The sequence below is a fragment of the Arthrobacter sp. 10N418 genome, assembly GCF_056394725.1.
Genome location: NZ_JBFTIK010000019.1, coordinates 1 through 55,227, shown reverse-complemented (window position 1 = coordinate 55,227; position 55,227 = coordinate 1). Strand labels below are relative to the sequence as shown.

The following is a 55,227-nucleotide window of genomic DNA, read 5'->3' as shown; positions in this document are numbered from 1 at the left end:
AAGATCCAGCCACCGATAATCCAGCCGCGGCCGTTCCGGCGACATCGGAACACTTCGGCCACGACGCCACCGCCGCCGATGCCCGGGCCGTCGCCGAGGCCGCCCGTGAGACCGTGTGGGACCGGCCCAGCTTCGCCAAGGGGCTCTATCTTGGCAGCTTCGATCTGACGCTGATCCACCCCTGGCCCGAAGCCCCCGCGGACGACGTCGAACGCGGCGAGGCTTTCCTGGCCCGGCTGACTGAACTCTGCCGCACGATGTCGGGGCGCACGATCGAACGGGACGCCCGGATTCCCGACAAATACCTCCAGGGGCTCGCGGCGCTTGGCACGTTTGGGATGAAGATTCCCCGGGAATATGGCGGCCTGGGCCTCTCGCTGGTGTACTACGGCCGCGCGCTGGCCCTCCTGGGTTCCGTCCATCCAAGCCTCGGCGCCCTCCTGTCCGCGCACCAGTCCATCGGCGTTCCGGAGCCCGTCAAAGTCTTCGGCACGCCGGCCCAGAAGCAGGAGTACTTGCCGCGCTGCGCCGCGGGCGCCATCACCGCGTTCCTCCTCACCGAGCCCGACGTCGGCAGCGACCCCGCCCGGATGGGCAGCACCGCTGTCCCTGCAGACGACGGCGAATCGTACGTCCTGGACGGTGTGAAGCTCTGGACCACGAATGGAGTGATCGCGGAACTCGTCGTCGTCATGGCCCTGGTCCCGGCACACACCGGCGCCGACGGCACGGTCCACAAAGGCGGCATCAGCGCGTTTGTGGTGGAAATGGACTCCCCCGGTATCACGGTGGAGAACCGCAATGCCTTCATGGGGCTCCGCGGCATCGAAAACGGCGTGACCCGCTTTCACCAGGTCAGGGTCCCGGCGGCCAACCGGCTCGGGCGGGAGGGCCAGGGCCTCAAGATTGCCCTCACCACGCTCAACACCGGCCGGCTTTCGATTCCCGCCCTCTGCGTCGCCTCCGGACGGTGGAGCCTGAAGATCGCCCGCGAATGGTCCAACGCCCGAACCCAGTGGGGCCGCCCTATCGGCGAGCACGAGGCCGTTGGCAAGAAAATCGCCTTCATCGCGGCCAGCGCCTTCGCCCTGGACGCCGTATTTGAGTTGTCTGCCGAAATGGCCGACGCCGGGCAGAAAGACGTCCGGATCGAGGCGGCCCTCGCCAAGTTATGGTCCACGGAGATCAGCTGCCGGATTGCCGATGAGCTCGTGCAGATCCGCGGCGGCCGCGGCTTTGAAACGGCAGATTCCCTCGAGGCCCGCGGAGAGCGCGCGGTCCCGGCCGAGCAACAGCTCCGCGATCTGCGGATCAACCGGATCTTTGAGGGGTCCTCGGAAATCATGAAGCTGCTGATCGCCAGGGAGGCCGTGGACGCCCACTTGGCCGTCGCGGGCGATCTTGCCTCGGAGGACGCCAGCCTGTCGGACAAGGCCAAGGCCGCGCTCGGCGCGTCCGGTTTCTACGCGAAGTGGCTGCCTAAGCTTGTGGCTGGGGCCGGCATGGATCCGCGTTCCTACGGTGGCTTCGGCCGGTTGGCCAGGCAGTTGCGGTTCGTCGAACGCTCGTCCCGCCGGCTCGCCCGGCAGACCTTTTACGGCATGGGACGCTGGCAGGCCAAGCTCGAGCACAAGCAGGCGTTCCTGGGCCGGATCGTGGACATCGGCGCCGAGCTGTTCGCCATGGCGGCCTGTTGCTCGCGGGCGGAGATGCTGCTGCGGACCGCGCCTGAACAGGGCGCGTCGGCCTTCGAGCTCGCCGAGGCCTACTGCGAACAGGCCCGCGTCCGCGTGGAGGAATATTTCGACCAGCTCTGGAGGAACACCGACGACGGCGACCACGTCCTCACCCGCAAGGTCCTGGCGGGCGAGTACGAGTGGCTTGAAGCCGGAGTGCTGGACCAGTCGGAAGGTACCGGTCCGTGGATTGCCGACACGAGTCCCCGGGCATCGGTGAAGGAGGACCTGCACCGGAACTACCGCTGACCGGCCGCCCAGGGAGTCCCGCCGCCTACCGGATCGGCTCCCACGCCGACCGATCCGGCGCCGGCACGGCACGGAATGGATAGTAAGCATCCTTGCTAACCGCGTTCAGGCCGTGGTTAGGTGGACGCGAGGCCGGCATGCTGGTCTCCGTCTTGCGGTGCCCGGCTCAGACAATGAGTTCGGGTCATTCAGTGAAAGTGAGCAGTTCCATGAGCAGCACAACAGGCCCCGAAGACCGCACACCCCGACGCGCCCCCGGCGAGGAGGGGACTGCCGCCCAGGAGGCCCGCATCCACGACGCACGCCAGGACGCGGCGCGGGAGCCGGTGCGCGGTCACCGGGCGGACGAAACGCAGGCCATTCCGACCGCGACCACTGAAGTCCCGGCCACCGGGGTTCCGGCGACTGAGGGACCGGCGGCGACCCGGGCCCACGCCCACGTCACCAACGAGGCGCCCGTAACAGCTGTGCGCCACGGCGAGCCGGTCAACGCGCCCGTCCGCGAGAGCGTCGTTGACGAGGTTCCCACCCGCGAATCCGTGGTGGCCCGCGAGAAGGAGCAGTTCGGCGGCATCAAAATCGGTTCCGCCTTCTTCGGCTGGCTCGCAGCCACCGGCACCGCTGTCCTGTTGACCGCGCTGGTCGCGGCCGCCGGCACGGCCGTGGGGCTCGCCACCAACACCGATGTCAACGCGGCGGTGAACCAGGCGTCCAACAACCAGACGGTGGGACTCGTCGGCGTGATCGTGTTGCTCGTCATCTTGTTCGTCGCCTACTACTGCGGCGGCTACGTCGCCGGGCGGATGGCCCGCTTCAACGGCGCCCGCCAGGGCTTCATGGTCTGGATCTGGGCGATCATCGCTGCGATCGTCGTCGCCGTGCTCGGCCTGGTCGCCGGACAGCGCTACAACATCCTCGCGAACCTGAACAGCTTCCCGCGCATCCCGGTCAATGAGGGCCAGCTGAATACCATGAGCATCATCGCAGCCGTCGTGGTGGCTGTCGTCGCCCTGATCGGCGCTGTGCTTGGCGGCCTCGCGGGCATGCACTTCCACCGCAAGGTGGACCGCGCCGGATTCACACCGGTCGAAACCATCGAGGACCGCTAGGCCGGGGAACCCAAGAACGGCTGGCTAGCCCGGCGCGACGGCGTCCAGGTAGTACCAGCGGCGGTCCTGGCGCACGAATCGACTGGTTTCGTGATGGACGCCGCGTTCGCCGTCGTGCCGGAAATGCGCCGCGAACTCCACAATTCCGTCGCCGTCCAGCGGACCGCCCCTGCTCGTCGAGAGGATATCCAGGCGGCGCCACTGCATGGCCGGATCGAACTCCAGCACCGGCGGCCGGGTGTCCGGATGCCACGTCCGAAGCAGGTAGCCGGCGTCCAGCACCACGAAGGCGCTGTACCGGGAGCGCATGAGTTGCTCCGCCGTCGGCGCCTGCGCATCACCGCGGTGGAACCGGCCGCAGCAGTCGGCGTACTGCTCACCCGAGAGGCACGGGCACCGTCCCTCATACGCCGTGCCGGACGGATGGTTTTCCGGCTCAAAACCGGCTGCTGCGGCGTGCGTCACTCTGTGTCCTTCCGGCGGGCCGGACGGCGCCGGCGGGGCTGCTTCCGACTATAGACGGCTGCCTCCGCAGCGCTGACGCGTGCTGCGCGGTAACAGCTTTGACACATCTTCCCCGGGGCCGCCGATGCCTGCGTGTCCGCGCCGAAAAGTCCGTATTGTTAAGAAGGTTCCCGCCGGCCAAGATCATTGCGGCAGGGACCCCGCTGCAGGCTGGCCAGGAGAGGTGAAATGGAAGATCCGACAACCATCGCGCTGAACCTGACCTTTTTCGGGACCCTGGGAGTGGCGCTCGTCATGTTCCTCGGGCTCTTCGTCGTTTTTGTCGCCACCCTCGTGATCGCAGGTGTCGGGCGGCTGGTGGCCGTCACGGCCATGGCCCTCGCCCGGGTCCTCGGCAAGAGTCCCGAGCGCCAGCCGGAAAAGACCCCCAAACCGGCGAAGCCGGCCCGCGCCGGCAAGGCCGCCAGGAACGAACCCGCGCTCGCCCCGGAATGGGCCGCTGCCGTGGCCCGGGCAGACGCACGCGCGGCCGCCAAGGCCAAATCCGAAGCAGCACCGCCCGTCAAGGTCTCCGTCCGGAACCTGCCGAGCCCCAAGGCTCCGGTGCAGGACATCAAAGAGGTGTCACCACTCGTGGAGTCGGCCACGGACCAGAACGGCAAGCCCGGCACCCCCGCCCGCGCCTTCCAGAAACCCCCGATGCCTGCAGCGAAGTCCCTGCTTGACACCGGATCGCTTGTTTCGCTGCCCGGCCGGCTGCCGCTCGTGAAGGACAAACCGCAGGTCCACGAACGCAAAGCCGGCTGAGGCCCTTACTCCGGGAAGGCAAGTCCGCTACGGTGAAACCCATGGAATTCAGATACCTCGGGAACAGCGGCTTTAAGATTTCGGAAATCACGTTCGGCAACTGGCTGACCCACGGTTCGCAAGTGGAAAACGACGTCGCCACCCAGTGTGTCCGGGCAGCACTCGACGCCGGTATCAGCACCTTTGACACGGCGGATGTCTACGCGAACACGGCGGCGGAAACGGTCCTCGGCGAAGCCCTGAAAGGTGAGCGCCGGCAGTCGCTGGAAATTTTCACCAAGGTCTTCGGCCCCACCGGGCCCAAGGGACACAACGATCTCGGGCTGTCGCGCAAACACATCATGGAGTCCATCGACGGCTCCCTGACCCGGCTCCAGACCGACTACGTGGATCTGTACCAGGCCCACCGCTACGACTTCGAGACACCGCTGGAAGAGACCATGCAGGCCTTCGCGGACATCGTCCGGCAGGGCAAGGCGCTCTACATCGGCGTCAGCGAGTGGACCGCCAACCAGATCCGCGAAGGCCATGCCCTCGCCAGGGAACTGGGCTTCCAGCTGATCTCCAACCAGCCGCAGTACTCCATGCTGTGGCGGGTCATTGAGGCCGAGGTGGTTCCGACGTCGGAAGAGCTGGGCCTGTCCCAGATCGTCTGGTCCCCGATGGCACAGGGCGTCCTGAGCGGCAAGTACCACCCGGGTAAGCCGGCCCCGGAGGGCAGCCGCGCGACGGATGCCAAGGGCGGTTCGAAAATGATCGAGCGCTGGATGTCCAGCGAAGTCCTCACCGGGGTCCAGCAGCTCAAGCCGATCGCGGAGGAGGCCGGGCTGACCATGGCCCAGCTGAGCATCGCGTGGGTGCTGCAGAACAAGAACGTGGCCTCGGCCATCATGGGCGCGTCCCGCCCCGAGCAGATCGCCGGCAACGTGGCCGCTGCGGGCGTGAAGCTGGACGAAGTCATCATGGACAAGATCGATGCGGCCATCGGCTCCTTGGCCGAGCGCGACCCGGGGCAGACCAAATCGCCCGCAGCGCGGGAGGCGTAGGGCCCATGGCTGCCGGGCCCGAGCTCGCCGTCACCGGTTCCACCGGGTACCTGGGCGGGCTGGTGGCCGGCCTGCTGGCCAAGGCTGGCAGTCCGCAGCGGCTCCTGGTCCGGGACGCCGGCCGCGCTCCGGAGCTCCCGGGCGCGGTTCCAGTGGTTGTCAGCTACGGCGACCCCATGCTGGCGCGGTCCTCCGTGGACGGGGTGAAGACGCTGTTCATGGTCTCCGCCGCGGAGGCCGAGGACCGCCGGCAGCAGCATTACACTTTCGTTGATGCCGCGGCCGAAGCCGGCGTCCAGCACATTGTGTACACCTCGTTCTTCGGTGCCGCGCCGGACGCGACGTTCACGCTGGCACGCGACCACTTCGCCACGGAGGAACGCATCAAGGCCTCCGGCATGGACTACACCTTCCTGCGGGACAACTTTTATCTGGACTTCCTGCCGCTCCTGGCCGGCGCGGACGGCGTCATCCGCGGGCCGGCAGGGGACGGCGTGATGGCCGCAGTGGCGCGGGCGGACATTGCCCGCTCCGCGGTCGTGGTGCTCCGCGATCCGGCCCTGCATGTCGGGAAGACCTACGACCTGACCGGGCCGGAGGACATTTCGCTGGTCCGGGCCGCGGAGCTCCTGACCGCCGGGACCGGGAGGACCATCAGATTCGAGAACGAGACGCTCCAGGAGGCCTACGCGTCCCGGGCGTCCTATGGCGCACCGTCATGGCAGGTTGACGCGTGGGTAAGCACGTACACGGCAATCGCCGCCGGCGAGTTCTCCGGGCCGACCTCGGCGGTGCACGAGTTGACCGGCCGGGAGCCCGTGGGCCTGGCGGAGTTCCTGGCGGAGGCGCATCGGCTGTAGCGGCGGCAGGCCCGGTATTGACGGTCTGCGGGCTGCGGCGTAGACCTAAACGCAGGGAAACCGGCCAAATCCGGCCTGGTTTGGAGCAGAACGGCAGCGCCATGCCAAAGCAAATGTCCAAACGTACCCCTGGGGTCCTGCGCCGGCAGACGCAGCGGCTCACGGCACACCCCGGCGAGCCGAGCCACGGTCCGCTCACAGCCGAGGAACTCCAGCTCGCCGCGCGGAACCACTCGATGCCGCTGGAAGCCTTGCAGCGTGAGACCACGCCGCCCGGATTGCATTATGTGCTCAACCACTTCGACATCCCGTTCATCGACGCGGACCACTGGCATCTGCGGATCGGCGGCGCCGTCCAGAGGTCCCTGGAGCTGAACCTCCGTGCCCTGCGGCGGGCTCCGGTCATTAGCGTGCCCGTCACCCTGGAATGCGCCGGCAACGGGCGGTCCCTGCTACGTCCCCGGCCGCTGAGCCAGCCGTGGATGCTGGAGGGCATCGGCACGGCGACGTGGACCGGCGTTCCGCTGGCCTATCTGCTGACCCAGGCGGGAGTCGAGGCTGACGCCGTTGAGGTGGTGTTCACGGGCGCCGATGCCGGGATCCAGGGCGAGGTAAGCCAGCAGTTCGCCCGGAGCCTGCCGGTCTCCGAGGCGCTGCGGCCCGACGTCGTGCTGGCCTACCAGATGAACGGTGCCGACCTTCCGCCACAGCATGGCTACCCGCTCCGTCTCGTGGTCCCCGGCTGGTACGGCATGGCCAGCGTGAAGTGGCTGTCCTCGATCAAGGTGGTGACCAGGCCGTTCGACGGCTTCCAGCAGGCGGTCGCGTACCGTTACCAGCAGGACGCGGACGACGCCGGCACGCCGGTCACGTGGATGAAGGTCCGCTCGCTCATGGTCCCGCCGGGTGTCCCGGACTTCTTCACCAGGCGCCGGGTCCTGCCCGCCGGACCGGTAATGCTGACTGGGCGCGCGTGGTCCGGGGAAGGCGCGGTGCAGCGGGTCGAGGTGGGGATCGACGGCAAGTGGGCGCCGGCCCATCTGGAGCAACCGGCCGCTCCCTTCGCCTGGTGTGCCTGGTCGCTGCCGTGGGTGGCCGATCCCGGCGAACACGAGCTGGCGTGCCGTGCCGCGGACGCCAGCGGCGCCGCCCAGCCCCTGGAGCAGGCCTGGAACTACCAGGGCATGGGCAACAATGTGGTGCAGCGGGTGAAAGTCAGCGTCGAATAGGCGCTAGCGGGCCCGCCGCAGGTGCTCCGCGTTCAGTTCGTCGAGTTGGTCGTCCGTGAGGTCATCGAAGCCGCGGGCCTCGCGTTTGTCGCTCCGGGAAAAGCGCATGAACATCAGGATGATCAGGGGCAGGTCGACGATTTCGCAGATGAACCACAGGACGTCTCCCGCCAGTTGCTGGTCGCGCAGGGCATCCGGGAACCAGCCCACGGCCGACTGCCGCGTAGTCACGTGGTCGAGGACCTGGCCGTTGAGGCGCAACAGGATTCCGGGTACCGCGTCGATGAGCAGCTCAATGAAGACGAAGACGAATTCCAGCGTGATGAACGCGCTGGAACGGTGGAAGTCCGCTTCTTCGATGATTGGAAGCGCCATGAGCATGCCGAGCAGGGGTATGCCGATGGTCAGGAGCGCTTCGGCCACTGGGTCCGTGCGCAGCGTGTAGAACGCCGGTGTGAGGAACGTGGAGAAGAGCGCCAGCCCCAGCAGCGGGGCTGCCATGGAGTTGCTCACAAACCGCACCATGCGGTTGGAGAGCACGCCGTCCAGCCGTGCGATGCCCCGTTCCGCGAGCGCCGCGCGGGCAAGGGAAATGGGCTTCCCCAGGCCGATCAGCAGCGGCACCACGAAGAGCATCAGCGTAATCTTCAGGGTGAAGGCCCACCGGAGCTGGGAACTGTAGGCGCCGGGGAATCCGCATGTGAGGACAGCCAGGGATCCGAGGCCAAGGACGTAGAAAGCCACGGTCCTCCACACGGGCCAGCGGTGCTCCTTGGCCGCCGCAGCTTTGAGTCCGAGGCCGTACAGCACGCCCGAGGCAATGATGATGGCTAAGGCGGTCCAGTCAATCTGCCAGGCAGTGATAACGACGTCGAGAGGCGGCACCGGCTCATGATAGCCGCTCTTCCTTGGAGGGCGCCCGGCCGGCGGGTCACTCCGCAGCCCGTTCCCATTCGGCGGCGGGCTCCGGCGACGCCTGCTCGATGACGGCGGCGATGTGCTCGAGGAGGTACTGCTGCCCGGCGACGGTGGGATGGTCGCCGTCGGGGCCGATCAGGTCCCCGACGTCGTTGCTGATCCATCCTTCCGCGATCGGATCGACAAACTCGGCGCCTGTCGCCTGGGCCGCGGACTTCAGTTGCCCACGGATGTCCAGAAGTCCGGGATCAGGGTCGGTCGAATACGACGGCGGGCCAACCACGATGATCTTCGCAGCGGGGGCCAAAGCCTCCGCGCGGGTGATCGCCGCCGACGCCGCGTCGCCGACGGCACTCGCGGCGTAGCCGAGGTCGTTCTCGGAGCCGAAGAAGACCACGACGCCAGTATCTCCGGTGACAAACTGGTCCACCTGGGTGCCGAAGGTGCCGTCAAGATCGCCGGGCCTGAGGTAACCGCTGCCGTTCTCGGCGGCGTTGAGCACCTGGAATCCGGCGAGGACGGGGTCCGTCCGGATCAGGGCAGGCCAGGCGTGCGCGGGTGAAGTGCCGTGCCCGGTGCTCAGCGAATCCCCGACAACCACCACTCGAACTGCCGGGGCTGAAGTGACAACCGGCTGCGCCGTGCTGGCCGCTGCTGCCGCCAGGAGGCAGGTCACGACTCCCGCCGCGGCAAGCCGGCTGTGGCGCTCCCGTGGCGGCGGGCTGATCCGCATGGCTGCCGCCTCCTGCCTAGGGTTCGTAGGCGCCGGGTCCGGCGCCTGCTCCAGCCATTGTCCTCTTTCGAGTGTTACATCGGTATTGCCGGGGACCGGCTGGTTGGCTGTCCCGGACCGCGCCGACCCTGCTGGTGCCTCCTAGTAGTCCACGATCGCGCCGCTGGAGATGTTGATGGTGGCGTCAGTGATGGCGGCCGCCTTGTCCGACACGATGAACGACGCCACGTTCCCGACGTCGGCCAGGGTGGCGGTACGGTTCAGGTGCGCGGCCTTGGCGATCTCCACCACAATCTCCTCCCGTCCCTCGGTCTGCCAGGGAATGGTCTCGACAATGCCGCCGGTCACCATGGTGACCACCCGAATACCGTTCTTCCCCAGCTCAAGCGCCCACTGACGGCGCAGGCCCTCCATCGCGTCCAGTGCGACCTTGAACCCGCCAAGTCCGGGCAGCGTCTGCGGGCCCGAACCGCCGAACATCAGCACGACGCCGGAGCGCTGCTTGATCATGTGCGCGGCCGCCGCACGGGTGGTGAGGAAATGGGTGCGCGTGGCCAGGGCGATGGGGCGGGTGAAGTCATCGACGTCGATTTTCATTAACGGCTCCTGCACGTCGCCAAAGGAGATCACGTTGAAGGAGATATCGATCCGGTTCTTCTTCGCCACCCGGTCCACGAAGGCATCCACCTGTTCTTCGTCCAGGGCATCGACGACGGCGGTCACGGCCTTGCCGCCCGCCTTTTGGATGTCCCGGGCTACTTTCTCCAGCCGGGACTCCGTCCGTCCCGCGAGGTGGACGAGCGCACCTTCGGCCGCGAACGCCCTCGCCACGGCCCCGCCGATCGCGCCGCCCCCGCCGTAGATCAGTGCGGTCTTGCCGGCCAGCAGGCCGTTGTCCGGGATTCCGTTATTCAGCATGTTCGCCTGCCTCCTGCCGAGGAGTCGTGAATTCCCTCAACTATGTTCTTGCGGAGGGCAGGTGGCAAGAGGGCACGAGGCCCTAGGGGCGCGGCGCGGCTCCCGGTCCCGGCTCAGGTGGACCAGCCTGGCCACCCGTGTCTTCGTGGCTGTCGGGGGCGATGGAGGCGGCCGGGCCGCCGATGCCGTAGAAGCCTGCCGGACCGCCAGGCGCGCCCGGTGAGGCTGACGGGAGGTCCCCGGCAGGACCGCCGTCGAGCGGGCCACCGCCGGGCGGCGGGTACGCAGGAGGTGCAGTCGCCGCTTCGGGCGGCGGAGGGTCACCGTAGGCGATCGCCGGCGCGTCGCCCGGGTCGCTCGGCCCCATGTCCAGATGGAACGGCGGGTATTCGTCGCGCATTAGGGACACGTAGGTGATCACCCGGTAGATCCAGCGGTTCAGGCCAAGCAGGAAGTCGAACAGGCCTTGCCAATACCGGCCGGTGAACAGCAGGACGACTCCGGCAATGAATACCAGCAGCCCTATGAGGGAAACGCCCACTCCTTCCTGCACCCAGTTACCGTCGCGCATGGTCCAGGTCCGCGCCGTACCGGTCAGCACGCCGATGATGAGCAGGTGGGGAATGGCCAACAGCCAGGACTTCACGAGCACCAGCCCGTGGGACAGCCTCTCGGGATAGTCGACGTCGAAATCCGCCGGGTAGTCCGTCCGGGCCAGCGTGAAGGGCGGGTAGATGTCCGTGCCGAGCGCGCTGTAGGAGTAGAAAGCCACCCGCCAGTTCCAGCGGATCACCCCGACGTTGAAGTTGAACAGCGAGCGCGGATAGTGTCCCGTGAACAGGATCGCGAACCCGGCCACGATGGTGGTGACGACGAAGGCGAACCACAGGAAGAACAAGATGATGTAGTGCGGAATAGCCAGGAGCCACTTCACCAGCCACAGCCAGCGGGACAGGTTGGGGTCCAGATAGCCGCTGAGCCGGGCCGGGTAGGCTCTGCCGCCGCCCCCCGGAGGCGCCCCCGCCCAGGCAGGATGGTTCCCCGGAGAGTACGGCGTCGCGCCATACGGCGGGGCCGCATAAGGTTGCGGCGGCCCGGGTAGCCCGGGGTAGGCCGGGGCAGCCTGGGCCTGCATGGGATAGGGCTGGCTTCCGTACGGCTGGTTTCCGTAGGGCTGGCCGGGGTGACGGGGCGGGGACGACTGCGGGCCACCGCGGCCGAGTCCCGCGGCCCCGGCCACGATCAGTGGCACGCCGACCGCCAGGAGGACAAGGCCGCCGATCAGCAGCCCGACGAAGATCGGCCAGAGCAGATCGGAGCGGGCGCCGGCCTGCAGATCAACGGCGACGGGAGTGCTGGCATCGGCATTCATGATGATCACGGCCCAGTCTCCGGAGCGCAGGTCCCACTTGAGCTCCTGCTGCCCGGGACCTGTGGCGGACGCTACCCAGAAGCCCTGTTGCTCGGGCCGCGCCGGGGCCTTGGTGCCGGCGATCTCGCCGTACTGCGCCCGGAAGGGATCAAACCTGACGTCGATGATCTCGGTGTGCTTGACGCCTGCCAGGTACGCTGCCGCGTCGTCGCGGGGGGCGATCCCAATGAAGATATTCTTCCCGGGGTCGGCGGCGGACCCGCGGAGCACAACGCTCCCGGGTATGTCCACGGGAGTCCCCTCGGGCATGCCGCGTCCGGTCATGATGTCCAGGCGCGGGGACGTCAGGGCGTAGGAATCCCCCGAGAAACGCTCCAACGGCGAAGTGAAGTACCCGCCGTCGCGCTGCTGGTAGTTGGCCCACCCCGTCGCGCCCGCGCCCGCCAGCAGCCCCAGGCCCACGAGGGCGCCCAGCGTACCCAGCACCAGCATGACAATCCGGCCTGGTTTCATGGCCGCCGTCCTTTCAGATGGTCCATTTCAAGACTCCGGTCCAGCGCGCGTGCGTGGACCTGCCGTTCACCGGCCCACCGATCTCAGCAGGGTTGCGCCCGGCTTCCGGCTTTCACGCGGTGATCACTACTTTGAGCGCTTTCGTTTCCGCGGCCCGGGCGAAGGTGTCGTAGGCCTCCATGAACTCATCGAAGCTGAAGTGGTGGGTGGCGAAGGTGTCAGCCGGAACTTTCTGCTGCGCCACGAGCTTGAGCAGCATGGGGGTGGTGTTGGTGTTGACCAGGCCCATGCTGATGTTGATGTTCTGGATCCAGAGGTTTTCCACATGAAGTTCCACGGACTTGCCGTGTACGCCTACGTTGGCCACGTTGCCTCCGGGCCGGACGATGTGGGTGCACATGTCGAAGGTCGCGGGGATCCCGACGGCTTCGATGGCCACATCCACGCCCTGCCCGTCGGTCAGGGCCAGCACCTGCTCCTTCCAGTCCGCGGCGCTGGACAAGACGACGTCCGTGGCACCGAATTCGCGGGATTTCTCCAGCCGGTTCGCGTCGAGGTCTATGGCGATGATCGTGGCGGCGCCGTAGAGGCCCGCGGTGGCGATCGCGGCCAGGCCGACTGGCCCGGCACCGATGACGGCGACCGTGTCGCCGGGCTTGACCCGGCCGTACTGCACGCCGATCTCAAATCCGGTGGGGAGGATGTCGGAAAGCATCACGGCCTGCTCGTCACTGACGCCGTCCGGCAGCAGGTGGAGGGAGTTTTCGGCGTACGGGACGCGGACGTACTCGGCCTGGGTGCCGTCGATCAGGTGCCCGAAGACCCAGCCAATGCCGGACTTGCCTTCTTCGCCCAGACAGTGGGAGTAGAGGCCGGTCTTGCAGTTGGCGCAGTGCCCGCAGGACTTGATGCAGGAGATGATGACGCGGTCCCCGACTTTGAGGCTGGTCACGGATGAGCCGATCTCCGTGATGGTTCCAACGCCTTCGTGACCCAGGATCCTGCCTTTTGTCACGGCGGGAACGTCGCCTTTGAGGATGTGGAGGTCCGTCCCGCAGATGGTGGTGGTGTCCACTTTGACGATGACGTCGCTGGGAGTCTGGATCTTGGGATCGGGGACGTCCGTCCAGGATTTTTCTCCGGGACCGCCGTAGACGAGGGCTTTCATGCGTGCTCCTTGGTTTTGAGGATGACTAGCGGGTCCACGAGGCGCAGCCGGCACGGGGTCTCTGAGGCATCGATCCCCGAGTACAGCGACGAGAGTTGCGCACGTTCGCGGAGTTCGTTGATGGCGGCGGCTGACACGCGGGCGTGGGCCAAGTCAATGACGATTTCGTGCCCGGGCAACTTGGCGCTTACCCGGCGAGCGACCACGAAAAGGGCCCGGACGTTTGCCGCTGTGACAACGCCCCGGACTTCGACGCGGGTGGATTCGGCGTCGGCGTCGATGCGGATAAGGACTTTGAGTCGGGGGTCCGGAACGTGGTGATGCATTGACCCCTCAGAGCTCCCTGACGGGTGCCGGCAGTGAGTGGATTCCAAGAACTGGGATGAATTTGCTCATACGGCCGTGGTCTCCTGCCTTTTCCTGCGGAAGCTGGAAAGTGCAAAGCGCCATTTCCTTCCCCAATGCTGAGCGAGACCGGTGTTGAGTTCCTTGACGCAGTTCATCTCCCCAAGGCCGTGCGGGAACCCCCAAATACAGCTTGGCGAGTACATGATTCGGGGGTAAGGGGCGAAAGTCCCTGGTAGTGCTGGCGGGCCCGGATTGTTGCTTGGTCATTCCGGCCCTAGCCTGTTTCCTATGCCTACAACAGATGATCTCCCGGCTGCGCCTAACCTCGTGCTGGCCTCCGTTAGGCAGCCCGGTGATGCCGCCCTTTCTGACATCCACCCGGCCGACGGCGCGGTCTCGCGGATCACTCCGGCGGGGGCCGCTTCCGCTGGCGTTCCGGGCGTACCTGTAGCTGACCTTGCGGGACGCTACGTTATTCCCGGGCTGTGGGATGAGCATGTCCACATGACCCAGTGGGCGTTGGCCGCCAACCGGGTTGACCTCTCGCGTGCAGCCTCTGCGCAGGACGCAGCCGACGCCGTCCGCGCCCACCTTGCCGACGCCGGCGTGGGCGGCGCGGCCGGCGGCGGCGGCCGGACACTCGTGGGAGTGGGGTTCCGGGACGCCGTCTGGCCGGACGTGCCCGCCCTGGACATGCTCGACGCCGCGACGCCCGGACTGCCGGCCGCCCTCCTAAGCCACGATCTCCACTGCGTCTGGCTGAACAGCGCGGCGGCGGAACGGTACGGCGTATCCGTGGACCCGAGCGGGCTCCTCCGGGAGGAGCCGGCCTTCAACCTGACCCGCGAGCTCGGCAGGCTGCCCGACGCTATCGTCGATGGCTGGGTGCGGGAGGCCGGCCGCGCGGCCGCAGCGCGCGGCGTCGTGGGAATTGTCGACTTCGAGATGACGTGGAACCGGGACGTCTGGCAGCGCCGGATCGCCGGTGGATTCGATGCCCTCCGGGTGGACGCGGGGGTCTACCCCCAGGATTTGGACCGTGCGGCTGCCGAGGGGATGCGCACAGGGCTGGTGCTCGACGGCGGGGCCGGACTCCTCAGGGTGGGGCCTCTCAAAGTCCTTATCGATGGATCGCTTAACACCCGCACGGCATACTGTGTCGATCCGTATCCGCACGGCGGACGGGGCCTGCTCACCGTGAGCGAGGACGAGCTGCTGGACCTGCTGGTTCGGGCCCGGGAGGCCGGCCTTGTTCCGGCCGTCCACGCGATCGGCGACGGCGCCAACGAGGTGGCGCTGAACGCGTTTGCCGCAGCCGGAATCTCCGGAAGGATCGAGCATGCCCAGTTTGTCCGTCGGCAGGACTTCGCCCGCTTCGGCCAGCTCGGCCTCACAGCGAGCGTCCAGCCGGCGCATGCCCTCGACGACCGCGATGCCGCCGACGCGAACTGGGCCGGGCGCACCGACCGGGCCTTCCCGCTGCGGTCCCTGCTGGCCGCCGGGGCCACCCTGGCGCTGGGCTCCGATGCGCCGGTGGCGCCGCTGGAACCCTGGACCGCAATGTCGGCCGCCACCACGCGGTCGCGGCAGGACGGCCGCGGCCCCTGGCATCCGGAGCAGGCGCTTACCCGGCAGGAGGCCCTGGCGGCTTCGGCCCGGGGGCGCGGCCGGATCCGCGTCGGCGACCCGGCAGATGTCGCGGTGCTCGACGGTGACCCGTTCACGGTCTCAGACGGCGCATTCGCCGCGATGCCGGTGGCGGCCACCCTGGTGGGCGGGAGATTCACGCACGACGGCGTCAGTCGCCTCTGACCCGCGCCTGGACGAGGTTGGCGTACGGCAGCCGGCCGTAGACTTCCACGAACGTGGCGTGATACCCGGCTTCGGTTGCGTTAAGTTGCTCCACGGGCAGCTCCTGCCACGCGATGACCAGCGACCCTGCCGCGGCGAGCTGCCAGACGAGCCGGCCGTCCCAGTGACCCGGCGGTTTGCCTTTGCCGAAATCGACGAACTCCTGGATCTGCCGGCGCAGCCCGCGGTTGCCTTTGCTCCCGGGGCCGGCCTTGCCCACGTAGAGGACGTCGGCGCCGTCGACCCATTCGGCGGCCAGGGCGGTCGCCGCCAGGGAGGGATCCTTCTTCTTGAAGACTCCCGCCGTGCTCTTGGACAGAAACCGCGGTTCGAAGCCCTCGGGACGCAGTACGGCAAAGATTCCGGTGCGTTGCGGGATCCGGTTGGTGTCAAGGTCCGCGAGTGGCCGGAATCCGGTGAACCCGTCCTGCTTCAGTGTCTGTCTGTTGAGCGGCATAGGTTCCTTGGATCGGGGCGTTCCGTCGAAGCCTACGAAACCGCAGGTTCCGCGGCCGCTTTCATGTCGGGGGTCGCAGGGACACTTAAAGTATGGACGGCGGCCGGGGGCCCGGATCGGCTTCGCAGAAGCCGCCGGAACCTGGCTTGGCCAAGGCGTTCGCCGCCGAGATGCTCAAACGCGGCAAGCGCAGGGCCGGGGCCGCGGGAGCGTCCGCGGCGGAAGCGGCGTCGGCGGTCGTGGACACAGAGACCTGCAGGTACCTTCGCGATCTCGCTATGAGATGGCTCGGACATTTGCATGTCCTGAACGACCCGGCGTACATCAGATGGTTACCTGCAGGCGCTTTAAGCGTACGTCCGGCCGTCGGCCGTGACTAGGGGCCGATGGCCTCTGGCCACAAACCGACCTCCAAGAAAGCGACACCTCCGCCAAACGCGTAGAGTGGAACAAGACGCCTGATTCTGGACGCCGTGTGCCGAGGGAGAAATCGTGACGATTGACTGGGACGAAAAAAAGGCCCTGCTGCAGGAACCGAACATCGCCGCTGTGACGCAGCTTTGCGACGAACTCATGGAGAAGAAGCCGGGGTCCGTGGTCCCCTACATCGATCCCGTCCATGACGAGGACGAGTGCCGGATCGTCAGCCTCCATGTCAGCCCGGGCAAGGGCACCGAGTCGGGCTTCGTCTCCCATTTCAATGACGACGAAGCCGCCCGCCGTGCCACGTCCATCTACGAAGCCGCGGAGCTTGATCCCCGTTACGTGATGCCGTGGAATGCCTACCCGTGGGTCCGCGATCCCGAGCTTCCCTCCGCCCTCAACGTCCAGGAGAAGACGGACGGCCTCCGGCCCTTCCGCCAGTTCCTGAAGATCAACAAGCGCGTTTCCGCTGTGATCGCCCACGGCGCGGACGCTAATGCTTTCCTGACGCTCTTCGAGAAGACCTACCACTCCTCGCTGAAGAACCACGGCGTCAAAATCTACAAGGCCACTGCCCTTGGGGGCCGCGCTTTCGCCGTCTCGGCAGCGAAGCAGGACGAACTCCTCGCCAAGAACGTGGACGTCTACAAGGACGCCATGCAGCGGGCGGGCATCCAGCACCTCTGACCCGCGGCCGGTGATAAAACCCTCCTGCGGAACACCCGGCGCCGGCATCTGCCGACGGCGCGAATCTCACCCCTCCAGCAGCCTCCGCCGGTGCTTGAGTTCCTTGACCCAGTTCCTGGTCACCATCGCCGGGAACGGTGAGGCGCCGTCCTCGTTCGTGGCACCGAATGCCGTCCCCGCCTCCAGGTCCGCCAGCAGCGGTCCGGACGCCTTCAGCCCGAGCTCCAGGACCTGGACCGCGGCCCGCTCGGTCAATCCCAGCCCGGCGGCCCACCCCAGGAAATGCCTCCGTGAGATCCCGGTGCGCTTGCCGTCCAGCATGAGGGCGAGCGTTCTGTCCCCGTACACCACTGTGGAGGGGATGTCGTATACCGGGGCGATAGACCACTCCCCCGACGACTGCTGCACCATGGACACATTCTTGGCGTGCAGGTCGCCGTTTCCGCTGAGCCACGCGAACGCCGCCTGGATGGCCAGGTTCCGCAGCGCCGGCAGCCGCGCCGCACAATAGGCCGCCAGCGCCTGGCACACCCGCCCGTAGCCGACGTTGTATTTGTCCGCGGGGTACAGCCCCAGCACTTGGGCCCCGTCCTCGACGGCGAGCCGCCTTACCGCGTTTGGCGCCCCTCCCGCCTCATATTCCGCAAGGGGAATACGATCAAAGCGCTCCACCAGCAGCCCCGGCCGGCCCGCGACGTCGCGAATAAGGTGCACACGGCTCAGGGGAATCCGCAGCCGGGCCGCGTAGCGGAACATTACGAACTCGTTCTCCACCACATGCGGGAACTCGGGCGCGTTGAGCTTGAGGATGTACCGCCGGCCAGCACTCGCCACCGGCATCGAGATCATTCCGGCGGACAGCTTGTCCTGGACGCCCGCGAGCGCTACCGGGTCGATCAACCCCGGGTCCCCCAGCAGCGCGTCGAAGTCCACCGGCGTCTGCGCATCGAGCTCAACGGCGTGCTCGACCGGGTCCAGTTTTTCCCCGTGCCCGACGATCTGCACGTCGCCCACCGGGTTCGCCCCAAAGGCGATGAGCAGCGACAGTTCGTCATCCACGCTTGTCTTGACCGACCGGCGGAGCGCGTTCAGCCGTCGGCCTTCGGGCAACAGACCGGTGAAATACGGCGGGGCGGCGCCTGCGGCGCACAGCACCGGCTCCGCGGACAGCGGCAGGGAGCTCGCGACGGCGGGTCCGCCGGACGCCAGATAGTCCGGCAGGTAGGTGAACCTCGTGCCGCCGCCGTGCCGCTCCAGCCGCGCCGCCAGCACTCCGGCCTTGTAGATGTCCGCGATCCGGTGCCTCATGGCCGGGGTTCCTGGCGGTGTTCGGGTGCGCCGGCGAGTGCCCGGGCGGCCGGGCTCGTCCGGGTCCCCAGCTGGAGTTCGAGCCCGAGCGTCCCCAGGAGCGCAATCAACGAGTCCAGCTGCACGCTGCGCTTGCCCTGCTCAACGAACCGCACAAAGCGTTCAGAGACCCCGGCGAGCTCGGCCACGTCCCGTTGACTCAGCCGAAGCGCCCCGCGGCGCGCGCGCACGCCGGCGGCCAGTTGATCCGCGAAAGACTCCGACATGGGGACCCCTTTAAATAGGAACGATCGTGCCGTTTTGCGCCACTATCCAGTCTAGCCCCGCGGACGGGCGGTGAAAAAGGTAGATTCGGTACGTTCGTGCCGGGCTTGTCATGCGGGCATTAGGGTCCAACGGCCCTCCACATACCGGCGACCCGCAACGAAGCTTGAGGGGCCACCGGATCCGACTTCATCACCCCCTCGCGGGCCGCTGACCAGGCAGGGCGCTGCAGACCGTGCCGAAGGATCCGGGCCAACACAGTGAGCGGGGCCCTGCCAGCGGGGTCCGGGGAAGAGGAAGACCATGTCGGAGAACCGGGGCTCGAAATTGGCGATCATCGGCGCCGGCAGTGTCGGAACCTCCCTCGCCTACGCGGCACTGATCCGCGGATCGGCCGGGCACGTCGCCCTGTTCGACGTCAACGCGATCAAGGCGGAGGCCGAAGTCCTGGATCTCGCCCACGGGACTCAGTTCGCGGCCGCGGCCGCAACTGTCACAGGCGGCGGGGACATCTCTGCGACGGAAGGCGCCGGCGTCGTCGTCATCACGGCCGGGGCAAAACAGGCGCCCGGCCAGGCACGCCTTGATCTTGCCGGCACGAACGTCCGCATCCTCGAAGCGCTCATGCCGCAACTGCTGATGCATGCCCCCCACGCCGTCTATGTGCTGGTCACTAACCCCTGCGATGTCCTGACGGTCGCCGCGCAGAAGATTTCCGGGCTGCCGCCGCAACGCATTTTCTCTTCGGGCACCGTGCTGGACACTTCCCGGCTCCGCTGGCTGCTGGCACGGCGGGCCGGCGTTTCGCTCGCGAGCGTCCACGCCAGCATGGTGGGCGAGCACGGCGACACCGAATTCCCCGTCTGGTCCGGCGCCACCATCGGCCCGGTCCCCATCCGCAGCTGGCAGGCGGAGGGCGAACGGATCTTCACGCCCGGCTACCTGGCCGAGACCGCCAGGGAAGTGACGCAGGCAGCTTACAAGGTGATTGCCGGCAAGGGCGCGACCAACTACGCCATCGGGCTCTCCGGGGCGCGTATCGTGGAGGCCCTGCTGCGAGCGGAAAACGCGGTACTCCCGGTTTCCACCGTGCTGGACGGCCAATACGGAATCTCCGGTGTGGCGCTATCCCTGCCGAGCATCGTGGGAAACGGCGGCGTCAGCAAAGTACTGGACACCCCGATGGACGAAGGCGAGCTGGCCTCCCTGCACCGCTCGGCGGAAACACTGCAGCAGAGCCTGGCAACGCTGGGGATCTGAACAGGCCCCGTCACAGTTGACACTCAAGTGTGACCCGTGCCATGTTTTAAGGCATGAACCTGTCAGACAGCCGGACAGCCGGACAGCCGCTCGTCCGCCTCAGCGCGGCCGAGGCAGTATTCAATGTCCTTCGGTCCGACATCGAATCCGGCAGGCTCGGCGTCGGCGCCAAGCTGAGCTCCGAGGCCACGCTCGCACAGCAGTATGGCGTGAGCCGCTCCGTGGTCCGCGAGGCCTTGCGCTCGTGCACCGCGCTGGGCCTGACCGTCACCAGGACCGGGCGGGGCACGTTCGTCGTCGCCAACCACGTGGCCAAGGACCTGGTCCTTGGCCAGTACTCCGCACGCGACCTCACCGAGGCACGTCCCCACATCGAGGTTCCTGCCGCCGGGCTGGCCGCGGAGCGCCGTTCGCCCGAGGAACTGGAGACCATGCGGGACATCGTCGCCGCGATGACTGCCGAGGACGACCCCGAAGTGTGGGTGGGCCTGGACTCCAGTTTCCATGCATTGATCGCGCGGGCCAGCCGCAACAAAGTGTTTGAAAACGTCGTCGCGGACATCCGCGAGGCCCTGGCCCACCAGTCCGAGACCCTGAACATGGTGGCAGACCGCCAGCACGCCTCGGACGAGGAGCACCGGCGCATCCTGGCCGCCATCGAAGCCGGCGACGCGGCGACGGCGGGCATCGCCATGAGCCAGCACCTCCACGCCGTTGGTGTGGCCCTCGACTCGATTCTTAGCCCTTGACGGCAGGCGCCCTATGCCCCTGTCAGCAGCAGCCAACACCACCGCCAAAGGACGCAATGATTTTTCCTGCCCCCGCGCACATCCCGGCCCCGCTGGCCCCGGATCGGTTCCCGGCCCATGTACCGCTCGCGGTCCAGACCCGCGACGGCCTGGTGGAGAGTGTCCACTACGGCTCGGCAATCGCCACGGCAGCGGAGGGCCGGATCCTCCTGGCCGCCGGCGAGCCCCTCGCCCCGTTCTACCCGCGGTCCGCCCTGAAGCCCCTGCAGGCCGTCGCCATGGTCCGCGCCGGCCTGGACCTTCCGGAGGAGCTCCTCGCCCTCGCGGCCGCCAGCCATTCCGGCGGCGCCGGCCACCGTGAGGGTGCGCGGCGCATCCTGGACCTGCATGGGCTGACCCCGGAGGATCTGGAGAACAGCACCGACCTCCCCTACGGCGCCCGTGAGCGCGAGGAATGGCTTGGCGGCGGCGGGCAGGCCACCCGGCTGGCCCAGAACTGCTCGGGGAAACACGCCGCGATGGCTGCCACCTGCGTCGTCAACGGCTGGCCGGTGCGTGGTTACCTGGATCCGGCGCATCCGCTGCAGCAGCTGGTGGCGCGAACCGTCGTGGAGCTGACGGGCGAGGAACCGGAACGCACCTCCACTGACGGCTGCGGCACCCCACTCTTCGCCCTCACGCTGCGCGGCATGGCCCGTGCGTTCGGCAAGCTGGCTGCAGCATCCGGGACTAGCGCGGAAGCCGCCGTCGCCGGCGCCATGCGCCGGCACCCGCAGATGGTTGCGGGCGAGAACCGGGATGTCACTGAGCTGATGCGCCTCGTCCCGGGATTGTTGGCCAAGGACGGCTTCGAGGGCGTCCAGCTCGTGGGACTCCCCGACGGCCGCGCCGTCGCCGTGAAGATCTCCGACGGCGGGGACCGCGCCCGCATGCCCGTCACCGTGCGGTTGCTGGCCGCGCTCGACGTCGGCACCCCGCCCCTGGCGGGCCTCGCGGCGGCCCCTGTGCTGGGCGGCGGCCGGCCCGTCGGGCTGCTGCGGCCCACCGATTTCCTCGCTGCCGCCGAGACCTCCAACGCCCCCGACGCCCTGTAAGGACAGCCATGACCCCGATCGACGAACACCCAGACTTCCGCACCGAACACGACCTCCTGGGCGACAGGGATGTTCCTGCCGCCGCGTACTGGGGCGTCCACACCCTCCGGGCAGTGGAGAACTTCCCCATCACCGGCCAGCCGCTCTCCACTAACCTGTACCTGGTCCGCGGACTGGCCGCCGTGAAGCTGGCCGCCGCCCGCACCAACCGCGACCTCGGGCTCCTGGACAACGAGCGTGCGCAGGCCATCGAGGATGCGTGTGCGGACGTTCTGAACGGCAAGCTCAGCGATCAGTTCGTGGTGGACGTCATCCAGGGCGGCGCCGGAACGTCGTCGAACATGAACGCGAACGAAGTCATCGCCAACCGTGCGCTGGAGATCCTGGGCCGACCCAAGGGTGATTACGCCAGCCTTCACCCGAATGACCACGTGAACCTCAGCCAGTCCACCAACGATGTCTACCCCACCGCCGTGAAGCTGGGCACCATCTTCGCCGCTCGGGAACTCCTGGCAGCCCTCGCCGAGCTGGAGGAGGCCTTCGCCGCCAAGGCCCTTGAGTTCCGGACCGTGGTGAAAATGGGCCGCACCCAGCTTCAGGACGCCGTCCCCATGACCCTGGGCCAGGAATTCGGTACCTACGCCGTCACCATCGGCGAGGACCGGCTCCGTCTTGCCGAGGCGGACCTGCTCATCCATGAAATCAACCTCGGCGCCACGGCAATCGGCACCGGCCTGAACGCCCCCGCCGGATACGCCGGGGCGGCGTGCCGGCACCTGGCCGAGATCACGGGCCTGCCGCTGGTCACCGCCGCCGACCTCATCGAGGCCACCCAGGACGTGGGCGCCTTCGTGCACCTCTCCGGCGTGCTCAAGCGGGTCGCCGTCAAGCTCTCCAAGATCTGCAACGACCTCCGGCTGCTCTCCTCCGGCCCGCGTGCGGGCTTCGGCGAAATAAACCTCCCCGCGGTGCAGTCGGGTTCCTCCATCATGCCCGGCAAGATCAACCCGGTGATCCCGGAAGTGGTCAGCCAAGTCGCCTACGAGGTCATCGGCAACGATGTCACCATCACCATGGCCGCCGAAGCCGGGCAGCTGCAGCTCAACGCGTTCGAACCCATCATTGTCCACAGCCTCCACAAGAGCATCTCCCACCTGGAAGCTGCCTGCCGCACCCTCACGGCACGCTGCGTCCGGGGCATCACCGCCAACACCGAACGGCTCCGCCTCACCGTGGAGCAGTCAATCGGCCTGGTCACCGCCCTGAATCCCCACCTTGGCTACGCCACCGCAACCGCCATCGCCCAGGAAGCCCTCGCCACCGGCAAGGGCGTCGCCGAACTTGTGCTGGAACACGGACTGCTCAGCGCTGAGCAGCTCGAGGACCTTCTCAGCCCGCAGCGCCTCGCGAACTTGAGCAAGTAAACAAAGGACTCCCATGACACAGCCCCAGCAGGACACTGCCCAAAAGCAGGCACCCGCACAGACACGATCCATCACCGACCACACCATTCCGGCGCATGCGCATGCCTCGGAAGCAACGCTCCACCGGGAGGACCAGGGCTACCACAAGGGCCTCAAGCCACGGCAGGTCCAGATGATCGCCATCGGAGGCGCAATCGGCACCGGGCTCTTCATGGGCGCCGGCGGGCGCCTCGCCACGGCCGGCCCTGCGCTGATCATCAGCTACGCCATCTGCGGCTTCTTCGCCTTCATGATCCTTCGCGCGCTGGGCGAACTGGTGATGCACCGCCCGTCCTCAGGTTCGTTCGTCTCCTACGCCCGCGAATTCTTTGGTGAGAAGGCCGCCTTCGGCACCGGCTGGCTGTACTGGCTGAACTGGGCCATGACGGCGATCGTGGACATCACCGCCGTCGCGCTTTACATGAACTTCTTCAAGAAATACTGGGCCCCCATCGCGGACGTGCCGCAGTGGACGTGGGCGCTGACGGCCCTGATCCTGGTCCTCGGGCTGAACCTGGTCTCCGTCAAGGTCTTCGGTGAACTGGAGTTCTGGTTCGCGCTCATCAAAGTAGCGGCCCTGGTGACCTTCTTGCTGGTCGGCGTTTACTTCGTCATCTTCGGCACCCCCGTGGCTGGCCAGGAAGCGGGCTTCAGCCTGATCGCCGACAACGGCGGCATGTTTCCCAACGGTCTCCTGCCTGCCGTCGTTGTGATGCAGGGCGTGGTCTTCGCCTACGCCTCGATTGAATTGATCGGCACCGCAGCCGGTGAAACCGAAAACCCGGAAAAGATCATGCCCAAAGCCATCAACACGGTGATCGTGCGGATCGCTGTGTTCTACGTCGGCTCCCTGGTCCTGCTCTCCCTGCTCCTGCCGTACACCTCCTACAAGGCCGGCGAGAGCCCGTTCGTCACGTTCTTCGGCTCGATCGGGGTTGACGGGGTGGATGCCATCATGAACCTGGTGGTCCTGACCGCGGCACTGTCCTCGCTCAATGCCGGCCTGTACTCCACCGGCCGCATCATGCGGTCCATGTCCGTCACCGGCTCAGCCCCGAAGTTCGCGGCACGCATGAACAAGGCCGGCGTCCCCTACGGCGGCATCGCGCTCACTGCGGCTGTGGCAGTCCTGGGGGTCGTGCTTAACGCCCTCGTCCCGGCCGAAGCGTTCGAAATCGTGCTAAACGTCGCCTCCCTTGGCATCATCAGCACCTGGGCAATGATCGTAATGTGCCAGATGCAGCTGGCACGGCTGGCCGCCCGAGGCGAACTGCTGCGTCCGGCGTTCCGGATGCCCGGGGCACCCGTCACCGGTTGGATCACGCTCGCGTTCCTGCTGACGGTCGTGGTCCTGATGGCCTTCGACTCCCCTGTCGGCACCTGGACCGTTGCCTCCCTGGTGGTGGTTATCCCGGCGCTGATGTTGGGCTGGCGCCTCTGCCGTGAGCGCGTCCTGGAGCTGGCCGCGGTCCGCGAGGGATACACCGGCCCCTCGCCGCTGGTAGCCAACCGCGCGGTACGGGCCGCCGAAGGTGACGAGGACTAGCTGTATTGACCGGGGAGGGTCCGTCCGTTGCGCTATGGCGGCGCCCCCGCCGTAACGCAACGTCCCCGCGCCCCGACCACCGGGCGGTTCGCATATGCTCAGCACACAAGCTCACACTGGCTCAGCGACGAAGCACCCGGGAGAGACCACATGACCAACTGGCGGATCAGGGATTTCCACTCGGCCGATCTGGACGGCATCCTGCACCTGTGGGAATCGCTCAAGGCGACCAACGTGGAGCCCGTCTACGCACTCTCCGAGGTCCTCGCCTCCTGCGAGAAGGACCACGCCGTCGTCGCTGTGCAGGGGGAACAGGTGGTGGGCGCTGCCGTCGGACGGGCCGCGCACGACCAGGGCTGGATTGTCTTCCTCGCCACCCTCCCCGAGTACCGCGGCCGGGGGATCGGCACCGCACTGCTGGCCGCCGTCGAGAACCGGATGGCCCCGCACGGGCTCAACAAGCTCTCCGCACTCATGCCGGAATCCGAGACCCGCGTGGAGGCCTTCCTCAGCCGCGGGTTCGTGCTCAAGAAGAACCTGCGCTACTTCGAACGTAAAATCCCGGTCCAGCGCCAGGAGCTTGAGCCCCTGAGCCAGCTCGGCGGCCGCATCCTTGCCCGCGACCTCTGGGAAAACGTCGCGGGCATGCGCAACGAGAAGGAGCTCCTCGAACGGCGCCTCGTGCTCCCCCTGGCCGAGGCCGACCTCGCCGACGAGTACGGCGTGGTGCCCCCGCGCGCCGTCGTCCTGTTCGGTCCTCCCGGGACCGGCAAGACGACGTTCGCGAAGGCGATCGCGTCGCGCCTCGAGTGGCCGTTCGTTGAGGTTTTCCCGTCCCGCCTGGCCTCCGACCCGAAAGGCCTGGCGGGGGCGCTCCGCGAGACCTTCCTGGAGATCGCCGAGCTGGAGCACGCCGTTGTGTTCATCGACGAGGTCGAGGAGATCGCCTCCCAACGCTCGGGCGAACCGCCGTCGCCGCTGCAGGGCGTCACCAACGAGCTCCTCAAGATCATCCCCGCCTTCCGCGAACAGCCCGGCCGTCTCCTGGTCTGTGCCACCAACTTCATCCGCGCCCTGGATTCGGCCTTCCTGCGGCACGGACGGTTCGACTACGTCATCCCCATCGGCCTGCCCGACCGCCAGGCGCGCGAGGCCATGTGGCAGCGCTTCATCCCGGCCACCGTGGTGGACGACGTCGACGTCGAGCTCCTGGTGGACCGCACCGAGGGCTTCTCCCCCGCGGACATCGAGTACGCGGCCCGCCGCGCCTCCCAGCGGGCGCTGGAGAAGGCGGTCTACGACGACGGCGGAGCGGCCTCCGGGGGCGATGCCGCGCTCCGCGATGCCGTCCGGAAGGGCCCCGGGACCGATGATTACCTGGATGCCATCCGGGACACCCGGACGACGGTGAGCGAGGAAGTCCATCGGGAGTTCCTCGAGGACATTGACGCACTCGGCCGCGTCTAGCGTTGCCTGGATGCTGACGCGGGGAGGAAACTGTGGTCCTGTTCCTGACGATCGTGAGCGGCGTTGCCTGGACGGCGGTCTACGTCGACGCCATCCGGATCGGGTTCAGGGACAAGAGCTACGCCATTCCTGCCGCCGCGCTCGGCCTGAACTTCGGGTGGGAAACCATCTATGCCGCACGCTCGGTCGCCACCGGAATTACCGCCCAGGGCATCTTCAACATCACATGGGGCCTGAGCGACGTCGTGATTGTGTACACATTCCTGAAGTTCGGCAGATCCGAACTGCCGGCCTGGGTGACGCGGTCACACTTCACCTGCTGGGCGCTCCTGCTGGGAGTCACGTCCTTCGCCGTGCAGCTGCTGTTCGTTGGAGAGTTCGGCTGGGATAACGCGGCCCGCTATTCGGCTTTCCTCCAGAACCTCCTGATGTCCGGGCTGTTCATCGCCATGTTCGCAGCCCGCGGCGGAATGCGTGGGCAGTCCCTCCTGATCGGCCTGGCCAAGTGGATCGGGACCCTGGCTCCCACCATCGTCTTCGGCGTTTACCGGAATTCGCCGCTCATCCTGGGCATCGGGGTCCTTTGCAGCGTCTTCGATCTTTGCTATGTCGGGCTGCTGTGGCGGGCGGGAAGGTCCCGCGCGGCTACGCGAGAGTGACGACGATCTTGCCCTTGGCGCGGCCCTGTTCGAGCGCTGCGAAGGCCTCGGCGATTCTTTCAAACGGGAAGATGCTGTCCACGATCGGCTCCAGCTGCCCGTCCTCCACCAGGCCCCCGAGGATGCGCAAATCATCGCCGCTGGGGTGCATGAACAGGTACCGGTAGCCCGCGCGCGCCTTCCGGGCCCGGCGTCGGAGGTCCAGGCTCATCGCCCAGAAAACCGCTGTGATCCACGGCGGCGAACCCAGATCCTTCTTCGCCGTCAGCGGCTCCGGCACACCAGCGATCGAGACCACCCGACCGCCCGGTTTGAGGATGCGGAAACAAGCCTTGAGCGTGGCGCCCCCAACCAGATCCAGCACGGCGTCATAGTCCTTCAGGACCCGGGTGAAATCTTCCCGGGTGTAGTCGACGACGTGATCCGCCCCCAGCCTGCGCACGAGAGCCTCCCCACGGGGCGAGGCCGTCGTGGCCACCTCCGCCCCCAAATGCCTCGCGAGCTGGATCGCCAGCGTGCCCACGCCGCCGGCGCCGCCGGAAATGAACAACCGCGTGCCCTTGTGGACGCCAAGCTCATCGCGCAGCGACTGCAAGGCTGTCAGCCCGGCCAGCGGCAGCCCTGCTGCTTCGGCGAAGCCCAGCGACGCCGGCATCACTGCCGCCAGTTCCTGCTGCACGCACACGAACTCGGCGAACGCGCCGAGCCTGGCCTTGTCCACCCGGGCATAGACGCGGTCGCCGATGGCGAACCGGCTCGGCCCGGGGCCGACAGCGTCCACCGTGCCGGCGAGTTCACTGCCGGCAACCACGGGCAGGCGGAGCGGGTTGATGGCCCGGAGGCCGCCCTGGCGGATCTTGTAGTCCACCGGGTTCAAGCCTGCAGCTGCCACCCGGATCCGGACCTCGCCCGGCCCGGGCTGCGGCTCGGGCACGTCCCGGAGTTCCACGGCATCCGGGCCGCCGTAGCGGGTCAGCACGAAGGCGCGCACGGTCAGTCGTCCTCGGTCTCCACAGCCGCGACCACCGCGGACCCGCCCTCCTCGGACCCGCCCTCCGGTGAGTCATAGGACAGGTTCTCGTAGTCGGTGTCATCGGCTTCGTCGAGCATGTCGTCCAGTTCATCCAGCAGCCACGGGTTGACGCGGGCGAGGATTTTCCGGGTCTCTTCGACGGGGACGGCCGCGTACAGGACGGGCCGGGCATCGTCGTAGCGCGTGACAGGCGGCTTGTCCGGCCACTTCTCGGCCAGCGCTTTGACTCGTTCGGGCAGGGAATTGTGCGCGTTGTCGGCAATTTTGACCAAGGTGGCGTCATGGTCCCCGGCGATGTACCGGATGCCGGCCTGGTAGTCGTCCGGGTTCTCGTGCAGGCGCTTCGTGACGCGCTCAATGATGTCCGCGGCCCGCTCGGAAACACCCATGTCCAGCAGCGCCTGCCGCGTCATCGGGGTGTCCTCGGCGATGTCGTGCAGGTAGCCGGCGATCCGGATGTCGTCGTCGAAATCCGCCAGGGCATCCCCGACGGCGAGCACGTGCTCGCGGTACGGCCGCTTGAGCTTATCCTTCTGACGGTTGTGGGCCACCTCGGCCAGGACCTTGGCTGTCTCCACGGTGAATCGGGGCTGGGGGCGTGCTGGTTCTGACATGGTTCCAGCCTACGCGCCGGGCGCGCCCAGGCCCGGCCAGACCCAGGGCTCCCGCGGCAGCGAGGCGGGGTCAAAGACGGAGATCGCATCAGCCAGCGGCCCGCCGGGCAGTCCGAGGGACGCCAGCAGCGCATCGCGCACGTGCTCCACTGACACGCCGGCCAGCGCCAGGTCCGCGAGCGTCACGGCGTCGTCGCGCTTCGCCAGCCGGGCACCCCGGGTGTTCACCACGAGCGGTACGTGGGCATATTCCGGCATTGGAATATCCAACAGCGACGCCAGATGGGCCTGCCGGGGCGTGGAGGGTAAGAGGTCGTCGCCACGGACCACCTGGTCCACGCCCTGCGCGGCGTCGTCGACCACCACCGCCAGGTTGTAGGCGGCGACGCCGTCATTGCGGCGGAGCACGAAGTCGTCCACCACTCCGGTGTAGCTTCCGTGCAGCACGTCCTGCACAGTGGCCTCCTGCACGGAGGCGCGAAGCCGGATCGCTGCGGGACGGACGGACCGTTTGGCCTCGCGCTCGGCGGGGGTCAGCGTCCGGCACGTCCCCGGATACGCACCCTGCGGGGCGTGCGGCGCAGACGGCGCCTCCTGGATTTCGCGGCGGGTACAGAAACATTCGTAGGTCATGCCCGCTGCTCTCAGGCCGGCGATCGCCGCCGAATAGAGTGGCTCACGGTCCGTCTGGCGGACGACGCCGCCGTCCCAGTTCACGCCGATCGCCGCGAGATCGCGGAGCTGCTCCGCCTCGGCACCGGCCCGGGCGCGGTCCAGGTCCTCCACGCGCATCAGGAACCGCCGCCCCGTGGATCGGGCAAAGAGCCAGGCCAGGATGGCCGTCCGGAGGTTGCCCACGTGCAGTTCGCCGGAGGGACTGGGGGCGAAGCGGCCTGCTGACGTCATGGGACCAGCCTATGCGGCAGACAACAAGAGCCCCTCAGCTACCGATGACTTCGGAATCCGACGTCGGTGGCTCAGGGGCTCTTATCGTGTTTGCGGAGTGACGATGCGTGAACAAGTGCCAATCAGCGGCGGGTTCCGTGCGGGGAGCCTCATCCAGGGTCCGGGTGGTGTGCCGGGGTGCCTGTAGCCTTCGGGATCCGGCGGTAGCCTTTGCCCCTTTGTTGTCATCATTTGAGCAGAAGTCCTACAGTTGGTGCAACGCACGCCCTTTACGCTGGTCAATCTGACCAATCCCGGGCGTCCTGATAAGCAGGAAGTGGTCATTTTGCAGGAACTCGACGCGACGGACCGGCGGATCCTCGCCGCGCTGGATGAAGACCCCCGGGTGCCGATCATGGTGCTGGCCCAGAAGTTGGGGCTGGCCCGCGGCACCGTGCAGTCGCGCCTGGAGCGGATGTCGGCGTCGGGCGCGCTCCGGCCAAACAGCAGTCGCGTGCTGCCGTCCGCCCTGGGACGGGGGGTGGCCGCGTCGGTGAGCGCCGAGCTGGACCAGAGCCACCTCAATGAGGCCATCGCGGCCTTGCGGAACATCCCGGAAGTGCTCGAGTGCCATGCCCCGGCGGGCGACACGGACCTACTGATCCGCGTGGTTGCCAGGAGCCCGGACGATCTCTACCGCGTCTCAGAGGAAATCAGGCTGTGCCCGGGGATTGTGCGCACGTCCACCAGCATGTTCCTGCGCGAGGTCATCCCTTACCGGACCACCGGACTGCTGGGCGCCTGAACGACGGGCCGGCACCGCCGTGCGCCACACTCAGACGGGCGGGCCGGCGTTCGCCTTCAGATTCTTCATCACCAGCGTCGACGTCAGCCGCTCCACGCCGGGCAGGGACGTCAGTTCGCTGTCGTAGAAGCGCTGGTAGGCCGGGAGGTCCTCGGCGATGACCTTCAGCAGGTAGTCCGGCGAGCCGAAGAGCCGCTGGGCCTCCACGATGTTCGGATTGTCCGCCACTCGGTTTTCGAAGATCTCCATGGTGGAGCGGTCAACCTGCCGCAGAGTCACGAACACGATCGCCTCAAACCCCAACCCGACGGCGGCCGGATCGATGTCGGCCCGGTATCCCCGGATGACCCCGGAGGCTTCCAGATCCCGCAGCCTGCGGTGGCACGGAGCCACCGTCAGCCCGACCTTCGCCGCCAGGGCAGTGGCCGTCATGCGTCCGTCGATTTTGAGGTGGCGCAAAATATTTCTGTCAATGTGGTCTATCACGCAATAATCTTACCGACCTTTGGTGATTCTTCAGTAAATCAGGGAACACCTACCGCGCGGATTTGCATAGAGTTTTCCCTGTACCCGCCTGGAGGTACCGCATGTCAGGAGCCCCCCGTGAACCCCCAGCTTTTTGTCGCCTTCATGGTCGTTGCCGTCGCCCTGGCCTGCACCCCCGGCGTTGACTGGGCGTATTCGATTGCGGCCGGACTGAGGCAGCGCAGCTTCGTCCCCGCCGTCGCCGGACTTTGTGGCGGCTACGTCATCCACACCGCGCTCCTGGTCCTTGGCCTGGCCGCCCTGATTACCGGGGTGCCCGGTGTGCTCGGCTGGCTGACCGCTGCCGGTGCCCTCTACCTGCTCTGGCTCGGCTTCGGAACAGTCCGTTCGTGGCGCGGGGCCAGCTTCGACACCGGCACCGGTGGCATCCCGGCCCCGGCGGCCGCCAGCCAGTTCCGGGCTTTCCTCCAGGGCATGGGGATCAGCGGGATCAACCCGAAGGGCCTGCTCTTCTTCATGGCCCTGGTGCCGCAGTTTGTCAGCCCCGAGGCGGCCCTTCCCGTTCCGGTCCAGTCCGGGCTGCTGGGTCTGACCTTTGTCCTGCTGGTGGCGGTCATCTACAGCTGCGTGGCGCTCCTGGCCCGGAAACTTCTCCATTCCCGGCCCGGGGCCGCCCGCCGGGTCACGCTTGCCAGCGGGATCATCATGCTCGTCCTGGGCACCGTGCTGCTCTCCGAACAGCTCGTTCCTGTCCTGGGCGCAGCCATCACGCACAGCTAGGGCCAAAACCTGCCTGCACCGGCTGCGGGGCCTACTTGCGCTGCATGTACCACTCGGTGAAGGACGAGGCCCGGCCGTCGGCCGTCAATTGGATGATCCACAGGTTGTCATAGCTGCGGCTATTGCCGCGGTAGGTGGTCAGGCCCTGCACGAAGGCACGTCCGCCGTCGACCCCCAGCAGCTTCCATTCGAAGGTCCAGTCATCGGGGTCGTCGCGCCCTGCCAGCCAGTGCTCAACGATTTGTTCGCGCCCGTTCCACGGTTCGGGCTCCTGCGGGCTCGTGGCGTAGACGGCGTCCTCAGTGAACAGTGCCCGGATGTCCTCCGGATCGTTCGACCGCCACGCCGTGATGTAGTGCTGCATCCAGCGGGCTGCTGCATCTCTCATGCCTCGTTTGTACCCCTTGCGCCGGGGGCCCCGCAAGGGTAGTGGATACGTGTATTGGCCCGCTGAGCTGGGACGGGAGTTCATCGACCCAGGCCGTCAGCCGCCGTCGGCGCGGCCGTACTCGCGGTCCCACAATTCGTGCATTTCCGCATCCTTCCGGATGGCCTTCACCGTTTCCAATTCCGCGGGCTTCCGCCGCTGCCATTCCCTCGGGTTCAGGTTTTTGCGGCCCGCGTCCAGCAGGAGCAGTGCACGGTCCGTCAGGGCGTCGTTGCGCAGCGAAAAGTCCGTCTTCCGGCGGCGCAGGACCTCCTGCAGCGCGGCGCGGGCGGTGCCGTAGTCCCCGAGTTTCCGCAGCGAGCGGGCGCGCACCAGCAACAGGGCCGCTGAGAGGTCGTCGGCGTTCAGCAGTCCGTCGGTGTCCGCCACCACCTCCGCGTCCCGTCCCAGCGCGGCCGCCAGGGAGCAGTGCGCCAGGGCCATGGGCAGCGACGGCGGCAAGCCGGTCAACGCTGCCAGCGCGGCCTCCGTCTGGCCGGTCTCCCGCAGCGAGTGGGACAGGGCCAGGAACACGGCCTCCTCGCTGAACAGGACCGGAAGCTCGATCCGTTCGGCCACCTCCACCCGGGTGATCACGCCGGCAAGGTAGTCGGCGGCATAACGGTTGGCATCGTCGTCGTTCCGGAGTGACAGGCCGCGCTGCAGCAGCTCGGAGGCCCGCAGGTGGCCGCCCTGCGAGTACGCCAGGAGCCCGGCCATGAGGGAGCAGAGCCCGGCCCAGCCGGGGTTCGCACGCGCCAGCGTGATCAGCCGGTCCGGGTCGGTGGAACCGAAAACGGCGCCATGCACGGCTTTGGCCGTCTTGCCGGGCATCCTGCCGGCCACTCTTCCGAGCTTGGGTACGCTGCCCTCCGCGGCAAGCGTGCCCCGGCTACGTCCGGCCAGCACTCCGGCAACCAGGCCGCCCACGCCCTCCGCGACTCCGCGCACGGGCGTCCGGACCACCACCTTGCGAAACGGAGTCAGGTCGCGGGTGTCGTGGTACAGGAGTCGGCGCGGGGATGCCGATTCTGGGGGTCCGGCGTTCATTCACCCATGCTAGTAGGCTCTGGGAATGGCTGACCTCAATGACGACTCGTCCTCCTCGAACACCTCAACCCCTTCCGGCGCCGGCCGCCCCGACGCGAAGGCGGCCGAGGTCAGCGACGACTTCATCCACCGGCGCCACGTGCTGGCGTCCGGACTTGAGTACACGACGACGACCGGTCGGCTCGTACTGCGCCGGGAGGAAGTGAAGGACGGGAAGGCGGACGGATTCAAGGCCAAGGCCGAGATCTTCGTGGTCAGCTACGTGGCGGACCCCGCGGCGCCAGCAGACGGCGCCGCCGAGAAGCCGGGCAGGGCCGCGGCGAACCCGCGTCCGGTGGTATTCGCGTTCAACGGCGGCCCGGGCTCCTCCAGCGTGTGGCTGCACATGGGCCTGCTCGGGCCTCGGATGGTGGACAGCGGGGACATCGGCAACTTGACTCCGGCGCCTTACGGCGTCGTCGACAATCCGGAGACCATCCTGGAACACGCGGACCTCGTGATGATCGATCCGGTCAACACCGGCTTCTCCCGCGTCGTGGAGGGCGGGCCCGCGGAGGAGTTCCATGCTTTCGTCGAGGACCGGGACCTGGTGGCCGAGGTCATCCGGCTCTGGACCACCCGCAACAACCGCTGGCTCGCCCCCAAGTACCTCGTGGGCGAGTCCTACGGCACGCTGCGGGCAGTCGCTGTGGCCAAACGGCTGTTCGACGCCTACGGCATGTCGGTCAACGGCCTGGGCCTGATCTCCACCGTGCTGAACCTGTCCACGCTGTACTTCCAGCCCGGCAATGACACCCCGTATGCCCTTCACATCCCCACCTACGCCGCGATTGCGCACTACCACGGACGCCATCCGGGCCGGGCACTCGCCGAGGTCGTCGCGGAAGCGGAGGCGTTCGCGGGGCGGGAACTTGGCTATGCGCTGAGCCAGGGGTCACGGCTCACTGCCGGGGAGCTCGACGGCGTCGTGGCCCGCCTCAGTGCCATCACCACCCTGGACGAGGGGTTCATCCGCCGGACCAACTTGCGCTGGACCTACGGCGAGTTCGCCGCGGAACTGCTGCGCGCGGAGGGCCTGACCGTGGGCAGGATCGACGGCCGGTTCACCCAGCGGCCGGACAACCGGCAGCTCTCCGAGGACTGGGACGACCCCTCGCTCAGGGCGATTAACGGGCCGTACGCCGCCGCGATCAACCACTACGTCCGGGCCGAACTCGGTTACGAGAACGATCTGCCCTACGAAATCCTGACAGGGCGGGTCCAGCCCTGGAGCTACAAGACCTTCGAAGGCGCCCCGGTGGACGTCAGCGCGGACCTGGAACGCCTGCTCGCGTACAACCCGGAGCTGCGCGTCCACGTGGATTACGGCTACCACGACGGGGCCACGCCGCACTTCGCGGCGGAGTACGTCTGGGCGCACATGGACCTGCCCCCGGAGGCGCTGGCACGCTTCACGCATCACTACCACGAGGCCGGCCACATGATGTACCTGAACCCGGAGGCGCGGCGGGCGCAACTGGGCGCACTTGCGGAGTTTGTGAGCGCCTAAGACCGGAGCGCATTCCTAGGCGGCTGCCCCCACCCAGAGGCCGATCACCCAGATGCTCGCAGCGAGGCAAGCCAGCCCGAACTCGACGATCATGCCCAGTCCGGTCGCCTTCAGCGCGGCCCAGCTGGAGGCCGCGGCGGCGCGCAGGACGCGGGTGCGCTGGAACTCGCTGAGCAGAAGCCCGGCGGCAAACCCTGCAAACAGCCCCACCACAGGGACGATGAACATGCCCGCCACCCCCAGGACCAGCCCTGCGACGACGGAGCGGCCGGGGATGCTGTGTTGTTTGAGCTTCCGGCCGGTCAGGACGGCCCCGGCCGTCATCCCGGCAAGGACAAAGAGCATGCCGGTCCCGAACACCACCCAGCCGGTAATCCCGGCGCCGCCCCAGATGGCCCACGCCAGCAGGCTCAGCCCGATCAGGATGCTGCCCGGCAGGACGGGGAGGATGGTTCCCGCCACACCCGTCAGGATCGCCAGGCCGCAGAGCACCGTCACGACTGGATTCATGGCCCCAGTCTAGGGCGATCCCGAAACGGCGGCGGCGGCGTTCCCCCAAGGAAGCGCCGCCGCCGTCGTTCGGACCAGCCGATGAGGAGGCTACCCCGCTTCAACCGCCGCGGCGACGGCTGCGGAGACTGCCGGAGCCACGCGCGGGTCCAGCGGGCTGGGCACGATGTAGTCGGCGGACAGCTCGTCCTCGGCCAGCGCGGCGATGGCGCGGGCGGCTGCCAGCTTCATGGCCGGGGTGATCCGCCGGGCGCCGGCGTCGAGGGCGCCGCGGAAGATGCCGGGGAACGCCAGGACATTGTTGATCTGGTTCGGGAAGTCGCTGCGCCCGGTGGCGACGACGGCCGCGTACTTGCGCGCGACCTCCGGCAGGACTTCCGGGTCCGGGTTGGACAGGGCGAAGACGATGGAGCTGTGGTTCATGAGCTTGAGGTGTTCCTCCTCCAGCTTGGAGGAGGAGACCCCGATGAACACATCTGCCCCCAGCAGGGCCTCGCCCGGGCCGCCACGGACGCCGCGCGGGTTGCTGCGCTGGGCCAGCTGGGCCTTCTTGCTGGCCGGGTCGGCGGCGATGTCCGCGCGGTCGCGGTTGATTACGCCGCGGGAGTCCAGCAGCACGACGTCCCTGATGCCGGCGGTGAGGAGGATTTCCGCGACGGCGATGCCGGCCGCGCCGGCGCCGGAGATCACCACGCGCAGGCTTTCGAGGTCACGCCCGGTCACCTTGGCGGCACCGGTCAGGGCAGCGAGGACCACGACGGCGGTGCCGTGCTGGTCGTCGTGCATGACCGGGCAGTCGAGCGCCTCGATGAGCTTTTCCTCCAGCTCGAAGCAGCGCGGGGCCGAGACGTCCTCCAGGTTGACGGCGCCGAAGCTCGGGCGGAGCCGGACCAGGGTCTCGACGATCTCGTCGACATCTTTGGTGTTGAGCACGAGCGGGATGGAGTCGAGCTCGCCGAACGCCTTAAACAGCGCGGACTTGCCTTCCATCACGGGCAGCGAGGCGCTGGGACCGATGTCGCCGAGGCCCAGGACGGCTGTGCCGTCGCTGACGACGACGACGAGGCGCTGGGCCCAGGTCAGGGTGCGGGCAAGCTCCGGGTTGGCGTGGATCGCGCGGCTGACCTGGGCCACACCCGGAGTGTACGCGATGGAAAGATCGCGCTTGCTGGCGAGCGGGACGGTGCTGGAAACCGAAAGCTTGCCGCCCTGGTGGGAGGCGAAGATTTCCTCGTCGCTGAGCACGGTTACCGGCTCCGCGGGGGAATTGGTGTCGGCGGGAATGATCGTTTCAGTGGACACGTCGTTGTCTCCTGGGGCTCGCCGTGGGCACACGGCTCATGGAAGCTCAAGCACGTCAGATGCTCAAGATGGTCTGGCGGGAACGTCGGTGGCGACCCAAGGGTGGCGGGCCGGCGGTGAAGCTCCCGGAGGTGCTGGCTGCAGGCCGCTCCGGTTCTGCCATGGTAAGCAACGCTGATTGCCGGTTACATTCCGGATGACACAAGCCGGGTGCAGGTAAAACGTTTCATCAGGTATTTAAGTGACACAGGTCACCGAAATTTCACGATGAAGGCTCCCGCCGGTCTAGACCAGTTACGCGGGTTGCCGCGCCCGCTGGAGCAGGGAGCAGGCCTTCTTGAGGTCCTCTTCCGCTTCAAACAGCGATAGCCGGCGGCAGCGGACCGCCTGGACCAGACCGGTAACTGTCAGCAGCAGGACGCGGGAGATGGCGGCGTCGCCGCTCACGCCCGTTACTGCCTTCTCCGCAGCGGAGTCGATCTCGCGCAGCAGCCGCGTCGTGTCCGTGTCCTTGGCGTAAACCGCGCGGTTCAGGCATTGCTCGACGGCGGGCTGCATGAGGCGCATGTGGAAGATCTCCATGACGACGCCGACCAGCGCGTGGGCCGGAACTTTGCCGGCGGCCGGCGAGCTGCCCGCGTGCAGTTCCCCCAACTGCTTGCGGTACAGCGCCAGCACCAGCTGGGTGGCCGAGGGAAAGTAGCGGTACAGCGTCCCCAGCGGGACATCGGCCTTGGCCGCCACCTCGGAGAGCACCACCGAGTCCAGGCCTTTACGGGCGAATCCGGCGGCAACCTCGAGGATCCGTGCGTAACGGAGCCGTTGCCGGGGCAGTGTGGGCGGCGGGGCCATCGGTGGAAGATCTGAGTAAAATTCAGGCATCAGCAGCGTTCCGGGGGTCGTTTTTCTCGGCAGCCGGGAGAGATCCCCCACAGCGCTGCCGCGGCAATTCCCGTCCACTATACGCCACGGGGTTGGGCGCCCGGCCAGTCAAAAGGGGACTCCGAAGCCGTCCGCCCAGGACCGCAGCAGCTCAGTCGACGCCCTTGATTTTGACCACGAAGACGGCGCCAAGGAGTCCGATGGCGGCGGCTGCCACATACAGCGACACGTAGCCTCCCCACAGGGTCACGAACGGGAACGCGATGAGCGGCGCGAGCACTTGGGGCAGGGAATTGGCGACGTTGATGACGCCCAGGTCCTTGCCACGGTTCAGCGCGGTGGGCAACACCTCCGTGATGAGCGCGAAGTCCACCGCGAGGTAGCAGCCGAAGCCGATGCCGAGCACTGAGGCGCCAATCAGGGCACCCGCCCAGGTCGGGGCGAAGGCGAGAATGAGCGAGGCCGCGGCGATGACGGCGGAGGAGAGGATGACCAGGGGTTTCCGCCTGCCCATGCGGTCACTTAGCGGGCCGCCGATCACGCTGGTGATGATCACCATGACCGCGTAGAGGCCCGTAAGGATCAGCACCCCGAACTCGGGCTCGAGCCCCTGGGTCTCATGAATATGGACTGCGTCCTTGAGAAAGAACAGGAGGTACAGGGTCACCATGTGGTTGCCGATGTTCACCAGCAGCCGGGTCAGCCAGGCCCACGCGAAGTCCGGATGGAGCGCCGGGGAAATCCAGAAGCCCTTCACCATGGCGGCCAGGCTGAACGGCGGACGCGCGTCCGGAGGCAGCGGGACGTCGTCGTTCCTGAAGAAATAGAGTACGACTCCGGCGAGCAGCGCCGCGGCGCAGACCAGGTAGCCGGCGGCGAAATTCCCTGTGACGGCGGCGGCGATCACCGCGCCTATCAGGATCCCGGCCGTCTGGCCCATGGCTGCGAGACCCCCCACTGTGCCGCGCTGCCGCACCGGCACCCGGTCCGGTATGGCGGCGGTGATGGCCGCATACGCGCCGTTGCAGCCTGCCTGCACAAGGCACCAGAGCAGCGTCATGACGGCTACATTCGGCGCCCCTGCCAGCGCGATCAGGGCCGCCGCACCAAGGACGGCACCGAAGAGCACCCACGGCACCCTCCGGCCGCGGCGCGATGTGGTCCGGTCACTGAACGCACCGAACACGGGGTTGGCCACCAGCGAGACGGCGGCGCCCGCGCCGGTCACGAGGGCGAAGATGGCCTCCTTGTCCGGTTCGCTGAAGGCGGCCGCCTGCTGGCCGAGGAGGACCTGGATCGGGCCGAAGAACGCCGCATTGATACCGACGTTGACCAGCACCACCCCCGCGGTCCAGACCGGACGGACGCCGCGTTGCGGTTCGGCGAGCGCAGGCGCCTGAGCTTCGGAACCCACGCCCACCCCGACGGCGGCTGGTCCAGTGCGTTCTCCGCCGTGCCTCCCGCTGATGGCAGGGTCCGGCGCTGCGGCGGGCGTATCGGACAGGCTCATGTGGTTCCCCCGGAACGGACGATCAGGCAGATGGATCAGAGTGGGGCCAGACTATCGTGGGATTTCCTCTTCAGTGCCATGGCCCAGTCTCCTGATACGAGACAGGATGCCCCGGGCATTGCACCTGCCGGCCACGCGGAGCGATTCTTTCCGTTATTGTTTCGCCATCTGATGGGCGATGGCCAGCTTTCTCGGGCGCGACTCGTAAGGCCCGGAGAGACGTAAAACGTCAAAGGGGTGAGTGCGCACCTCGCTTAGCGAAACGGCCCAAAGGCCGTTAAGCACCGAAACACCCTCTCCGCCGGCTGTTTCACCCGAGAACGGATAATACGTCAAGCTAGGGCACGCCAGGGCTAAGCGGAAGTGAAGCGTCCGGCCGCAACTGGTTCTCCGAAGAGTAGCCGACCTGGGCCCGCCACCAGGGGGTCTCCACGAAGCCACGTTTGAGGAACAATAGTTCCATCGACGCGCTCCATCCCTGCACGCCATCTAAAGTGGAAAGAGTAGATGTGATGAACTTGTAGAGGTCCGCTGTCGAGGGCGTAATTACTTCACAGAACAGTGAGTTGTCATCGAGGGTGGCTGCCAGATAGCGGACGGCAGGGTATTTGCAAAGCTCTTCGGCTACCGCTTCCAGCCGGGACGGGTCCGCCTTGACGATCAGCAGTGTCTCGGCGCCCATTCCGAGGGCGGGCGCCGGAACCAACGTGAGAATGTCGAGGCAGCGGTTGGCCCGCATTTTTTCAAAGCGCCGCCGCACGCTGCTCTCATTCATACCTAAACCGTCGGCGACAGACTGAAAGGTCAGGCGCCCGTCGTCACGCAGCCCCGCGAGGATTTCCCAATCCGCGGCGTCGAAATGGCCGGGCTCGCACAAATCGGGATCCACGAGGGCCATTGACCCTACTTCCTCCACCGGAAGATCCATCGTCTCTGCGAAAAGCTGCCGACCCCAATCATGCCTGACCTTGTAGACGTGAAGGATCAGATCGCTGCGCCATCGCTTGATGCCTTCGATCGACTGCAGCTGCTGGATCAGTTGCGGATAGTGCGTCGCTCCGCCCCGTACCGTCAGCTCCGCAATGATGTCGAAGCGGCCTGTCACCAAGGTTACGAACCGTACATCCTGGTGCCTGACCAAGGTGGCCGCGACTGCCAGCTGGGTTCCCGGTTTGCAGTTGATCCGGATCAGGAAGGAATCCACCTCGCCGGCGCTACCTAGAGCAGGAACGACGGCGACCCGTACGACACCGTCGGCAAGGAGCTGCTGTCCTCGCCTAGCGACGGTAGCGACGGAACTCTGGACGATGTCGGCGATGGCCGTCCAGCTCGCCCGGCCATCGCGTTGCATGGCCACGATAATTCGCCGATCCAGATCATCGAGGGCGTCAAGGTTCCTCATCAATGGTTCTCTGTCTGGGTCCGGCCCAGAGGAGGACAAACTTCGTGTAGGAAGTTCCGCACCGTTGCCGTCCACGCTTCCGCCTCCTCGATCTGGGGTGAGTGTCCCGACTTCTCGAAAACAGCAAGCGTGGAATTGGGTATGAGCTCCGCGATGATTTCACTGCATGCCACTGGCGTTATCCAGTCCACCCTTCCTACAGTGATAAGAGTGGGAGCCGTCACTTTAGGAAGGTCGGCCTTCAAGTCGTACTTGGGCAAATTCAGCGAGAAGGCATAATTATGTGCCTGGAAACGGTACGGGGTTGCGGCCACCTTCTTTTCGACCGCCGACGGGTCGTAGTTGAAGTCATAAAGGGGCAGGATCTCGCGCCAACAGTCACGGAGGTCCCCGTCGTCCCAGACGCGTCCCTGGTCGATCCGGTCGAATTTTTCCATGTCGACCCTGACGCGGTCGGAAGCCAGGGCATTTTTCCGGGCTACCCCTGCGTTCGAGTTATCGGGCGAGGTGTCACGGAGAACCAGGGCACTGACCCGTTCCGGATACCGGACTGCGTACTCCATGGACATGAAGCCGCCGTACGAGCCACCAGCCATGATGATTGTCTGCACACCGATCCACTCCCGCAGTCCATCTATATCGGCTGCCCATTGTTCGTGGCTCATGGGGCCGTTTCCTTCACTTTGGCCGGATCCTCGAGCATCGAACACCACGACGCAGTATTCATCAGCCAGCCGGCCGAAGCTCGCTCTCGGCTCGGCGCGTGAGCCCAGCCCTGGTGCGCCGTGGTGGGTGATGATCACGGGGGCGCCTTCGGGCCCAAGCACTTCAACCGCCAGCCGGTTTCCGTTGATCTCCACCATCTGGGCGGGTGACGTCGCAGCCGAAAATTCCGGCGAAACTTCCAACGCTGAACTCTCGGACATTCTTCTCCTTCATGGTGGTTAGAGCGGGACTATGCAGGCGTCCAGCCCGCGTTCAAATGATGTCAGGGGCTTAGCCCCGTCGGCCGTGACCAACACGCTGTCACTGATCCTGTAGCCAGCATGGCCCGGGATGTAGATGCCCGGTTCGTTGGAGACAATCATGCCCTCCTGCAGGATGGTGGCATCACCGCTTTCCAGCCACGGTGGTTCGTGCATGCCGAGTCCAATTCCATGGCCCTGGCGGTGGCGCAGATACTGGCCCAAGCCGGCATCATGGATGACCCCAAGGCAGACTTCGTTCGCCTGTCGGCACTCGGTTCCGGGCCTGATGGCTTCCCCGCCAATCCGCTGCGCCAGCTGAACCGCATCATGGTAGAGCCGCTGCTCAGCTGTCGGCTCGCCAAGAATGAAGGTGCGCTCTCCTTCGACGAAACGGCCCCCGACGGCACATCCGAGTGAGAGCATGAAAGTATCTCCGGGCCGAAGCCTGTAGGCGGAAGGCAACCCGTGCGGATAGGCAGAGTTTGCGCCTGCGTAGACTAGTCCCCCGGCCAGGGGCGAGACCACAACAACGTTGTCGTGCTCGGAATACATCGTCTGCACCCCGACACCGGTGACGTACGCTGCGAGTTCAGCCTCGGACGGCAGCTTGCCACCTGCCACAACGGCCTCTGCCACCAGATCAGCCCCCGCCTGAAGCATTACGTCTGTGATCTGCGCCGCTTCGGCGTGGAGGGCGATTTCCTCGGGAAGCTTGACATAGCGCGTACGGCTGACGAGCTCAGATGCCAGGATTTCGTCGCCGGGGAATTCCGCTTGAGCGCTCACCAGTCTGGCGTAGCTCATCGACGTGGCGTGGCCAATGCGTCGGCCCTTGCCCGGCACATGGTTCGATAGCGCGAAAAAGGGGCTTCGCAGACCCGGGTACTCCGGATAGGTCACGATCCCGGCCCTGGCGTGTTGGGATTCGGCGTGGGCCACTTCCAGCTCCGGCAGCAGCAAGTAGCAGTCGCCGCCGGCCTCAAGCCAGACAGCGACAGGGCGTTCGCAGGGGTGGTGGAAAAACCCCGTTAGGTATGCAACGTCTTCCGGTGAGTCGGTCAGGACGGCGTCCAAACCAGCCTGAATCATCTGTTCCCGTACGTTGTTCTGGATTGCGTCGAAAACATGTGGAGCGAGGCGCTGGTCAAACCGCACCGCGGTGGCTCTTGTCATTTGTTTCCCTGTTCAGCGGTGGCGGGAGCGTGGATTGCGGGCGTCGCTGTAGGCAATGGAGAGCAGCGTCGCTGACAGGACCAGTAACAGAATGGCAATGGAGGGAAACAGCGTCAGCCACCAGGCGCTGGACATTGCCCCGGACTGCTGGGCCTCGTAGAGGATCCTGCCCCATGACCAAGTGTTCGGGTCTCCCAAGCCTAGGAAAGCAAGGCCCGCCGCCGAGAGCACGGCCCTGGATGCGGTGACTACGACGGAGACTACGACAACGGGGGTGACCGCTGGAATTACATGTTTGGCTATGATCCAGGCTGGTGATGTTGTCATGAGCCGCGCTGCGTCTACGTAGGGAAGGTGGACGATCGTCAGGGCTTGGGATCGTACCAAGCGGGTGACCTCGGGCCAAGAGAACGCGGCCACAACCAGGATGATCGTCGTGGTGCTTGGTCCTACGAGGGCAGCGACGAGGATCATGAGCGGGAGCACGGGCAGTGACAGCGTTAGGTCGACAACTACGCTGATGATGCTGTCGAGGCGGCGGAAGTAGGCACCGGTCACGGCGACCAGGGTGCCGATGGCGATGGCGATAGCCGACGCGGCGAAGGCGACAAGGATGCTCTGCTGGGCTCCCCACACCACCTCGCCGTAGAGGTCCCTGCCAAGGCTGTCCGTTCCGAAGAGGTAGGTCCCGCCCGGCGGATTAAGCACATCGGTGCCGTAGCTGGGCGGGTACGGGGCCAGGAGTGGGGCAGCAACAGCTGCCAGTGCAAGGACCAGCAAGATAGCCAAAGAGACCAGACCGAGAGGTTCCCGGCGAAAGGTGTGCCAGGTCTGCAGTCCCGGTCGCCCTCGCTCGGTGGCCACCGGTTCTGCGTCCACCTGAGTGGTTACTACAGGAACAACGGTCATGATGTTCTAACCCTTGGATCGAGGAAACCGTAGACGATGTCTGTGATCATGTTGGCGATAACCACTGTCGCAGCCAGCATGACGAAAGCTCCCTGCAGCACGGGGAAGTCCAGCTGAGTAACAGCCTCGTAAATTCCGCGGCCGATACCCGGATACGCGAAGACCGTTTCAGTCAGGACGGCGCCCCCAACCAAAAACCCGAGCTGCAGGCCGATGAGAGTCGTGGTCGGAAGGAGAGCATTCCGCAACGCGTGCCTCCAAAGTATGCGCCGGTACGGCAGTCCGTTCGCTCGGGCCAGGACCGTGTAATCCTCCCCCAATGCGTCGATGAGCGTGGACCTCAGGGTCAGTACATAGGAGCCGAGCTGGATCAGCATGAGCGACAGTGCGGGGAGGATGAGGTGGAGCAGCACGCTTCCGTACCATTCCATGCCATACGATCCCGTTGAGTAGGCCCCGCCGATTGGAAGCCACCTGAGCGTGAGCCCAAACGTGAACAGGAGAAACACCCCTATGCTCGGAACGAACAGCGACTGTCCCGTGACACCGACGATTTGGACCATCTTGTCCAAAAAGCGACCACGCCTGGCGGCCGCCAGCACCCCCAGCGGGATGCCGACGACCACCGTCGCAACAAGCGCGGTGCCTGTCAGTAACAAGGTCCATGGCAGCCGTTGCATGAGCACATCCAGCACCGGAATGGACTGCGTGAAGGATGTACCCAGATTGCCCCTGAGCAACTGCTCGAGGTACAGCCAGTACTGCACGATCAGCGGTTGATTGAGACCGTATTGCTCGAGCAGGGCAGCCCTCGCACTTTCCGTCATGTTTGGACTCGCCACCGCCAGTGCCGGGTCTCCGGGCAGCAGCCGGAGGAGGAGGAATGTCACGGTCACTGCGAACCAGATCGTGAGCACTCCCCTGCCGAGGCGCGGAAGCATGAATTTCAGGCGCGACATGGGTACGTTCTCCTCCTTACCTGTTACTGGGACTTGTAAGCGTTGGCTAGTTACCGGGACTTGTGAGCGTTGGCGAGTGAAATCGGATTAACGATTGAAAGAAGCTCGCTGGGTTTACTGACAAATCCGGTCCACTTGTCGCTGTGGGCAAAATACAGGTTCTGCGTGTACATGATGTTGTCGTAAACGTTCGCCTGCACAATCTTTGCCGCCTGGCGCATCAGATCAATCTTTGCACCCTGATCTGTCGTTGTCTGGCCTTGAGTGATGAGGCCATTTAACTTCGCGTCGTCGACGTAGGTGTAGTTGATCGCTCCGCCGGGAAGGTACGCAAGCGTCATATTGGTGACGGGGTCATCCATGATTGCGAAGTTCCCGGCATAGATGTCGAAATCGCCGGCAGCAGTCTTCGCAAGATACGTGTTGCGCTCCATTCCCTGGGGTTCAATCGAGATTCCGGCCTTCGCCGCGCTGTCCTTCACCAAAGCCACCCACTGGCTTGTGACACTGTCCTGGAGTGAGTAGATCAGGCGGAAGCTCCCGGAAAACATACCGTTCGCGTCGGCTTGGAACCCTGCCTTCTGCATAAGTGAACGTGCCAGGTCAGTGTCAAAGGCGTATTCCTTGATCGAGTCATCAAAGTAGGTCTTTAGCACCGGCATGAGCGGGCTGGAACTGGACGACACCGACTGTCCCTGCAAAACCACGCTGCGGATGGCGTTGTAGTCGACAGCATGAGCGAGCGCCTGGCGAACCTCAAGCTTGGCGAGAGCCGGATTCTTCATGTTGTAAGTCATGTGGGCATACCCTAGACCGGAGGCTTCTTCCACGGCGATGCCGCTCGTGCTCTTGAGTTTTGCCACCTGGGCTGGTGGCAGCGCATTTGCGATCACGTCCACCTCGCTGCTTTGCAGGGCCAGGATCTCCGTGTTGATATCCGGGAAGACGCGGAAGACGACCTTCGCCGAATTTGGAGTGCCGCCGTCGGCGAGGGGATAGTCTTTGACGCGGTCCATGGAGTAGCTCTGCCCCACCTGGACCGTGGTCAGCACATACGGTCCGGCGCTGACCCAGCCGCCGTCTTTGCCGTCGTTCGCGAACTTGGCCACCGATGCAGCCTTTTCGAAGACGTGCTTAGGAACCACGTTTCCCCAGAACCCAATCTCTTCAACAATCGATGAATCCGGCTTGGAGAGCGACATCTCGACGCGGGTTGCGGAAACGGCCTTGGCTGACGCAAGGTTTGTCAGCTGGCCATAGAACGTTCCCGCGGGTTTGTCTTTCTTGACAGCGTTGATGGTCCAGGCAACGTCCTCGGCCGTTAACGGCTGTCCGTCACTCCACTTCAGATCGCTGCGGATCTCGTAAAACCCTGTTGTGTCGTTGACGTAGCCCCATTTGGTGGCTACCTCGGGCTTCTTGGATCCGTCGCTGGCGATGGTCATCAGGTGCGGATACATCAGGTTGGTGATCCAGTAGTCGCTGCGGCTGTTGCCGATCAGGGGGTTGTAGTTCACGACGTCCGTGGTCGTAGCCAGCGTTAAGGTGTCGTTCCCGGGGACGGCGCCGGCGCCCGCAGGCGTCGGGGGGGCGCTTGGCGCACAGGCGCTGAGGATCATCGCCAGTGCGGCCGCAGCTGCGGCCGCAGCTATTTTTCGAGTTTGCATCAGACCCACACCTGATTCAGCACACGCAGAGTGTTGCCGCCGATTACGGCCCGGATCTCGTCGTCCGAATAGTCATGTTTGACCAACCAGCCAATGATGTTGTGGAACTCTTCGGCCGGATTTTCGAGGCCGTCGACGTACGGAACCTTTTCGTATTCGACCTTGCCGTGGGCCTGGCCGAGGGAGAGGTTGGACGAAAAGGCGTCGTGCAGGCCGACGTGGTCACCGAACAAAGTGTCGGGGCCGAAGCTGACGTGCTCGATGCCGACCAAATCCACGCAGTACTTGAAATGGTCCATCACAGACTCAAGGGAGTGCCTCGGATGTGCCGGCGACAGGGTCGTATGCGGTGCGGCCTCAAGGCCAATGACACCGCCGCGGGCCGCGCATTCCTTGATAGTTTCGTCCGTCTTCATGCGGTTCGTCGGCCACACAGCGCGGGCACCTGCGTGTGTGATAAATACCGGAACTTTTGAAGCCCTGATTACGTCGACCGATGTGCGGTCCCCACTGTGCGATACATCGATGGCGATGCCCAATTTGTTCATCCGCTCGACGGCGCGCTCACCAAAATATGTAAGGCCACCATCGCCGCGTTCCTTCAGCCCGCTGCCGAGAGTGTTCGCCTCAGAATAGGCGATGCCCATCTGCCGGACTCCAAATCCGTATAGTACGTCGAGGCGGTCCACTTCATTCTCGATCATGGTGGCGGCTTCAAGAGCGAAAACGTGGGCGATGCGTCCGGTTGCCGCTGCGTACTCGATGTCCTTCACCGTCTCGCCCTTGATCACAAAATCCTGGTGCGCCAGGTCAGCCATGCGCACCCCTAGGTCGAAGAGGACATCCTGGTATTTCCAGCCGGCGTCGCTGCTGATGCAGCATGTGCCGTCCATGCCGTTGTCAAAGACAGCGGTCAGGCCGGAACGCGATAGTCCCTCGTACCCGGTGGGTTCGCGCCCCTGCCGGATGTGGTCGCGCAACTGGGTCATGTCTTCGGGAAACACCTGAACGTGGTCGTGCAGGGAGATCACTGTCTCCTGCTCGAGCAACCGCTGGGTGCGCTCTGCCTGGGAGTCGCTCAACTCCAGTCCCGAGTATTCGGGAACGCGGTTGATCTGTTTTGCGTAGTCGAAATTGCGGTAGTCCTTGCCGGCTTCGAGGTAGTCGTACGCCGTGTATCCGGTGTAGCGCTTAGCGGGTTCAAGCACGCTCTGTCTCCTTCTGCGAGAGTAAATGGCGCGGTGTTGACCTCAGGGAAAAGGTTCAACAGGACCAGTTCGCCGTGATTCGGCGGAAATGTCAATGGTCTTGGCGAAAATCGGCAAAAATAATTCATTCGCGATATGTTCCGGTGGTGTTTCCTGTGGCAGGATGGCTGCGTGGACACCGTAACCAAGATCACAAAAACCCCTGCCCTGCAGGTCCGTAACCTTTCAGTCACTTTTCTGGGTGGAGAGCGGGATATAAGGGCCGTGAATGGTGTCGACCTGGACGTCGGACATGGCGAGTTTGTCGCCCTCCTCGGAGAATCAGGGTCGGGCAAGTCCGTTACAGCCAGGGCCATCATGGGGCTCACGGACGATTACATGCGGGTCCAGGCGGACGAATTGCGCCTTGGGCAAATTGATCTTCGGGCACTGGATGAAGATGCCCGGCGCAGACTGCGCGGGGAACAGATGAGCATGGTGCTCCAGGACGCCCTATCGTCTCTGAACCCTGTCATGACCATCGGCGCGCAGATCGGTGAGCTGTTCCGGGTCCACCGGGGCGAGACCCGCCGCCAGGGGCGCGCGCGCGCCATCGAACTCCTGGGACTTGTTGGGATTCCTGCCCCGGAAGCCAGGGTGGACGATTACCCGCACCAGTTTTCCGGCGGCATGCGCCAGCGCATTCTCATCGCCATGGCTATCGCACTTGAACCGGCAATGCTTATCGCGGACGAACCCACCACAGCACTGGACGTTACGGTCCAGGCTCAGATCCTCGATCTGTTGAACAGATTGCGGGAACAACTGGGAATGGGCGTTCTGTTGATTACCCACGATCTCGGGGTGGTGATGGAAGTAGCCGACCGCCTCTTCGTCATGTATGCCGGACGGATCGTTGAACGCGGCGACGCCGATTCGGTGCTGCACACGCCGGCACATCCTTACACGGATGCCCTGCTTCGGTCCGTGCCACAGGCCGCCATGCGCGGCGCCGACCTACTGACAATTCCCGGATCCCCGCCAAACCCGGCCCAGGTTCCGATCGGCTGCCCGTTCCACCCCCGATGCCATATGCGCATAGATAAATGCCAGACCGCCCGGCCCGACCTTATTGACGTCGCACCGGGTCGAGGGTCCGCCTGCCATCGCTCCGAGGAGCTGCTTCATGAATTCGCAAATTAGTACCGCGCCATACGTGTCCGGCACCGTCACTGGCCCCGAGACCGTGCTTGACGCAGCCGGCCTGGTCAAGACATTCCCCAACGGTTCGCGATTACACCCGGGCAGGGTGTCCGCCGTCGATGGAATCAGCCTCCAGCTTCACGCGGGCGAGGTCCTCGGTATTGTGGGTGAGTCCGGCTGCGGGAAATCCACTCTGGCCAGGATGCTCGTCGGGCTCGACCGCCCGGATGCGGGCATTCTCAGCTACCGCGGGAAGGACGTCACGGCGGGCCGGCTTGCCGATCGGCGCCTGTTGCGATCTGGTGTGCAGATGATCTTCCAGGATCCATACACATCCCTCGACCCGAGGATGACTGTCCTGGACATTATTACGGAGCCCATGGCTGCAACCCACCGCTTTACGGCATCGCATCGAAAGGATCGGGCCGTGGAGTTGCTTGGCCTGGTGGGGTTGGCGCCCGACATGTTGGGCAGGTATCCACACCAGTTCTCCGGCGGTCAGCGCCAGCGCATTGGGATTGCACGCGCCCTATCCCTCGAACCCGATGTGCTTATTTGTGATGAGCCGGTCTCAGCCCTTGATGTTTCAGTCCAAGCGCAGGTCATCAATCTTCTCGGAGATATCCAGCACCGGCTTGGCGTCGCCATTCTTTTCATCGCCCACGACCTCTCCGTCGTGCGCCACATTGCAGACCGGGTTGCCGTCATGTACCTGGGCCGCATCGCAGAAATCGGTGACACCACGACCCTGTTCGAAACGCCTTCTCATCCGTACACCCAGGCTCTGCTCTCAGCCACGCCGTCCACCAGTAGGGCTGATCGGGGCAAACTGGGGCAACGTCGTATTCTTAGCGGAGAGCCGCCCTCGCCCAACAACCCTCCGGCAGGATGTCGCTTTAATCCGCGCTGCTGGATGGCCACCGATGATTGCCGCACGCTTGTGCCGCCGCTACGAAACCTTTCTCTAGCCAATCTCTCCAACACTGCGGTGGCGTGCCACCATGGCGAACAGGCGGTCATTGCGAGTCGATGAGAGAGTCGGCGGTTTCAGACTTTCACGGCGGCCCCGGGGGCACCGCGCCAGAGCCAGCTCCTGAATTTCGGCCGCCGGACAGGGCCGCACCGATGCGATCCAGGTCCTAATGGCGAGCCTGAGTTCGCCCCGGGTTTCCAATCGTTCCCCCTTCAAGACGTTGAGGACGCTTTTTCTTAGGGCATCGGGAGCGGGTTCGTCTTAGCCCAACGCATTCATTGCAGTAAAAGGCTGGTTCTTTGCACGGGCGAGTCGGAGCGGGGCCTGACCAGAAAACACGAGCGGCACGTGAATTCATCCTTGGCTTGTGGGATCACCTGAACCTCCAGTTGTTCGGCGACAAACTCGCCGCGGCGTGAAGGCGCTCGGCAGCAACCCGCGCAAGAGCGCCAAGAACGGCGCGGGGGAGCTCGATGTGGAGCTGGAGATCGACGGCGTGACGATCCGCCCCGGCGCAATGATCTGGTGGGACCCGGACGGGATCCTGGTCGAGCGTTGAAGCTGCCGGGGAAACATGTGGCCGCGGGAACAAATGAGCCAGTAACATAGTTACTGAAAGCAACTATCAGCTTAATCCCAAAACTTCCCCCTGGAGCAGTCATGTCCAAAACCACCTCCGTGCGCGCGGCAGGAGAGGTCCTGACCCACCGTCAGACCATCACAGTCATGGTGGGCCTCATGCTCGGCATGTTCCTGTCCTCGCTGGACCAGACGATCGTGTCCACCTCGATCTACACCATTGCCAACGACCTCGACGGGCTTTCCCTGCAGGCCTGGGCCACCACGGCCTACCTCATCACGTCCACGGTGACCACCCCGCTCTATGGCAAGCTCAGCGACATCTTCGGGCGGCGCCCGCTGTACCTCGCCGCGATCCTCATCTTCCTGGCCGGTTCCCTCTACGCGGGTTCAGTCCACTCAATGACCGAACTTGCCATTGCCCGCGGCATCCAGGGCATGGGCGCCGGCGGCCTGCTGGCCCTCGCCCTGACCATCATCGGCGACATCGTGGCCCTGAAGGACCGCGCGAAGTTCCAGGGCTACTTCATGTCGGTCTTCGGCATCTCCTCCGTCCTGGGCCCGGTGATCGGCGGCGCGTTCGCCGGTTCCGCCAACATCCTGGGCTTCGACGGCTGGCGCTGGGTATTCTTCATCAACCTGCCGATCGGCCTCGCGGCCCTCGCCGTCGTGTTCCTGTACCTGCACCTGCCGGCCAAGCATGCGAAGCAGAAGATCGACTACTGGGGTGCCGCCGCCATCACGCTGGCGATCGTGCCGCTGTTGCTCGTGGCCGAACAGGGCCGCAGCTGGGGCTGGACCTCGGCGAATTCCTTCCTCTGCTACGGGCTCGGCGTGCTGGGCATCGTAACCTTCCTGCTGGCTGAGAAGCGCGCCGGCGACTACGCCCTGATCCCGCTCCGGCTCTTCCAGAACATCACCTTCGGCCTGTCCTCGCTGCTGAACTTCATCATCGGCATCGGCATGTTCGGGGCGATCGCGATGCTCCCCATGTACCTGCAGCTGGTCAAGGGCCTCACCCCCACCGAGGCCGGCCTGATGATGATTACCTTCACCGTGGGCATTCTCACCGGCTCCATCACGGCCGGCCGCACCATCTCGTCCTCGGGCACGTACCGGATCTTCCCCATCCTGGGCACTGGGGTCCTGACCACGGCCGCCGTCGTGATGGGTCTCTCCCTGGGCGTGGACACGCCCCTCTGGGTCCCCGGCCTGATCGCGGTGTTCTTCGGCCTGGGCCTGGGCTTCTGCATGCAGCCGCTTACCCTGGCCATGCAGGTTTCCGTGCCGGCGAAGGACATGGGCGTGGGGACATCCTCCGCCGCGTTCTTCCGCTCGATGGGCGGCGCCGTGGGTACAGCCGTGTTCATTTCCATGCTGTTCAGCCTGGCTGCAGACAAGATCGCCAGCGGCATGAAGGAAGCGATGCAGAACGCCGACTACCTCAAAGTCCTGAAGGACCCGGCCGTCGCCTCTGATCCGGCCAATGCCAAGCTCTACGGATTCTTCAAGAACGGCGCCACCAATGACTCCCTCAACGACACGAGCTGGCTGCACACGGCCAACTCCGCCCTGACCCGGCCCATCACGGAGGGCTTCGCCCAGGCGATCGACACCGTCATGCTCACCGCCGCCGTACTGACCGGCATCGCGTTCCTGATCACGTTCGCCCTGCCGAACAAGAAACTCACGGACCCGAAGGCAGCAGCGCAGAAGGCCGACGCAGCAGCCGTCGCCGCCCACTAGGGCGCTGCTTCGGGCGTTGTCTGGGCAGTTTGCGGGGACCCCCGCGCCACGGCAGCCAGTCTTTTAGACTGGCTGCCGTTTCGCTTCCCGCTGCCGCCGCGGGGCGCCCGGAGTGTAAGTTTTCTCTCACTTTCAGGCCCCGTGGCAGGAAATGATCAGTATGCGGTGCAACACTTGGTAGTTGCGCCGCAGGCCGCGGACCGCGAATTGCCGAGGGAGCCCTATGACCACCACCCAAGACCAGTCCGTCGCCAAGATCCCCAAGCGGGTCATCTGGCTGGCCGTGGCGGGGGCCGTCGGAGGCTTTCTCTTCGGCTTCGACTCCTCCGTCGTCAACGGCGCGGTCGACGCCATCAAACAGGAGTTTGGGCTGAGCGAGGCCGTGACCGGCTTCGCCGTGGCCGTCGCCCTGCTCGGCTGCGCGGCCGGCGCCTACCTGGCAGGCAAGGTCGCAGACCGCTACGGCCGCATCCCCGCCATGAAGCTGGGCGCCCTGCTGTTCCTGGTCAGCGCCATCGGCACGGGCTTCTCGTTCGGCATCTGGGACCTCATCTTCTGGCGGCTGATCGGCGGCCTGGGTATTGGCCTGGCCTCCGTGATCGCCCCGGCCTACATCTCCGAGATTTCGCCGCGTCATGTCCGCGGGCGGCTGGCCTCGCTGCAGCAGCTCGCCATCACCACCGGCATCTTCGCCGCACTGCTCTCGGACGCCGTGTTTGCCAACACGGCCGGGGGCGCAGAACAGAACCTGTGGTTCGGCCTTGGGGCCTGGCGCTGGATGTTCCTGGCGGGCGCCGTGCCCGCCGTCGTCTACGGCTGGATCGCTTTCACCCTGCCCGAGTCCCCGCGCTTCCTGGTCTTCAAGGGCAAGGACGCCGAAGCCCTCAAGGTCTTCAAGTCAATTGCACCGGGCGAGGACACCGACCGCCACCTCCGCGACATCAAGAAGGCCATCGACGAGGACAAGCTGGCAGGGAAGAAAGGATCGATGCGCGGCAAGGCCCTTGGCCTGCAGCCGGTCGTCTGGGTCGGCATCATTCTGTCCGTGCTGCAGCAGTTCGTCGGCATCAACGTGATCTTCTACTACTCCACCACGTTGTGGAAGGCCGTCGGTTTCCAGGAGAAGGACTCGCTCACGATCTCGGTGGCCACGGCCATCACCAACATCCTGGTGACGCTGGTGGCCATCGCCCTGGTGGACAGGATCGGCCGCCGCCCCATTATGCTGGCAGGCTCCATCGGCATGGCCCTCTCGCTCGGCACCATGGCCCTGGCCTTCAGCTCGGCCACCGGTTCCGGGGACGCGATCTCGCTGCCAGGCGCGTGGGGTCCGGCCGCGCTGGTCGCCGCCAACGTCTTCGTCATCAGCTTCGGCGCCTCGTGGGGCCCGCTTGTGTGGGTGCTCCTGGGCGAGATCTTCCCGTCCCGGATCCGTGCCCGCGCCCTGGGCCTGGCCGCCGCCGCGCAGTGGATCGCCAACTTCGCCATCACCCTGAGCTTCCCCGTCATGGCCGCGGCATCCCTGCCCCTGACGTACGCCATGTATGCGTTGTTCGCCGCGGCGTCGTTCTTCTTCGTCATGTTCAAGGTGCCGGAGACCAACGGCATGTCCCTCGAACAGGCCGAGACCCTGTTCGTCCCCAAGGGCTCCGCGAAGGCCTCCGCGAAGGCCTGAGCCGCTCGCCCTTCACTGTTTCGAGACGACAGCTAACCCCCATGCTCAGGAAAGCATGGGGGTTAGCTGTCACCCTGGCGGGTGGAAGGAGGGGCTGGAAGCCTCAGACCACGTGCGGCTCGTGCGAAGCCAGGTACCGGCGGCCGCCGAACACCACGGCGATCGCGATCACCATGGCCGCGGCCGCGGCGAAGAACGGCACCTGCGCACCGAAGTGCTCGCCGAGCTTCGCGGCCGCGAACGGCGCGAGGGCACCGCCCATCCAGCGCACGAAGTTGTACCCCGCGGACGCGACCGGCCGCGGCGAATCGGAGACACCCATGGCCAGTTCCGTGTAGATCGTGTTGTTGACGCCCAGCAGGGCCCCTGAGATCACCACGAGTGCGACAACGGCAGGCACCGAGTGCCCGGCGGCAAGACCCAGTCCCACGAGGTCGAGCATCAGCAGGGCCAGGGTGCCGCCGAGGACCCGGACAGCGCCGAACCGGTTCTGCAGGACGGGTGCGACAAACACCGAGAAGACCGCGACAGCGACGCCCCAGCCGAAGAACACCCCGCCGATCCCGTAGGCATCCATGCCCAGGATGAACGGCGTGAAGGCCAGGATCGTGAAGAACCCGTAGTTGTAGAACAGGCCGCTGGCCGCCGTCGTCCGCAGCCCCTTGTGCCCCAGGGCGAGCAGCGGGTCCCGGAGCCGGACCTTCCGCTCCGGCAGCGGGGTCTTGGGAAGGAGTGCAATGAGGGCGATGAATGCGGACGCCATCAGCACGGCGGTGCCGAAGAACGGTGCGCGCCACTGCCAGCCGCCCAGGAGGGCGCCCAGGAGCGGACCGAGGGAAATGCCCAGTCCAAGTGCGGCCTCGTACAGGATGATCGCGGTGCCGGCTCCGCCACTCGCGACGCCGACGATGACGGCCAGGGCCGTGGCGACGAACAGGGCGTTGCCCAGGCCCCAGCCGGCCCGGAAACCGATGAGTTCACCCACGCTTGTGGAGGTGCCCGACAGCGACGCGAACACGACGATGATCGCGAGGCCGATCAGCAGCGTCTTCTTGCCGCCGATCCGGGACGAGACGAAGCCGGTGATCAGCATGGCGACGGCGGTCACCAGGAAATAGCTGGTGAAAAGCAGCGACACTTCACTGGGCGTCGCGGCCAGGTTCTTGGCGATCGCGGGCAGGATCGGATCCACCAGCCCGATCCCCATGAACGCGAACACCGCCGCGAGGGCTGTCGCCCAGACCGCCTTGGGCTGCTTGAGCAAGGAGGCTTTTTCGGCTTCGAGGGTTTGTTCTGCTGCCGGCAGTGTATCGGCGGGCTGGCCGTGCATGGAGGGTGCTCCTAAGTGTTGGTTGTTCGGTGTGTGGTTGAGCGCTGGGGCTGAACGCTGCGGTTGAGCGCTGCGGGGTGACGGGGTTTGCGGTGTACGGCCGGGTCTGTCAGGCCTGAAGCGTCGCGTTGATCTTCCCGATCACCGGCAGCGCGGCCGCCAGCGCGTCCCGGTCGCTCCCGGAGAGCGCGGCGAGGATACCGGCCATGACGGCGTTGCGGCGCGCATTGGCGGAGTCGACGGCGGCACGGCCTTCCTTGGTGACGGTCACCCGGACGGCTCGTGAATCATCCGGGTCCGGTTCCCGCCTCGCGAGACCGGCGCGCTCGAGTTTGATGATCTGTTCGGTGGCGCTCGGAACCTTGACCCCGAGGTTCCGGGCGATTTCGCCCACGCGCACGCCGTCGTCCAGCAGCATCTTCAGCGTGCTGAGCTGGGCGGCACTGAGTTCGCCGTCGGCGTCGAGGCGGCGCACCAGATAGATGCTGTGGCGGAGCGCCTCGCGGAAGTCCTGGGCGAGAGTGACAAGGCCGGCGTCCGGTTCGATGGCGTTCATAGTTAGGTAGCCTAACAGTTAGGCAGCCTAATGGTCAAGAGTCGGACCCTCCCTCACTTTTCGCCCCAAACACACAGACCCTCCCTCACTTTTCGCCCCAAAGACACAGACCCTCCCTCACTAGAAGTGAGGGAGGGTCTGTGTGGGAGCGTCAGCTGAGGGAGCGTCACCCAAAAACCCGCGCGACCTGAGGGAGGGTCATTGGGGTTGGGGGCTAGATGTACTCAGCCGGCAGGTTGGTTACATCTGCTGATGGGTGGTCGTCCTCCGAGGGCGCTGTGGTTGCGGCGGTGGTTGTAGAAGTCTAGCCAGCCGGTGAGGGTCTGGGTGCGGTGGTCGCTGGAGTCGTAGGCGTTCTTGTAGGCCCA

Annotated in this window: 52 protein-coding genes and 2 pseudogenes (1 of these 54 only partly in view); 23 read left to right on the top strand and 31 right to left on the bottom strand. The window is 66.0% G+C overall.

Translation table 11 applies throughout. The annotated features are described in order from the left end of the window. Both AC1DCZ_RS15095 and AC1DCZ_RS15090 read left to right on the top strand, forming a co-directional pair. Positions 1–1,985 carry the 3' portion of an acyl-CoA dehydrogenase family protein gene (locus tag AC1DCZ_RS15095; RefSeq protein WP_476975321.1) on the top strand. 16 nt of this gene lie to the left of the window's left edge, so 1,985 of the gene's 2,001 nt are visible here — the last part of the coding sequence; the start codon falls outside the window, past its left edge; its stop codon occupies positions 1,983–1,985. A gap of 209 nt (positions 1,986–2,194) precedes the next feature. Then, complete coding sequence (locus tag AC1DCZ_RS15090) at positions 2,195–3,094, top strand: hypothetical protein (protein ID WP_476975320.1); 900 nt, start codon at positions 2,195–2,197, stop codon at positions 3,092–3,094. 24 nt (positions 3,095–3,118) lie between these two features. On the opposite strand, the gene AC1DCZ_RS15085 is transcribed toward AC1DCZ_RS15090, so the two are convergent. After that, a complete protein-coding gene (locus tag AC1DCZ_RS15085; RefSeq protein ID WP_476975319.1) occupies positions 3,119–3,559 on the bottom strand; it encodes a YchJ family protein in 441 nt (146 codons plus the stop codon). A gap of 228 nt (positions 3,560–3,787) precedes the next feature. Here AC1DCZ_RS15085 and AC1DCZ_RS15080 point away from each other — a divergent pair, with 228 nt between their 5' ends. From AC1DCZ_RS15080 to AC1DCZ_RS15065, 4 genes are all read left to right on the top strand, one after another. Then, positions 3,788–4,366, top strand: coding sequence for a hypothetical protein (locus tag AC1DCZ_RS15080; protein WP_476975318.1), 579 nt, complete (start codon positions 3,788–3,790; stop codon positions 4,364–4,366). Positions 4,367–4,407: 41 nt separating this feature from the next. Then, entirely contained in the window at positions 4,408–5,412 is a 1,005-nt protein-coding gene (locus AC1DCZ_RS15075) for an aldo/keto reductase family protein (protein WP_476975317.1), read from the top strand. A gap of 5 nt (positions 5,413–5,417) precedes the next feature. Further along, complete coding sequence (locus AC1DCZ_RS15070) at positions 5,418–6,272, top strand: SDR family oxidoreductase (protein WP_476975316.1); 855 nt, start codon at positions 5,418–5,420, stop codon at positions 6,270–6,272. Positions 6,273–6,385: 113 nt separating this feature from the next. After that, positions 6,386–7,501: a sulfite oxidase gene (locus AC1DCZ_RS15065; protein WP_476975315.1), complete on the top strand. Its 1,116-nt coding sequence runs from the start codon at positions 6,386–6,388 to the stop codon at positions 7,499–7,501. 3 nt (positions 7,502–7,504) lie between these two features. Here AC1DCZ_RS15065 and AC1DCZ_RS15060 read toward each other — a convergent pair whose 3' ends face one another. The 6 genes from AC1DCZ_RS15060 to AC1DCZ_RS15035 all read right to left on the bottom strand — a co-directional run bounded on the left by AC1DCZ_RS15060 (position 7,505) and on the right by AC1DCZ_RS15035 (position 13,449). Beyond that, a complete protein-coding gene (locus AC1DCZ_RS15060; protein WP_476975314.1) occupies positions 7,505–8,386 on the bottom strand; it encodes a cytochrome c oxidase assembly protein in 882 nt (293 codons plus the stop codon). Positions 8,387–8,432: 46 nt separating this feature from the next. Continuing rightward, a complete protein-coding gene (locus tag AC1DCZ_RS15055) occupies positions 8,433–9,152 on the bottom strand; it encodes an SGNH/GDSL hydrolase family protein (RefSeq protein ID WP_476975313.1) in 720 nt (239 codons plus the stop codon). Positions 9,153–9,293: 141 nt separating this feature from the next. Next, positions 9,294–10,070, bottom strand: coding sequence for an SDR family NAD(P)-dependent oxidoreductase (locus AC1DCZ_RS15050; RefSeq protein ID WP_476975312.1), 777 nt, complete (start codon positions 10,068–10,070; stop codon positions 9,294–9,296). A gap of 82 nt (positions 10,071–10,152) precedes the next feature. Continuing rightward, positions 10,153–11,955, bottom strand: coding sequence for a DUF4389 domain-containing protein (locus tag AC1DCZ_RS15045; protein WP_476975311.1), 1,803 nt, complete (start codon positions 11,953–11,955; stop codon positions 10,153–10,155). Between the two features lie 112 nt (positions 11,956–12,067). Continuing rightward, on the bottom strand, positions 12,068–13,123 hold the full coding sequence (locus AC1DCZ_RS15040) for a zinc-dependent alcohol dehydrogenase family protein (protein WP_476975310.1): 1,056 nt from the start codon (positions 13,121–13,123) through the stop codon (positions 12,068–12,070). Further along, positions 13,120–13,449, bottom strand: coding sequence for a hypothetical protein (locus AC1DCZ_RS15035; protein WP_476975309.1), 330 nt, complete (start codon positions 13,447–13,449; stop codon positions 13,120–13,122). The genes AC1DCZ_RS15040 and AC1DCZ_RS15035 overlap by 4 nt, the downstream gene beginning before the upstream one ends. 310 nt (positions 13,450–13,759) lie before the next feature. Here AC1DCZ_RS15035 and AC1DCZ_RS15030 point away from each other — a divergent pair, with 310 nt between their 5' ends. Continuing rightward, the gene (locus AC1DCZ_RS15030) at positions 13,760–15,283 is read left to right on the top strand and encodes an amidohydrolase (protein ID WP_476975308.1); all 1,524 of its coding nucleotides are present in this window, start codon (positions 13,760–13,762) and stop codon (positions 15,281–15,283) included. Here AC1DCZ_RS15030 and AC1DCZ_RS15025 read toward each other — a convergent pair. Next, on the bottom strand, positions 15,270–15,779 hold the full coding sequence (locus AC1DCZ_RS15025; protein ID WP_476975307.1) for a hypothetical protein: 510 nt from the start codon (positions 15,777–15,779) through the stop codon (positions 15,270–15,272). The genes AC1DCZ_RS15030 and AC1DCZ_RS15025 overlap by 14 nt on opposite strands. 492 nt (positions 15,780–16,271) lie before the next feature. On the opposite strand from AC1DCZ_RS15025, the gene AC1DCZ_RS15020 reads away from it, so the two are divergent. Continuing rightward, a complete protein-coding gene (locus AC1DCZ_RS15020; RefSeq protein WP_476896391.1) occupies positions 16,272–16,889 on the top strand; it encodes a uracil-DNA glycosylase family protein in 618 nt (205 codons plus the stop codon). A gap of 66 nt (positions 16,890–16,955) precedes the next feature. On the opposite strand, the gene AC1DCZ_RS15015 is transcribed toward AC1DCZ_RS15020, so the two are convergent. Both AC1DCZ_RS15015 and AC1DCZ_RS15010 read right to left on the bottom strand, forming a co-directional pair. Next, a complete protein-coding gene (locus AC1DCZ_RS15015) occupies positions 16,956–18,197 on the bottom strand; it encodes a type II toxin-antitoxin system HipA family toxin (protein ID WP_476975306.1) in 1,242 nt (413 codons plus the stop codon). Next, positions 18,194–18,463: a type II toxin-antitoxin system Y4mF family antitoxin gene (locus AC1DCZ_RS15010; RefSeq protein WP_476975305.1), complete on the bottom strand. Its 270-nt coding sequence runs from the start codon at positions 18,461–18,463 to the stop codon at positions 18,194–18,196. The genes AC1DCZ_RS15015 and AC1DCZ_RS15010 overlap by 4 nt, the downstream gene beginning before the upstream one ends. A 301-nt stretch (positions 18,464–18,764) precedes the next feature. Between AC1DCZ_RS15010 and AC1DCZ_RS15005 the strand changes: the two genes are divergently transcribed. The 7 genes from AC1DCZ_RS15005 to AC1DCZ_RS14975 all read left to right on the top strand — a co-directional run bounded on the left by AC1DCZ_RS15005 (position 18,765) and on the right by AC1DCZ_RS14975 (position 26,699). Next, positions 18,765–19,721 carry an L-lactate dehydrogenase gene (locus AC1DCZ_RS15005; protein WP_476975304.1) on the top strand — a complete coding sequence of 319 codons (957 nt, stop codon included), beginning with the start codon at positions 18,765–18,767 and terminating at the stop codon, positions 19,719–19,721. A gap of 53 nt (positions 19,722–19,774) precedes the next feature. Beyond that, on the top strand, positions 19,775–20,470 hold the full coding sequence (locus AC1DCZ_RS15000; RefSeq protein WP_476975303.1) for a FadR/GntR family transcriptional regulator: 696 nt from the start codon (positions 19,775–19,777) through the stop codon (positions 20,468–20,470). Between the two features lie 56 nt (positions 20,471–20,526). Next, positions 20,527–21,564 (top strand): asparaginase, encoded by a 1,038-nt coding sequence (locus AC1DCZ_RS14995; RefSeq protein ID WP_476975302.1) that lies wholly within the window; start codon positions 20,527–20,529, stop codon positions 21,562–21,564. Positions 21,565–21,572: 8 nt separating this feature from the next. After that, positions 21,573–22,988 carry an aspartate ammonia-lyase gene (locus tag AC1DCZ_RS14990; RefSeq protein WP_476975301.1) on the top strand — a complete coding sequence of 472 codons (1,416 nt, stop codon included), beginning with the start codon at positions 21,573–21,575 and terminating at the stop codon, positions 22,986–22,988. A gap of 13 nt (positions 22,989–23,001) precedes the next feature. Further along, positions 23,002–24,573, top strand: coding sequence for an amino acid permease (locus AC1DCZ_RS14985; protein ID WP_476975300.1), 1,572 nt, complete (start codon positions 23,002–23,004; stop codon positions 24,571–24,573). A gap of 150 nt (positions 24,574–24,723) precedes the next feature. Further along, positions 24,724–26,040: an ATP-binding protein gene (locus AC1DCZ_RS14980; RefSeq protein ID WP_476975299.1), complete on the top strand. Its 1,317-nt coding sequence runs from the start codon at positions 24,724–24,726 to the stop codon at positions 26,038–26,040. A 32-nt stretch (positions 26,041–26,072) separates the two neighbouring features. Then, entirely contained in the window at positions 26,073–26,699 is a 627-nt protein-coding gene (locus tag AC1DCZ_RS14975; protein ID WP_476975298.1) for a transmembrane-type terpene cyclase, read from the top strand. Here AC1DCZ_RS14975 and AC1DCZ_RS14970 read toward each other — a convergent pair. Genes AC1DCZ_RS14970 through gluQRS form a run of 3 tightly spaced genes read right to left on the bottom strand, consistent with a single transcriptional unit; the run spans position 26,686 to position 29,252 of the window. Continuing rightward, a complete protein-coding gene (locus AC1DCZ_RS14970; RefSeq protein ID WP_476975297.1) occupies positions 26,686–27,690 on the bottom strand; it encodes an NADP-dependent oxidoreductase in 1,005 nt (334 codons plus the stop codon). The two genes, AC1DCZ_RS14975 and AC1DCZ_RS14970, sit on opposite strands and share 14 nt — an antisense overlap. A 2-nt stretch (positions 27,691–27,692) precedes the next feature. Then, complete coding sequence (locus AC1DCZ_RS14965) at positions 27,693–28,346, bottom strand: HD domain-containing protein (RefSeq protein WP_476975296.1); 654 nt, start codon at positions 28,344–28,346, stop codon at positions 27,693–27,695. A gap of 9 nt (positions 28,347–28,355) precedes the next feature. Further along, complete coding sequence (gene gluQRS / locus AC1DCZ_RS14960; RefSeq protein ID WP_476975295.1) at positions 28,356–29,252, bottom strand: tRNA glutamyl-Q(34) synthetase GluQRS; 897 nt, start codon at positions 29,250–29,252, stop codon at positions 28,356–28,358. Between the two features lie 325 nt (positions 29,253–29,577). On the opposite strand from gluQRS, the gene AC1DCZ_RS14955 reads away from it, so the two are divergent. Further along, complete coding sequence (locus AC1DCZ_RS14955) at positions 29,578–30,036, top strand: Lrp/AsnC family transcriptional regulator (protein WP_476896419.1); 459 nt, start codon at positions 29,578–29,580, stop codon at positions 30,034–30,036. A 30-nt stretch (positions 30,037–30,066) separates the two neighbouring features. Here the strand turns inward: AC1DCZ_RS14955 and AC1DCZ_RS14950 are convergent, their stop codons facing one another. Next, positions 30,067–30,522 (bottom strand): Lrp/AsnC family transcriptional regulator, encoded by a 456-nt coding sequence (locus AC1DCZ_RS14950; RefSeq protein WP_476896378.1) that lies wholly within the window; start codon positions 30,520–30,522, stop codon positions 30,067–30,069. A 117-nt stretch (positions 30,523–30,639) separates the two neighbouring features. Between AC1DCZ_RS14950 and AC1DCZ_RS14945 the strand changes: the two genes are divergently transcribed. Beyond that, positions 30,640–31,302 carry a LysE family translocator gene (locus AC1DCZ_RS14945; RefSeq protein WP_476975294.1) on the top strand — a complete coding sequence of 221 codons (663 nt, stop codon included), beginning with the start codon at positions 30,640–30,642 and terminating at the stop codon, positions 31,300–31,302. A gap of 31 nt (positions 31,303–31,333) precedes the next feature. On the opposite strand, the gene AC1DCZ_RS14940 is transcribed toward AC1DCZ_RS14945, so the two are convergent. Then, positions 31,334–31,690 carry a nuclear transport factor 2 family protein gene (locus AC1DCZ_RS14940; protein WP_476975293.1) on the bottom strand — a complete coding sequence of 119 codons (357 nt, stop codon included), beginning with the start codon at positions 31,688–31,690 and terminating at the stop codon, positions 31,334–31,336. 96 nt (positions 31,691–31,786) lie between these two features. Then, positions 31,787–32,779 (bottom strand): tetratricopeptide repeat protein, encoded by a 993-nt coding sequence (locus tag AC1DCZ_RS14935; RefSeq protein WP_476975292.1) that lies wholly within the window; start codon positions 32,777–32,779, stop codon positions 31,787–31,789. A gap of 25 nt (positions 32,780–32,804) precedes the next feature. Between AC1DCZ_RS14935 and AC1DCZ_RS14930 the strand changes: the two genes are divergently transcribed. Next, the gene (locus AC1DCZ_RS14930; RefSeq protein WP_476975291.1) at positions 32,805–34,328 is read left to right on the top strand and encodes a S10 family peptidase; all 1,524 of its coding nucleotides are present in this window, start codon (positions 32,805–32,807) and stop codon (positions 34,326–34,328) included. A 15-nt stretch (positions 34,329–34,343) separates the two neighbouring features. Here the strand turns inward: AC1DCZ_RS14930 and AC1DCZ_RS14925 are convergent, their stop codons facing one another. The 11 genes from AC1DCZ_RS14925 to AC1DCZ_RS14875 all read right to left on the bottom strand — a co-directional run bounded on the left by AC1DCZ_RS14925 (position 34,344) and on the right by AC1DCZ_RS14875 (position 46,818). Continuing rightward, the gene (locus AC1DCZ_RS14925; protein ID WP_476975290.1) at positions 34,344–34,838 is read right to left on the bottom strand and encodes a DUF456 domain-containing protein; all 495 of its coding nucleotides are present in this window, start codon (positions 34,836–34,838) and stop codon (positions 34,344–34,346) included. Between the two features lie 90 nt (positions 34,839–34,928). Further along, a complete protein-coding gene (locus tag AC1DCZ_RS14920; protein ID WP_476975289.1) occupies positions 34,929–36,140 on the bottom strand; it encodes an NAD(P)-dependent malic enzyme in 1,212 nt (403 codons plus the stop codon). Positions 36,141–36,434: 294 nt separating this feature from the next. Continuing rightward, positions 36,435–37,022, bottom strand: coding sequence for a TetR/AcrR family transcriptional regulator (locus AC1DCZ_RS14915; protein WP_476896371.1), 588 nt, complete (start codon positions 37,020–37,022; stop codon positions 36,435–36,437). Positions 37,023–37,173: 151 nt separating this feature from the next. Further along, a complete protein-coding gene (locus tag AC1DCZ_RS14910) occupies positions 37,174–38,532 on the bottom strand; it encodes an MFS transporter (RefSeq protein ID WP_476975288.1) in 1,359 nt (452 codons plus the stop codon). 337 nt (positions 38,533–38,869) lie between these two features. Further along, entirely contained in the window at positions 38,870–39,934 is a 1,065-nt protein-coding gene (locus AC1DCZ_RS14905) for an Lrp/AsnC family transcriptional regulator (RefSeq protein WP_476975287.1), read from the bottom strand. Then, on the bottom strand, positions 39,934–40,842 hold the full coding sequence (locus AC1DCZ_RS14900) for an alpha/beta fold hydrolase (protein WP_476975286.1): 909 nt from the start codon (positions 40,840–40,842) through the stop codon (positions 39,934–39,936). Before AC1DCZ_RS14900 ends, AC1DCZ_RS14905 begins: the two co-directional genes overlap by 1 nt. A gap of 36 nt (positions 40,843–40,878) precedes the next feature. Next, positions 40,879–42,075 (bottom strand): M24 family metallopeptidase, encoded by a 1,197-nt coding sequence (locus AC1DCZ_RS14895; protein WP_476975285.1) that lies wholly within the window; start codon positions 42,073–42,075, stop codon positions 40,879–40,881. A gap of 12 nt (positions 42,076–42,087) precedes the next feature. Further along, positions 42,088–42,984 (bottom strand): ABC transporter permease, encoded by an 897-nt coding sequence (locus tag AC1DCZ_RS14890; protein ID WP_476896366.1) that lies wholly within the window; start codon positions 42,982–42,984, stop codon positions 42,088–42,090. Next, positions 42,981–43,943, bottom strand: coding sequence for an ABC transporter permease (locus AC1DCZ_RS14885; RefSeq protein ID WP_476896365.1), 963 nt, complete (start codon positions 43,941–43,943; stop codon positions 42,981–42,983). Before AC1DCZ_RS14885 ends, AC1DCZ_RS14890 begins: the two co-directional genes overlap by 4 nt. A gap of 50 nt (positions 43,944–43,993) precedes the next feature. Further along, positions 43,994–45,610, bottom strand: coding sequence for an ABC transporter substrate-binding protein (locus tag AC1DCZ_RS14880; protein ID WP_476975284.1), 1,617 nt, complete (start codon positions 45,608–45,610; stop codon positions 43,994–43,996). Beyond that, the gene (locus AC1DCZ_RS14875) at positions 45,610–46,818 is read right to left on the bottom strand and encodes a dipeptidase (protein WP_476975283.1); all 1,209 of its coding nucleotides are present in this window, start codon (positions 46,816–46,818) and stop codon (positions 45,610–45,612) included. The genes AC1DCZ_RS14880 and AC1DCZ_RS14875 overlap by 1 nt, the downstream gene beginning before the upstream one ends. Before the next feature lie 171 nt (positions 46,819–46,989). Between AC1DCZ_RS14875 and AC1DCZ_RS14870 the strand changes: the two genes are divergently transcribed. Together AC1DCZ_RS14870 and AC1DCZ_RS14865 are read left to right on the top strand one after the other, a co-directional pair. After that, positions 46,990–48,000, top strand: coding sequence for an ABC transporter ATP-binding protein (locus AC1DCZ_RS14870; protein ID WP_476975282.1), 1,011 nt, complete (start codon positions 46,990–46,992; stop codon positions 47,998–48,000). Beyond that, entirely contained in the window at positions 47,984–49,033 is a 1,050-nt protein-coding gene (locus tag AC1DCZ_RS14865; protein WP_476975281.1) for an ABC transporter ATP-binding protein, read from the top strand. Before AC1DCZ_RS14870 ends, AC1DCZ_RS14865 begins: the two co-directional genes overlap by 17 nt. Positions 49,034–49,238: 205 nt before the next feature. On the opposite strand, the pseudogene AC1DCZ_RS14860 reads toward AC1DCZ_RS14865, so the two are convergent. Beyond that, positions 49,239–49,383: pseudogene (locus AC1DCZ_RS14860) on the bottom strand (DUF4193 family protein); the annotation flags it as partial. A gap of 2 nt (positions 49,384–49,385) precedes the next feature. Here AC1DCZ_RS14860 and AC1DCZ_RS14855 point away from each other — a divergent pair. From AC1DCZ_RS14855 to AC1DCZ_RS14845, 3 genes and pseudogenes are all read left to right on the top strand, one after another. After that, positions 49,386–49,532 (top strand): annotated as a pseudogene (locus AC1DCZ_RS14855) (RraA family protein); the annotation flags it as partial. Positions 49,533–49,633: 101 nt separating this feature from the next. Continuing rightward, entirely contained in the window at positions 49,634–51,298 is a 1,665-nt protein-coding gene (locus tag AC1DCZ_RS14850; protein ID WP_476975280.1) for an MDR family MFS transporter, read from the top strand. A gap of 223 nt (positions 51,299–51,521) precedes the next feature. Continuing rightward, positions 51,522–52,973 (top strand): sugar porter family MFS transporter, encoded by a 1,452-nt coding sequence (locus tag AC1DCZ_RS14845; protein ID WP_476975279.1) that lies wholly within the window; start codon positions 51,522–51,524, stop codon positions 52,971–52,973. A gap of 103 nt (positions 52,974–53,076) precedes the next feature. Here the strand turns inward: AC1DCZ_RS14845 and AC1DCZ_RS14840 are convergent, their stop codons facing one another. From AC1DCZ_RS14840 to AC1DCZ_RS14830, 3 genes are all read right to left on the bottom strand, one after another. Next, positions 53,077–54,303 (bottom strand): MFS transporter, encoded by a 1,227-nt coding sequence (locus AC1DCZ_RS14840; RefSeq protein ID WP_476975278.1) that lies wholly within the window; start codon positions 54,301–54,303, stop codon positions 53,077–53,079. Positions 54,304–54,412: 109 nt separating this feature from the next. Further along, the gene (locus AC1DCZ_RS14835) at positions 54,413–54,859 is read right to left on the bottom strand and encodes a MarR family winged helix-turn-helix transcriptional regulator (RefSeq protein WP_476975277.1); all 447 of its coding nucleotides are present in this window, start codon (positions 54,857–54,859) and stop codon (positions 54,413–54,415) included. Positions 54,860–55,083: 224 nt separating this feature from the next. Next, positions 55,084–55,227, bottom strand: a 144-nt coding sequence (locus tag AC1DCZ_RS14830) for an integrase core domain-containing protein (protein ID WP_476975333.1), incomplete at its 5' end; no start/stop codon positions are given.

What these genes read in the sequence shown, in the direction of transcription:
- AC1DCZ_RS14995 (WP_476975302.1), top strand. Translation starts at nt 20,527, where the DNA reads ATGATTTTTCCTGCCCCCGCGCACATCCCGGCCCCGCTGGCCCCGGAT.
- AC1DCZ_RS14895 (WP_476975285.1), bottom strand. Translation starts at nt 42,075, where the DNA reads ATGACAAGAGCCACCGCGGTGCGGTTTGACCAGCGCCTCGCTCCACAT.
- AC1DCZ_RS14990 (WP_476975301.1), top strand. Translation starts at nt 21,573, where the DNA reads ATGACCCCGATCGACGAACACCCAGACTTCCGCACCGAACACGACCTC.
- AC1DCZ_RS15010 (WP_476975305.1), bottom strand. Translation starts at nt 18,463, where the DNA reads ATGTCGGAGTCTTTCGCGGATCAACTGGCCGCCGGCGTGCGCGCGCGC.
- AC1DCZ_RS14915 (WP_476896371.1), bottom strand. Translation starts at nt 37,022, where the DNA reads ATGCCTGAATTTTACTCAGATCTTCCACCGATGGCCCCGCCGCCCACA.
- AC1DCZ_RS15005 (WP_476975304.1), top strand. Translation starts at nt 18,765, where the DNA reads ATGTCGGAGAACCGGGGCTCGAAATTGGCGATCATCGGCGCCGGCAGT.
- AC1DCZ_RS15045 (WP_476975311.1), bottom strand. Translation starts at nt 11,955, where the DNA reads ATGAAACCAGGCCGGATTGTCATGCTGGTGCTGGGTACGCTGGGCGCC.
- AC1DCZ_RS15025 (WP_476975307.1), bottom strand. Translation starts at nt 15,779, where the DNA reads ATGCCGCTCAACAGACAGACACTGAAGCAGGACGGGTTCACCGGATTC.
- AC1DCZ_RS14940 (WP_476975293.1), bottom strand. Translation starts at nt 31,690, where the DNA reads ATGAGAGATGCAGCAGCCCGCTGGATGCAGCACTACATCACGGCGTGG.
- AC1DCZ_RS15030 (WP_476975308.1), top strand. Translation starts at nt 13,760, where the DNA reads ATGCCTACAACAGATGATCTCCCGGCTGCGCCTAACCTCGTGCTGGCC.
- AC1DCZ_RS15035 (WP_476975309.1), bottom strand. Translation starts at nt 13,449, where the DNA reads ATGCATCACCACGTTCCGGACCCCCGACTCAAAGTCCTTATCCGCATC.
- AC1DCZ_RS14890 (WP_476896366.1), bottom strand. Translation starts at nt 42,984, where the DNA reads ATGACCGTTGTTCCTGTAGTAACCACTCAGGTGGACGCAGAACCGGTG.
- AC1DCZ_RS14910 (WP_476975288.1), bottom strand. Translation starts at nt 38,532, where the DNA reads ATGAGCCTGTCCGATACGCCCGCCGCAGCGCCGGACCCTGCCATCAGC.
- AC1DCZ_RS15055 (WP_476975313.1), bottom strand. Translation starts at nt 9,152, where the DNA reads ATGCGGATCAGCCCGCCGCCACGGGAGCGCCACAGCCGGCTTGCCGCG.
- AC1DCZ_RS15090 (WP_476975320.1), top strand. Translation starts at nt 2,195, where the DNA reads ATGAGCAGCACAACAGGCCCCGAAGACCGCACACCCCGACGCGCCCCC.
- AC1DCZ_RS15015 (WP_476975306.1), bottom strand. Translation starts at nt 18,197, where the DNA reads ATGAGGCACCGGATCGCGGACATCTACAAGGCCGGAGTGCTGGCGGCG.
- AC1DCZ_RS14930 (WP_476975291.1), top strand. Translation starts at nt 32,805, where the DNA reads ATGGCTGACCTCAATGACGACTCGTCCTCCTCGAACACCTCAACCCCT.
- AC1DCZ_RS15040 (WP_476975310.1), bottom strand. Translation starts at nt 13,123, where the DNA reads ATGAAAGCCCTCGTCTACGGCGGTCCCGGAGAAAAATCCTGGACGGAC.
- AC1DCZ_RS14845 (WP_476975279.1), top strand. Translation starts at nt 51,522, where the DNA reads ATGACCACCACCCAAGACCAGTCCGTCGCCAAGATCCCCAAGCGGGTC.
- AC1DCZ_RS14880 (WP_476975284.1), bottom strand. Translation starts at nt 45,610, where the DNA reads ATGCAAACTCGAAAAATAGCTGCGGCCGCAGCTGCGGCCGCACTGGCG.
- AC1DCZ_RS15070 (WP_476975316.1), top strand. Translation starts at nt 5,418, where the DNA reads ATGGCTGCCGGGCCCGAGCTCGCCGTCACCGGTTCCACCGGGTACCTG.
- AC1DCZ_RS15075 (WP_476975317.1), top strand. Translation starts at nt 4,408, where the DNA reads ATGGAATTCAGATACCTCGGGAACAGCGGCTTTAAGATTTCGGAAATC.
- AC1DCZ_RS14965 (WP_476975296.1), bottom strand. Translation starts at nt 28,346, where the DNA reads ATGTCAGAACCAGCACGCCCCCAGCCCCGATTCACCGTGGAGACAGCC.
- AC1DCZ_RS15050 (WP_476975312.1), bottom strand. Translation starts at nt 10,070, where the DNA reads ATGCTGAATAACGGAATCCCGGACAACGGCCTGCTGGCCGGCAAGACC.
- AC1DCZ_RS14925 (WP_476975290.1), bottom strand. Translation starts at nt 34,838, where the DNA reads ATGAATCCAGTCGTGACGGTGCTCTGCGGCCTGGCGATCCTGACGGGT.
- AC1DCZ_RS14850 (WP_476975280.1), top strand. Translation starts at nt 49,634, where the DNA reads ATGTCCAAAACCACCTCCGTGCGCGCGGCAGGAGAGGTCCTGACCCAC.
- AC1DCZ_RS14840 (WP_476975278.1), bottom strand. Translation starts at nt 54,303, where the DNA reads ATGCACGGCCAGCCCGCCGATACACTGCCGGCAGCAGAACAAACCCTC.
- AC1DCZ_RS14835 (WP_476975277.1), bottom strand. Translation starts at nt 54,859, where the DNA reads ATGAACGCCATCGAACCGGACGCCGGCCTTGTCACTCTCGCCCAGGAC.
- AC1DCZ_RS14905 (WP_476975287.1), bottom strand. Translation starts at nt 39,934, where the DNA reads ATGAGGAACCTTGACGCCCTCGATGATCTGGATCGGCGAATTATCGTG.
- AC1DCZ_RS14980 (WP_476975299.1), top strand. Translation starts at nt 24,724, where the DNA reads ATGACCAACTGGCGGATCAGGGATTTCCACTCGGCCGATCTGGACGGC.
- gluQRS (WP_476975295.1), bottom strand. Translation starts at nt 29,252, where the DNA reads ATGACGTCAGCAGGCCGCTTCGCCCCCAGTCCCTCCGGCGAACTGCAC.
- AC1DCZ_RS15065 (WP_476975315.1), top strand. Translation starts at nt 6,386, where the DNA reads ATGTCCAAACGTACCCCTGGGGTCCTGCGCCGGCAGACGCAGCGGCTC.
- AC1DCZ_RS14935 (WP_476975292.1), bottom strand. Translation starts at nt 32,779, where the DNA reads ATGAACGCCGGACCCCCAGAATCGGCATCCCCGCGCCGACTCCTGTAC.
- AC1DCZ_RS14985 (WP_476975300.1), top strand. Translation starts at nt 23,002, where the DNA reads ATGACACAGCCCCAGCAGGACACTGCCCAAAAGCAGGCACCCGCACAG.
- AC1DCZ_RS15080 (WP_476975318.1), top strand. Translation starts at nt 3,788, where the DNA reads ATGGAAGATCCGACAACCATCGCGCTGAACCTGACCTTTTTCGGGACC.
- AC1DCZ_RS14885 (WP_476896365.1), bottom strand. Translation starts at nt 43,943, where the DNA reads ATGTCGCGCCTGAAATTCATGCTTCCGCGCCTCGGCAGGGGAGTGCTC.
- AC1DCZ_RS14865 (WP_476975281.1), top strand. Translation starts at nt 47,984, where the DNA reads ATGAATTCGCAAATTAGTACCGCGCCATACGTGTCCGGCACCGTCACT.
- AC1DCZ_RS15000 (WP_476975303.1), top strand. Translation starts at nt 19,775, where the DNA reads ATGAACCTGTCAGACAGCCGGACAGCCGGACAGCCGCTCGTCCGCCTC.